Here is a 42,877-nt window from a genome sequence, read left to right as displayed (position 1 = left end):
GGGCGGAGGCGGGGCATGCCCCGCCTCTTACACCACATCTCTGCACGCTACCATTCCCATGAATTCGTAACGCTACGCGGCTCGTATATGCACCCGGTTCCGCACTTCGCGTCTAAAGATGCGCTGTCATCGAGCAGCGTGAGCGCAAGGCCGCCCGTATGGTCGGCTGGGAACACCTCGTTGCGCTAAAAACCACCACGAAGGGGACCGGCACCTTTGTGGTGGTTTTGCTGACTCGTCCGACCTGTCCCAACGGTTTGTCTCAATCTGTAACAGGTAGGGCCCAAATAATCGGTTAGCTGTTACAGATCGAGACAGACCACGGATGCTCAGCCGAAAATCTCAATCTGTAACAGGTAGGAACGATTTTGCCCCTTAGATGTTACAGATTGAGATATTTGACAGCTTGAATCGGCATCGCCTACAGCGCGGCGACGACCTTGTCGCCCATCGTCGTGGTGCCGAGGATCTTATCTGCCGGGGTGTTGACATCGGCGATGTCACGGGTGCGCCAGCCCTCGTCGAGCACGCGCGCCACGGCGCTCTCGATCCACGCGGCTTGCTCGCCCATGTCGAGCGCGTAGGTCAGCAGCATCGCCACCGACAAGATTTGAGCCAGCGGATTGGCCACGCCGAGCCCCGCGATGTCAGGAGCGCTGCCAGCGCTCGGCCCAAACAGCGATACGCCATCATCCAGCGAGGCAGAGGCAAGCATACCGAGCGATCCGGTAATCTGAGCCGCCTCATCGGACAGGATGTCGCCGAACATGTTCTCCGTCACCACGACGTCAAAGTCTGCCGGTCGACTGATGAGCTGCATGGCGGCGTTGTCGACGAGCAGGTCCTCAAGCTCCACGTCGGAGTACTCCTCGTCTTGCACGCGATGCACGATCTCGCGCCACATGCGGCTCGTCTCCAGCACGTTGCGCTTATCAACGCTCGTCACCTTGCCGCGACGTTTGCGCGCCGCCTCAAATGCCTGGCGCGCAATGCGCTCAATCTCGTACTCGCGATACTCCATCACGTCGACCGCACGCTGACCGGCCGCACCCGCAGCGCCCGCGCAGGTCACGGATGCGGGCGCCAAAGTCCCACGGCATGTTGTAGCCCATCGTATCGGGGATGTTCACGACCGTGGCACCGGCCTTTACGGCCGCCTCGATAATGCGCACCAGAAACTCCTGATCGGAGCGGCCGGCATCCTCGGCATAAAACTCAACATCGTCAACGAACTTGCGAGCATGTTTGACGGCATGGATCGCTCACTCAATTGCCCTTTCCTCAGTCATATGGAGCTTGTCGCGCAGGTGACTGGTGCTCACACCCAGCCCTGTATGGATACGGGGCCTCTGGGCCGTTTTGAGCGCCTCTGCAGCCACTTCGATATCCCTGTCGACAGCGCGCGTCAGGCCGCATACCGTGCATCGGTCGCCCGCAATCTTGCCAATCTCCTGTACGGAGCGAAAGTCACCAGGACTCGAGATGGGAAAGCCCGCCTCGATAACGTCCACGTTCATGCGCACCAGCTGGCGGGCGATGAAGAGCTTTTCCTCGGTATTCATGCTGGCGCCCGGCGACTGCTCACCGTCGCACAGGGTGGCGTCAAAGATTGTGATTTTGCGGCTTATATGTTCCTCCTGATTGACCGTTTTATGACAGATGGCTTTCAGGAGAGAGAAGGCCTAGAGATAGAAAAATACCCGTGTCGCTCATCACGCCTGAAAGCGGCAGACGATAGCGCACCCGGGTACAACAAATCGTTATAGCGAGATTACAACCCTAGCGCGCTATCCAATCTAGTAGCGCTAGGCCTAGGAGCTGTTGCGTGTTCTTAAACATGTTGGGCTCCCTTCGGCCTCGGGTAGTACTACATCGCGCTAAAGTACAACACAAGTAAAACCACCACAATGGTGCCTGTCCCCTTCGTGGTGGTTTCGTTGACTCAAAAGCAAGAGACCCGGTCCTGCACGAGGCAGAACCGGGTCTCTTTAGCAATGCTTGCTTTGCTCAGGCAGTAACTGTTAGTTACTCAGCCAGGAAGTCGCGCTGGATAGCGGGATCGACCTTGACGCCAGGGCCCATGGTGGAAGACACGGAGATGGACTTGACGTACTTGCCCTTAGCAGAAGAGGGCTTGACGCGCAGGATCTCAGTGTACAGGGCAGCATAGTTCTCGACGAGCTGCTGCTCGGAGAAGGACTTCTTGCCCAGGGGCACGTGGCAGATGCCGTAGCGGTCGGCGCGATACTCAACGCGGCCGGCCTTGAGCTCGGAGACCATCTTGGCGACGTCCATGGTCACGGTGCCGAGCTTGGGGTTCGGCATGAGGCCACGGGGACCAAGGATCTTACCAATGCGGCCAACCTTGGCCATCATGTTCGGCGTAGCGATAGCGGCGTCGAAGTTGATCTCGCCCTTCTGGATCTGGGCGACGAGCTCGTCGGAACCGATGATGTCGGCGCCGGCAGCCTCGGCCTCGCGGGCCTTCTCGCCCTCGGCGAAGACAGCAACACGAACGGTCTTGCCGGTGCCGTGAGGCAGGGAGATGGAACCACGGATGTTCTGGTCAGCCTTACGAGTATCGATGCCCAGACGGAAGTGGGCCTCGACGGTCTCGTCGAACTTGGCGGTGTCGAGCTCCTTGATGAGCTTGGCAGCCTGAAGGGGGGTGTAGAGCGTGGCGCGGTCGATCTTCTCGGCAGCGGCGTTATAGCTCTTACCATGCTTAGCCATGTGCATTACCTCCTGTGGTTAAACGGGCGTGAGCCCTCCCACATCGTATCGTGTGCCCTATTGCACACATATAACGGGCGCCCCGGTCGGAGCACCCGTCATTACCTAAAGAAATCGCTACTCAGCGATGGTGACGCCCATGGAACGGGCGGTACCGGCGATGATCTTCTTGGCGGCGTCAATGTCGTTGGCATTGAGGTCCGGCATCTTGATCTCGGCGATCTTGGTGAGCTGCTCCTGAGAGAGCTGACCAACCTTGTCGGCCTGGGGCTTAGCGGAACCAGACTTGAGGTTCAGCTCCTTCTTGATGAGGTGAGCCGCCGGCGGGGTCTTGGTGATGAAGGAGAAGGACTTGTCCTCGTAGACAGAGATCTCAACGGGGATGATGTCGCCCTTCTTGTCCTGCGTCTCGGCGTTAAAGGCCTGGCAGAACTGCATGATGTTCACGCCAGCAGCGCCCAGGGCGGGGCCGACGGGAGGAGCGGGGTTAGCTGCACCAGCAGGAATCTGGAGCTTAATGACGTTGGCAACCTTCTTCTCAGCCATGGTCATTCCTTTCGAATCACGAGTGTGAAGTACTTGCTATATCGTAAGCACGCACGTGTTAGAAGCACTCCTGAGATGAGCAGTCACAGAAGAAGCACGCTCGCGCGAACGGACGAAAACTTAAGCGATGACAGCGACCTGGTTAAAGTCGAGCTCGACCGGCGTCTCGCGGCCAAAGATCATCAGCGTGACCTTAAGCTTGCCAGCCTCGGTGTTAACCTCGGAGACCTTGCCATCAAAGTCGGTAAGCGGGCCATCGGTGACGCGGACGGACGTGCCGACCTGAATATCAACCGAGGTGCGCTTGGGCGAATCGCCCTTACCGGGACGACGAGTCATCTTGTTGTACTCGTCGCGGGAAAGCGGAGCGGGCTTGCCGTTGCCGCCCAGGAAACCGGTGACGCCAGGCGTGTTACGAACGCACGTCCAAGCATCGTCATCCATCTCCATGCGGACCAGGACATAACCCGGGAAGATCTTGGAATCCTTGGTCTCGCGCTTGCCACCCTCTTTGATCTCGGTGACGCGCTCCATAGGAATCTCGATATCAAAGATACGGTCCTGCATGCCCATGGTCTCGATGCGATGCTCGAGATCGGACTTAACGCGGTTCTCGTATCCAGAGTAAGTGTGAACGACGTACCAACGCTTAGACATGGTTTAGCCCCTCAATCCAGAGAACAGAGCAAGAGCCTCGCCAAAGCCAGCATCGAGCAGAGCGATGACGACGCCGACGACGATCAGAGAAGCGCAAACGACGACCGAGTAGTTCACGAGCTCCTTCTTATCGGGCCACGTGACACGCTTCATCTCGGACTTCACCGAAGCGAAATACTTCTTGGTGCGGGCGAAGAAACCAGGCTTCTCGTTCTTCTTGGACTTCGCAGCCTTCTCGCTCTTCTTGGCAACGGCCTTCTTGGCCTCAACCTTGGAGTTGGCGGCAGCGCTGTTGGCAGGTGCCGGCTGCTGAGCCTTCTTCTTGTTCTTCTTGTTGGCCATTTGGGTTACCTCCGCGCAATGCGCTTATACATGAGTAAACCGTAAGCCCCCAAGTGGGAGCTTACGGAATAATGACTGGCACGCCAGGAAGGACTCGAACCCTCAACACTCGGTTTTGGAGACCGATGCTCTACCAATTGAACTACTGGCGTATGTGACTAGAGACTAGCGAGTCTCTTTGTGCAGCGTGTGGTGACGGCACCAGGGGCAATACTTCTTAATCTCCATACGATCAGGCATGGTCGACTTGTTCTTGGTGGTCGTATAGTTGCGGCGCTTGCACTCAGTGCACGCAAGAGTAACTAGAGTACGCATGTATCCTGAACCTTTCATTTCCGCCCCGTACGGGCACGAGTTGTTACTTTATCAGCTCCACGTAAGTGCTGTCAATGAAAACCTCGAGTCAATTGGTTCTCGGTGGATCCATTCATATTTGGAACACATCAATGAAGCCATCGAGATCTAATCGACGGTGCATCCAGGACCATTATCGATCCTCTCGACACCAGCAACGGCTCAATATCCATTGCAGAAAAGAACCCGGCACCCAAATAAGTGCCGGGTTCTCTAAGTCAGCTATATCAAAGAGCTAATTTACTCAATGATCGTGGAGACGATGCCCGAACCGACGGTGTGGCCACCCTCGCGGATAGCGAAGCGCAGGCCCTCCTCCATGGCGATCGGGTGGATGAGGTCGCCCTCGATGGTGATGTGGTCACCAGGCATAGCCATCTCGGTGCCCTCGGGGAGCTTGACCGTACCGGTAACGTCGGTGGTACGGAAGTAGAACTGAGGACGATAACCATCGAAGAACGGGGTATGACGGCCGCCCTCCTCCTTGGTCAGAACGTAGATCTCACCGGTGAACTTGGTGTGCGGGGTAACCGAACCGGGCTTGCAGAGAACCTGGCCGCGCTCGATGTCCTCGCGCTTGATGCCGCGGAGCAGCAGGCCGACGTTGTCGCCAGCCTCGCAGAAGTCCATGGACTTACGGAACATCTCGATACCGGTAACGACGGTGTTCTGGGTGTCCTTGATGCCGACGATCTCGACGGGCTCGTTGAGCTTGAGCTCACCGCGCTCGACACGGCCGGTAGCAACGGTACCACGGCCGGAGATGGTCATAACGTCCTCAACGGCCATCAGGAACGGAAGGTCGTTGTTACGAGCAGGCGTCGGGATGTACTCGTCGACGGCCTTCATGAGCTCGCGGATAGCGTCCATCCACTTGGCGTCGCCCTCGAGAGCGCCCAGAGCGGAACCACGGATGACGGGGATGTCGTCGCCGGGGAAATCGTACTCGGAGAGGAGCTCACGGGTCTCCATCTCGACGAGGTCGATAAGCTCGTCATCGTCGACCATGTCGCACTTGTTCAGGAAGACGACGATGTAGGGAACGCCGACCTGACGGGCGAGCAGGATGTGCTCGCGAGTCTGAGCCATGGGGCCGTCGGTAGCAGCGATGACCAGGATAGCGCCGTCCATCTGAGCAGCGCCGGAGATCATGTTCTTGACGTAGTCAGCGTGGCCCGGGCAGTCAACGTGAGCGTAGTGACGGGAAGCGGTCTCGTACTCGACGTGGGAGACGGAGATCGTAATGCCGCGCTCGCGCTCCTCGGGAGCCTTGTCGATGTTCTCGAACGCAGTGAAGTCAGCCTTGCAGCCCTCGGTCTCGGAGAGAACCTTGGTGATGGCAGCGGTCAGCGTGGTCTTGCCGTGGTCGACGTGACCAATGGTGCCGATGTTAACATGCGGCTTAGTGCGCTCAAACTTCTCTTTGGCCATAAAGCCCTCCTCTAAACAGGTCGTCCCCGGACGGGACTTTGCCTTTATACCATAGTGGCCTCTCAACATACTATTGAGAAGCCACCGTGTTACCTATGGTAGCGGTGACTGGATTCGAACCAGTGACGCCACGGGTATGAACCGTGTGCTCTAACCAACTGAGCTACACCGCCGGATGGAGCCTGCAACCAGACTTGAACTGGTGACCTCTTCGTTACCAACGAAGTGCTCTACCGACTGAGCTATACAGGCACTTGACGGGTGGGAGCTATAGGATTCGAACCTATGTAGGCAGAGCCAACGGGTTTACAGCCCGTCCCCATTAACCACTCGGGCAAACTCCCAATCGTTCAAGTATCCGCAGGTTCTTTGGTCTTTTGGACCGCCGCCCCCGCGAACGAAAAAGATAATACGATGCAACCTTGGGGGCTGTCAACGAAAACCTCTAGATACACGGTTCCGGGCGTATCTATATACCTTTGACCTGCGGTTTTGTTGAGTTTGGATATGAAGGACGGTGGTTTTGGATACTGAGGCGACGTTTCCCAAGGTAACACTTTGGCGTAGTGGAGTACACCTTCAGGATCGAACTTCGATAGCGACCCTCTTGCACTATTACATAGGTCGCGATCGGGCTTCCACGGCACGATTGAGCGTGGATAATCTCCCACTTTTGGCTTAGCTCCGAGCCCAAAGTGGCAGATTATCCACGCTCATTCACTAGGCGGGAGATTTTCCACGCTCGTTCGTCCGATAATCCACGCTTGATGAGGACGATGAGCCCCACCCCGGCTTCCGTCTCGATCTGTAACACTAAGAGGATTATTCCTCCTCTATCTGTTACAGATTGAGATGTTTCCCTGGCGGTCTCCCGTTTATCTAAATCTGTAACAACAAGAACGGTTTTCCTTCCCTAGTTGTTACAGATTGAGACACTTCTCAGCTCGCCCCCAGATTGTCTAAATCTGTAACAGCTGGGAGCTGAATGCTCGTCCTCGTGTTACAGATCGAGATTGTCGACTAACCCCAACCAAGCCCTTAAGCCAGTACCTCAGACCCGTTGTACAGTCTACTGCCTTTAAACGAGCGCAGCAGGAGTTCGCGACGTTCATCGAGGTCCTTCAGTTCGCAGGGGAACACGAACAGCATCACGTTTTGATGATACTTGTAATCTGCATAGACATCCGGATCGCCCAAACGTGTGGGTGTGGACACGATACCATCCGACATATGCTCGCTTGAGCCCACATAAATTCCCAGATAGTCACTGTAGTTCTTATCGTGACCGCCCTTTTGATACTTTGCGATAAGGTAGCAGCCAGGCATATCAAAGCCGTTAAACGCAGCGTCGACAGCCCTTTCCTGCTGGCAGACAAACTTGTGCAGGGGCATCACCGTCGACGCACTTTCGAAAATCGACTGCCTTGCGGCGTTGATCTTCTTGCGAGCCTCGGCGACTTCTCTTGAGTCCTGGAACGCTTTCACAGCACCGTCCAGCGCGCCAACTGCCGCGCCAACGCCATCGGCCGCTACTCCGAACCCCTTGCCAATGCCATCGGCAACGACACGCGCACCGTTAGCAGCGCCGCCCGCTGCATCCATTACAGCGCCGCCAACGGCATCGACATCGACGCCGAGCTGCTTTGCGCCCTCAATGACACCAGCTGCCGCGGCCAGAACATCCGCCGCAAGATCCATCGCATTTATTACGGTTTCTAGTTTTACAGTCATCCTAGAATTCCTTTCGATATCTTGCATAACCGAAACAGCTCATGACTCATAAATAGCGTCAGGCGGTTGCGCAGCCTTCCGAGACCATGCGAAATGTATGCAGCACCCAAGTCAGCAGTTTAAATCGGGCTACGTAATTAGTCCCAACGGGTTGTCCATTAATCGGTGAGCGCAATGAGCGTCTCGAGGAACGCCCATGCTCAGACTCGCCACCAACGTACATCATTAGCGCATTAACACCATCGGACAGTGAAATTTGGCTGCAGTAAGAACCAGGTTCACTTTTCGCCAGCTTAGTCTTACCATTCGTCCACCATGCCCATGCGTGCAAGTAGACCCACTCGGTCACGCATTGTTCCACCACCCCATCGCATCCACCGTCATTTCGGGCGGTCTCAGTTCAAGCGCACAGTTATTCGACTGACGCCGCAGCAAGAGAGGAATCCGTTTACCGAATAGAAAGCCATGGCATCTGCGGAATAGTCAGAAAGCGCTAGCATTTTCATATCAGGAAAGGAGAGCACTCATTATGGACAAAAAGAAAAGGACAGCCATCGTCTCTGCCGTCGCGGCCTTAATCGTTGCTATCGGAGCGTACTGGTACGTCAATTACCAGATACCGCACAATGAGGCTGTTGAGGCCTTCAACACCGCCGCCGACGGACTTTCAGGCCGCAACGATGACTTAGACGCCGCAATCAAAGAGCTTCAGGAACTGAACAAATCGAAGGATAAGCCCTATGATTCGTCGACGTCTGATTCCGCGACCAATGCGGTAGCCCAAGCTCAGGCCGCCAAAGAAGATATCCCTGCAATGCCAGGTAATACCGACGAGATAAACGCTATGGCAAAGAAGATCGACAAGATGGGAAAATACGATTCCGTCATCGCCGATCTTTCCACCGCCAAGTCCAACCTTCAAGACAGCATCGACCAGCTCAAGCAGGTGACCAACCCCTCAGAGCAATTCATTCTGCAACGGCTCACGGGCATTGCCAACATCACGGCACTGGAAGCTGTTTCGGAGGGCAACGATCCAAATAATAAGTTAGGCAAACAGGGCGGTTACACCGCATGCATCTACTTTAATTCCGATTTGGTCGGCTCTTCCGACGTGTATCTTAGCGGAGATTACACCCCCGTCGTGGACGGCGGATGTGATGCCGGCGGAGCCGTCGAGGTGTACGCAAACGCCAAAGATGCCAAAAAACGCGATGAGTACTTGAGCAGCTTTGACGGCAATTCAATCTTAGACCCCGGTTCGCACAAGGTTGTTGGCACCTGTGTGGTTCGCACTTCCTGTCATCTTGCCGCATCGCAGCAAAACAACATGACGAGCAACGTTGAACAGGCACTCATCAGGCTCGACAAGTAAGTTTTATATTCGTCATATCAACTAGCGATTAAGGAGTGTAGATATGAGCGATAGATTTCCCGATGTTGATTGGTGGTGCGATCGTTGCAACGCCCATCTCAACAATCAGCCAGGTTTTGACGATCACAAGTACACGTGGGTTTGCACTGAGTGTGGTTACAAGAACAGCATCTCCGCAACCAACATTTATGAATCCGAAGAGGACTATCGCAACTCGCGTTAGGAGATTCTTATGAAATACAAGGTCGTTTATCATTTACCGAGCGGCGCCGACGAAGAGGAGGACGAGCTCTTTTATTCGGAATCTGAGGCTCACGACGCCGCACGCGAAGGACTTTCCAATTATCGAACGGGCGCAGAAGAAGACTATCTGTTAAACCCAGGCGACAATCCCCTCCCCGATGACGATGGCTACAGTTACGACGTCGTAGAGGTAGACGAGTAGGTCTGTTAGCCCCGCCCATTTGGGCGGGGCTTTTTCTCTGGCATCAACCAGATTCCCTTGCGCAGTACAAGTCAAAATGGTTAGCCCCCTCTTTGCATCGTCTCGACCTGTAACAACTGAGCAGATATTTTCCTCCTAACTGTTACAGGTTGAGACAAACCGAAAAAAGGAAAGGCAGGAGACAAAACGCCGCCGTACCGAAAAAAACAACGGTACGGCGGCGTTCTCCTACAGCCAATAAGATCGAACAGTCTCTCTACTGTGCTTTTACGAAGCACAGAACATTACCAATGACCACGCAGTAATCCGTAACGCTCGCGTCGGTCAAATAAGGAACGGCCACCTTCTTGGTGCTGCCTTCGGGCATCGTCCCAAGATAGCCGCCGGTTGCAATCTCGTAGCCAGGCCACTCATAAGAGAAGTTAGGGCAAGTCAGATCGATACCATCAGGGCCCTTAGTTTGAATCAAATCACCAAAGGAAATGCCGTCCGTTGTCTTGGGATCGATAGAGTCATTCGTAACCGTGCAAAGGAGATAGCTATAGTTCTGATTCTCAGACCAACCATCGAACTCACGAGCACGCTGGCTGGAGTCGGCGTCAACGACAAAACCGTCAACAGATAATTCCATCCCGCCTGCCTCAGTTTCAAATGAAATAGTCTGTCCAAGAGGAACGAGCTCAGAAGGTGACTTCGCATATTTGGAAAGTGCCTTGGAATGGTCGTCATCCATTTTCAGCCCCGCTTTATCTTCAAGTTCCTTTACAACCGAAGCGGCCTTTTTGCATCCCTTGACGTAGTTGTCGTTGTAGGTAACAGGGTCGTTCGGATAATTAACGAGGCCAGCGCTTTCCATATCCAAAGCAGACTTATAGTCCTTAACGAGATCTGCAAAAGACTCGTCCTCAAAATCCTTCGACTTGAATTTGCTCACTGCGTCAATTTGAACATCAATGCCCTGCTGCAAGAGAGAAATCTGCTCATCGATAGAACCAGCCCTCTTCGAAGAAACGTCGGACCAGTCAGCAATACCAGCCTCAACGGCATCAACAAAAGAAGCCTGGCGTTGGGCTTCTTCATTATTGACACCGCCACAACCAATTAGCGAAAGCCCGAGAACAGCAACGCAGAGAACTGCACCGAATCGCTTACCCATAGTTTTAATCCTTCCCATAGCAGCAAACACATTGATAAGGATAGGCGTAAATGAAAGTGCCGCCAGACCGATTCGGCAAACGGAACAGTGCGGGAGACGAATGAAAGAACGCCCGGACTTTCTATCCCATGCCAGCAGATCGTCCATCTCAGCATCTGGTTCACACGTCGTTGCACAGTTTTATACCGTGCGCCCAGTACATTCCGGCACGCGGCGCCCACGCCGTATTCTCCGCGAATCACGGCGCGCCGACCACACGCCCTGCCAAGCTCGAGGCCGCGCGCGGATTCAATGCTCGCGCAAAGTGAGTTATCGTTGCCCACATCCACGCCACCGTGTCGTCGGGTTGCGTACGGTATACGGCACCGCTGTTTAGCTCCATAACATAGTGCGTCATGCGCGCCCAGCTCGCGGTACGCCGCCAGTAGGCAACGTGGTTGGCAGCGCTCACGTCGGCATTCCCCGCCTCATGGACTGCCAAAAACGTCGGCGAGCGGGCGCCGTGCCCCTGTGACACGATCGCCTCGCGGTTCTCGTAGGCCGCAGCCGGCGTGGCGAGCGCCAATGCAACCACCAGCACGGCAAGCCACACAGTCGATCTCTAATTCCTCATAGCCCTCCTAAAAACAAAGGCACCGTGGCCGTGAGCTGCAGCGACCCTGGGACAGACAGAATCACCTCCTAGACCGTACCGCCCGAGTCGAGCTCCGCCATCACCGGGGAGAGCGCAGCCATGATAAGAGCCACGACCAATGCACGCCATGCGTGGTCCAGTACCACCTGACCAAAAAATCAGGTCTACGTTGGCGATCATCACACCGAGGATGCCTTGGACGATGGCACGGGCCAATCGCCACTGCCATTCGTTTGAGTTCAGAAACTCTTCCATTACTCCGACCTTTCTACCAGCGACTGAACGTCATGCTGTATGACGGCCATGTCCTGCTCAAGCCTGTAGATGCGTTCAATCAGGGTGTTGTGCTTTTCAACGCGCTTCGACAAGATGTCGGTCTCGATCTCCATCACCGCGCGGTTGCGGGAGTTGGAGCACAGCGCGCCTGCAAGCGTGACGACACCACTAATAAGGACAATAACAATCGATTCCAAACGACTTCCTAACGTCTTCCGTTGGAACCATCATCGAGGGCGGTCACAAACGGATTTATTACTACATTCGTCTTTTTAGTACTACACCCATAGTGTTAGATTGCTCTATTACTACTGATAATTCTAATTTTATGGTATTGTATTAGCTGAGAGGAGCGAATCGTGGAAAACTACAGCGTCAAAGACATTGCAGATCTGCTGAAAACAAATCCGGAAACGGTCCGCCGGTGGATTAGGAGCGGAAAGCTAAAGGCAACGCGAGGGGCTTCGAGAAAAGAAGGAAGCTCGATTAGCACGAATGACCTTCTGAAATTCCTCCAGGAGAATGCAAAATACGCTGGAATTGTCGCCAGCGCAGCTTCTACCCCCATCGGAGCGATGTCGGCTGCGCTTCTGGGCGCGGCGGGCGGAATTGCCGCCCTTAAATCCAGAAATGAGCAGGCGATCGAAAACTCGACGGCAACTCAATATCAAATCTGCGCCTACCTGAACGATGAGATCCAACGACTCTCGGAAAGCATCGAACAAAAGGAGACGATCGCTTCCCAATTAAAGGCGGAGATTGAGCGAGACAAAGCAAAAATCGATGAGATGAGAAGGGCGATACTTCAACTTTCACAGGAAGAGAAAACAAAATGTATTGGAGGATAATAATGTGGGATTATGCACAATTGACCAAGACGGCAGCGGAATACGGCGGCCCCGACAAGTATATCGACACGATCAAAGCCTTCGCCCACGCCGAAGGATGCGCGAGCGGTTTTATAAAGGGCGCTGGTATTGTCACCTTGATATCCGTGCCGGTTTGTGCTGCGATTGCAAAATTTTACGCAGACTATCAAGTCAAAAAAGAAGAAGCAAGCAGAGCAAAACAGGCCCTGTCAAATTATTTGCAAATGGAAGAAAAGATAGAAGAAAGTTGGGAGAAGAATCATGACGAAATATAAAGTCATTTACCATTATCCGGATGGGTCCGACGGCGAAGAAGACGACCTCTTCGACACCGAGGACGAAGCCTTTGAAGTAGCAAGCTACGGCGTTTCCTGCTATAGCTCCGGCGCAGAGATCTTAAACATGTCTAACCCAGGCGATTACCCATTAGACGGCTCAGAGGATGACTGTGAATTCGAGATCATCGAAGTCGACGAATAATGCCTCCGGCCCCGCCCGCAAGGACAGGGCCTTTTCATGCCTATTCTGTCATCAAGTACCCCGGTGCCGCCGCAGCGTCCACCACCGCCGTGGCGCCAGATATTTTGTTCGAGCTCCAGAGGCCTGTTCTGTTCGAGCGTGCGACTGTCCACAGCGTGCTGCGGCCCGGCCGCGCCGAACAACCTGACCAACCACCCCATCACACTCTTGGCGACATCGCACTCGACCACAATCTCGTATTTCGGTTTGCCGACATTACACAAGTCAACCATCTGACCTTGAGCGCATCGATGAAATGCCTCGGGCGCTTGGAAAACCTCGCATACGGTTCTTCCGCCTCTCGTATCTTTCCCGAAACTGTCCACCCCAATGTAGTCAATTCGTCGATCGTCTCTTCGCCATCAACCTCAGCTCCCATGGATATCCTCCATAACCGGGCCCTCGCGGCCTAGTCGCTATTAAGGGCGTCCAAGATTTGGAACGCAGTTCACAACCAGCGCGGGCGTTTCTTTTAAAAGAAACGGGCCCTGTCCCACAAGGAACAGAGCCCGAAACTTTCATGGAGCCAGTGACAGGAATCGAACCTGCAACCCACTGATTACAAATCAGTTGCGCTACCGTTGCGCCACACTGGCACACTTGGCGCTTTCGCGCGAAGCCAGTTAAGAATAAAGGAATTACGGACGGGGCGCAACAGGCCCTTCGACCGACCACATCTCAAAACTATTCGCCAGAACGAATAGTTTTAATTACAATTAGCTTTATAAAACTATTCGTTCTGGCGAAGGGTTTCGCGATGCTTACTACCAAGGAAGCTGCCGAACTGCTCGGCATCACTCCGCGCAGGGTGCAGGAGCTCATAAAAAACGGAGCACTTGAGGCCCGGAAGGCTTCTGGCGTGTGGCTTATCGACAAAGACAGCATCGACACGCGACTCCGCTCCGTGACCAAAACGGGGGGACGTCCCCGCCGCGGCCACGGTAAAAGCGAGATCGCATTCACCCTCATGAATCGCACGCACGAGGTCGCCCAGCTGGTCTACAGCACATCGCGAAAAGACTTTACCCACATCGGTGCCGACGTCGATCGTGCCCACGCCCCTATTGGAGTATTTGGCCCTAATAGCCCCATATCGCTCGACTCCTTCCGCATCTGGTGGCGCGGCCGCGGTATCCCGCTCGCACGCATTGGGCTAGCCTCCCTGCTTGCAGAAGCCGCAGTCGATGTTCCCGATGAACTCGTACAGCGAAATCTTGGCCTCTCCTTATCCGACCAGTATTGGATTAGGCCCCAAGGCTCCGGTCTCGCGTGGGAAGATATCAATTTCTTCAATAATGCTTTTGACGACGTCTCTCTCAGCATTGCGCCCTTCGCCCCAGAGGGAAAAGCGGCTGCCGCAAAGCCCGACAACACCTCGGACGGCAATCTTCAAAAGTACTGGACATGCGAGGGTGACCGTCGAATCCTCCACAAGGCAGGTGCGCATCTAAACCAGGAACCCTATAACGAGATGGTGGCGACTGCGCTCCACCGTCGCATCCTAAACGCCTGCGATTATGTGCCTTACTCGCTCGAGGGAGCGGGTACTTCCGCGCTGAGCATATGCGATGTCTTCTTAACTGATGAAGAGGAGTATGTCCCTGCGTTCTATGTAAACCAGCATGCAAATGCAGACGAGCGACTAACCGATTACGAACGGTATGTAGCAAACTGCGAGGAGCTTGGAGCGACAGATATAAAAGACGCCCTTGACCGAATGATCGCGTGCGACGACATCATCGCCAACTATGACCGTCATTGGCGTAACTTTGGCCTTGTGCGAAACGTCAACACGCTAGCCTGCAGACCTGCCCCCATCTTCGATTCGGGCTCATCGCTCTGGTGCAACGTTTCTCTAGAGGAGCTTAAGGCAGGAGAGCACAGTTTTACCAGCGCGCAGTTTCATTCAAGCCCCGCGAAACAAATGCTGCTTGTTGAGGATATGAGCTGGTTTGACGGCGACAAACTCGAAGGCTTCGTTGACGAGGCAATCGAGATTCTGTCCAGAAACGACGCGCTCACGGCAAGGCTGCCATATCTAAAAGAGGCGCTTACATGGCGTCTCCGTAGAATGGTCGACATCGCTGAATGGAGTTAGCGAGACGGCGCCGCGCCGGCAGCTCCCCTACCTCCCGCGCAGGGCCTTGAGCTTGGCCAGGGCATCGGGGCTCAGGCGACTGCCCAGAGTCATCTTGATCTGCGGAGCTTCCTCTGCCTCATGAACGTCGTTATCGATCTGTTTGATCTCGTCCACCAGCATACGGCTCGAGATGCGCGTAACGCCCTTGCCCATGACGACAGTCTGGATCGTGCCGTCGCTCGATACCACGGAGCACGCGCGACCTTCCCCGCGTGCCTCGATGCAGAGCTTTTGCACCACGGTATCGGCAGAGACACCCGTCGGCGAAAACTCGATGCGCACGCCGCGGGCCGGCAGGTTGGGGCGCTCGTTAGAGATATTGCCCGCGCCGTCGAACACGATCACGGCCTCGTAGCGGCCCTGGGCAAAGGCGGCGACGTCGTTGATGAGGGCGGTGCGCGCCATATCGTGGACGTCGCTGGAATACGGATCGTCGGAATGGTCGTACACGAGCTTTTCGTAGCGCGGCGTGCAGTGAATCACGTTGTAGCCGTCGACCACCAGCAGCTCGGGCTTATTGGAGTGCACCGTCGAGACCGGATCAGCGATAGCCTGCGCAAACGCATTGCCGCCCACGCCATAGGTCGCGGCCGAAACAATTGGCTTGGCCGAGCCCTCGCCAAAGCGCTTGGCCTTGGACTTGACGCGGTTCTTCTTGGACATGCGCTACTCCTCCCCCATGAGCTCGCCGACGTTGCGGCGCAGCCACTCAAAGCACAGCGCCGTGGTCGCTTGGGCAACATTGAGGCTCTCGGTCATGCCGCGCTGGGGAAGCTTGGTCAAAAAGTCGCATTTCTCGAGCACCAGGCGCGAGATGCCGTCGCCCTCGGAGCCCATGACGAGCGCAACGCGGCCCTCAAAGGGAGCATCCCAGCAGCTGCCCTCGGCGTGCTCGGAAGCACCGCCCACCCAAAAGCCGGCGGCCTTGAGGTCGTCAAGCGCTCGGGCGATATTGGGAACCTGCGCGATGGGCAGGTGCATGACGGCACCAGCAGAGGTTTTGTAGCTGCCCACGGTCACAGCGGCGGCGCGCTTGTTTGCAATGATGACGCCCGCCGCGCCCACGACCTCGGCAGAGCGCACGATGGCGCCAAAGTTACCGTCGTCGGTCACATGGTCGAGCACCACGACAAGCGCCGGGCCCTCGCCTGCGCGGTCGAGGATGTCGGCGACATCGGCGTAAGGGAAGTTGCCCACCTCGAGCGCAATGCCCTGGTGAGCGCCATGGCTCGACAGCGCATCGAGCTGCGCGCGCGGCACATACTTAATGCGGACGCCCGTGGCGTTGAGGTCATCAACCAGGCGCGACAGAGCGGCATCGCGCTCCCCGCCCTCGGCGATGAGCGCGCACTTGATGGGAAAACCGGTGCGCAGCGCCTCGGCGGCAGCACGACGACCTTCGATAAACTCGCCCTTGGGAACCTGGACAGCGTCGTGGTTACGATCGCGTTGCGGACGTGCGGCCTGGGCGCGATCGCGCTGGCCCTTGGGAGCGGCAGCGCGGTCGTTGCGGCGAATCGGACGCGAGCCAGAAGCAGTCTGCTTGCCGCCACGAGGCGCACGCTTGCGATTGTCGGCCATAAAACGGCCTCCTTTAAAAAATTTTCAAACAGGACAAAAGAAGCGACCGCTTAAGACGAATAGCTCAAGCGGTCGGTACGAGTTTTCCAAGTGCCCGAGATTGCCGTGAAAGAGGAGCGACGCGTACTTGAGTACGCGAGCGACGGTTTGAACGGCAAGGTCGGGTGCTTGGGAAACCCGCGGGGATTAGAGAGATTTAATACGGGTGCCGGCGGCGGTATCCTCAATGGTGAGGCCCAGGTCCTTGAGCTGGTCGCGGATGGCGTCGGCCAGATCCCAGTTCTTGGCAGCGCGGGCCTCGGCGCGGGCCTCGAGAATCTTGGCAGCGGCCTCGTCCACGTCGTCGCCCGTGTAGGCAACCAGGCCGGCGGCTACGCCCAGCAGGCCCAGCGGCAACTCGACCTTTGGCTCGGGGAGCTCAACGCCAAACGTATCGAGCAGCTCGACCAGCGTATCGGCGGCGGCAAGCGCGGCGGCCTTGTCGGCAGCGTCGCCCGCCTGCTCCAGGTACTGGTTGCACTCGGTCACAAAGCCAAAGACGGCACCCATGGCACCGGCGGTGTTAAAGTCGTCGTCCATGCACTCCTTAAAAGTGGCACGGGTCTCGGCGGCCTTGGCGGCAAACGCCTCGGATGCTGCCTCATCGGCATCGGCCGTCGCATGGTTCGCGGCCCAGCGCAGGTTCTCGACCGTACCGGCGATACGCGTGAGCGAGTTCTCGGCACCCTCCAAGCGCTCCCAAGAAAAGTCGAGCGGCGAGCGATAGCTCGTCTGCAGCATCAGCAGGCGCAGGGCGGCAGCGGAATGCTGCTCGAGGACCTCGGCCAGCGTAAAGAAGTTGCCGAGCGACTTGGACATTTTCTCGCCGTCTACCAGCAGCATGCCCGTGTGCATCCAGGTGTTGGAGAAGCCCTGGTGCCAGGCGCAGGTGGCCTGGGCGCACTCGTTCTCGTGATGCGGGAAGGCAAGGTCGGAGCCGCCGCCGTGGATGTCGATCGGGGTGCCCAGGTAGCGATGCACCATGGCGGCGCACTCGGTGTGCCAACCGGGACGGCCTTCGCCCCAGGGGCTCGGCCAGCTGGGTTCGCCGGGCTTAGCGGCCTTCCACAGGGCAAAGTCGAGCGGGTCGTTCTTGTCCTCGTTCTCCTCGATGCGCGCGCCAACCATAAGGTCGTCGATGTTGCGGCCCGAGACCTGACCATAGTTGGGATCGCTGCGCACGGCAAAGTACACATCGCCGTTATCGGCTGCGTAAGCGTGGCCCTGCTCGATAAGCGTCTTGATCATAGCGATCATGGGGCCGATCTCCTTGGTGGCGCGGGGGCGCACATCGGGATCGAGCACGTTGGCGGCGCGCATGACACCGATGAACTTGTCGGAGAACTCCGTCGCGACCTCGGCGGCCGTACGGCCCTGCTCGTTGGCGCGCTTGATGATCTTGTCGTCGACATCGGTGAGGTTCTGGGCGAACGTGACCTCGTAACCGCTCGCGATGAGCCAGCGGCGAATCACGTCAAAGCTGATGAACGTGCGGGCGTTGCCGATATGGATGTTGTCGTAGACCGTGGGGCCGCACACGTACATGCGAACCTTGCCGGACTCGATGGGCTGGAACTCTTCCTTTTTATGGGTAGCGCTGTTGTAGATACGCATTCGTTACTCCTTAACGGTTTTCTGTAGCAGGCAGACGGCCCAGGCGCCAATTCCCTCGCCTTGGCCTTCCCAACCGAGCTTTTCGGTCGTGGTGGCGGCGACGCCCACGTTTTCCACGTCGACGCCCAGGGCATGGGCAAGGTTGGCGCGCATGGCATCGCGGTGCGGAGTGATCTTGGGTTGCTGACAGGCAATGGTGCAATCGGCATCGACAAACTCAAAGCCCAGCTCGCGCGCATAGTCCATCACGCGAGCGAGCAGCACCATCGAATCGGCACCCTCGTAGGCGGGATCGGTGTCGGGGAATAGCTTGCCGATATCTCCCCCGCGGCAGGCGCCCAGAATGGCGTCGGCCAAGGCGTGCGCGAGCACATCGGCATCCGAGTGGCCCAGCAGGCCGCGCTCGTAGGGGATGTCGACCCCGCCGATGATACATCGACGCCCCTCCACCAAACGGTGGACGTCGTAGCCATGGCCAATGCGCAGGTTACTGAACATGGGGAAGGTCCTCTCCCTCGGCCATGCGGCCAAGCAGAATCGCGGTTACGGGACGCAGGTCCTCGGGCACCGTCACCTTAAGGTTATCGCGCGGGCTCTGGACGCAGCGGACGCGCCCACCCATGCGCTCGACCAGTGACGAATCGTCCGTGCCGATAAAGCCCTCGGCAATCGCCGCGGCATGGGCGCGCTTCATGGCGTCGACACTAAAAATCTGCGGCGTCTGCGCGGCCCAGTACAGCTCGCGCGGCGGCGTCTCGACGATGTTGTCGCCATCGACGATTTTGAGTGTGTCGATGGCAGGCTGGCCGCACACGACACCGTCGAGGGCACGGTCGCTCACGAGCACGTCGATAGCGTGGTCGATGGCCTCGGTCGTAATGAGCGGACGAGCGCCATCGTGAATGGCGACGTATTCAAAGCCCGCCGGCACCGCATGCACGCCGGCACGGGTGGAATCCTGACGGGTATCGCCGGCATCGGCAAAGCTGATGGGCGTGTCATAGTCAAACGGGTCGATGGCCAGGCGGCGCATCTCGGCACGACGCTCGGCAGGGCAAACCACGACGATGTGGCCGACCTTATTGCTACGGTCAAATGCGCGGATGGACCAGCTCATAAGCGGACGGCCCGCTACATTGACGAGCTGCTTACCACCGGGGTTACCAAAGCGCTGGCCGCTGCCACCGGCAACGACCACGGCGCATACGGGCGCCATTATGCGTTCCCCTGTTTGGTGCCCTTCATGCGGTACAGGGAGTCCGCAAGAATGGCAGGGTTGTTGACGCCAAAGTCGCCCAGGCGCTCCGGATCTTCGCTGATGTCGTCCATGAGCTCCTGCAGCGATCCATACTCGTCGACGATCTTCTCGGCCACGCCGTCGCGCACGACGGACACGCGCGAAAGCGTGCGCAGGCCCAGCGGTGTCATGACGGAGTCCTCGTCCAGGTCGTCGTAACCCAGAACCGCCGCCACATGCTGCGGGTCGGACAAGTCCTTGGGCGTCATACGGGCAAGCTCAGCGCGAATCTTCTCGGCGTTTGCCTCGGAAGAATCACTTGCGTAGTCGCGGATCATCAGGTCGTACTCGGTATCCATGCTGGAGCCCGCGAGCTGCTCGAGCTGCATCTGCACGAGCTTGCCCTGGTTGCCCAGCTTGACAATGCAATCCTTAAGCTCAGTCTTTGCCTGCTGCATGATCTCGAAACTCGAGAAAATGCCGGTGATGTCGGCGAGCGTAACGTAGTCGTCGAGTTCAAGGGCTGTCAGGCGCAGCAAGGAGCGGTCGAGCGACTGACGGGTGGTCTGAAGCGTGGCGACGAGCTGGTTGACCGAGCTCATGATGGTGGTGACAGGCTGGATCTCGTAGCTCTTACCGTGGACGTACACGTTGACGACGGCACGACGAGCCGAAACCGAGATCACGATGGCGTCGGTGAGCACCGACATGCGAGCGGCAGTACGGTGACGCATGCCCGTCTCACTCGTGGCGAGTGAGGGATCGGGATTGAGGTGGAAGTTGGCGCGCAGGATCTGGGTGAGGTCGCCATCGATAACGATAGCGCCGTCCATCTTGGAAAGCTCGAACAGGCGGTTCGAGGTAAACGAAATGTTGAGCGGGAAGCCGTCGTTACCAGCAGCGAGCACGTTTTCGGTGTCGCCGACGCAGATAAGGGCGCCCAGGTGACCAGCAATGATCATGTCGAGGGCGGTGCGAATCGGCTGACCGGGGGCAGTCAGGCGAATAGCCTGTTCCATACGCTTTTGCAGCTCGTTCTTATCCAAGGCATCGCTCCCATCGTATACGCTCCATAAACGTCAATAAGTTTCTCACGGTTTGCCCCTGTGACGCCCGCAAAATCCGATGCTTACAGAATGAGCGAACACAGCTGAGAGCCCCAATCCAAATGAGCTGCTTATGTGGTAGCATCGGGATTCGCATAAATGAGGGAGTAGTCGCGTGATCGGGTTCGCCTCCGGTGGCGCGGCAAGTCAACACACTGGCCGATGCGGCCTGGCTTGCCTTAATGAACGAGACTCGTGGCTGTGCGCGCAACGCGTACGCCACGGGTCTTTTTTGTTACTCCCCCAAGAGGTACACGCGGGCCCGCCCGCAGAGAGGGAGCCAGACTATGGGACTCGCAGAGCTCGTGTTGCTCGCCGTTGGCCTTTCGATGGACGCCTTTGCTGTTTCCATTTGCAAGGGCCTTGGCATGAAGAAGATCAACCTTAAAGTCGCCGTGGTGCTCGGCCTGTTCTTTGGCGGCTTTCAGGCCGGCATGCCCGTAATCGGATGGGCGCTCGGCAGTCAATTCATGGGCATCATCGGACCCATCGACCATTGGATCGCCTTTATCCTTTTGGCCTTCATCGGCGGCAAAATGCTGTGGGAAGCCTTTACCGAGGACGAGGATGAAGGCGACGGCAAGGATGCCGAAAAGATTGACCTGGGCGAGTACCTGATCCTCGCCATCGCCACCTCAATCGACGCCCTAGCCGTAGGCATCTCATTTGCGGCGCTCTCGGTTGACATCGTTCCCGCTGTATCGCTTATCGGCGTCACAACGTTTATCTTCTCCGTCGCCGGCGTAGCGATCGGCCACACCTTTGGCGCGCGCTACGAAAAACCTGCCACCATCGTGGGCGGCATCGTGCTCATCCTCATCGGACTTAAGATCTTGCTTGAGCATCTGGGGATTTTGGCGCTGTAACGCCAAACACAATCGCTCAAAACTCAACGCCAGTACAAGGCCTCATGCAAAGTTTTGCATGAGACCTTTTCGTGCAGACTTTTGCATGTCATACTGATATGCAAAAGTCTGCATGTTGGAGATCGCCATGGATACCCTTCCCATCACCACACCACGCCAAGCTGGCATCTATGTGCGTCAGGCACGCGAGTCGCAGGAAATCACCCGTGCGGCCCTCGCTAAAAAAGCCGGCGTTTCGGAGCGCCTGCTCGCATCGCTCGAGCTAGGAGACGCCACGGGTATTCGGCTCGACAAGTTACTGACCGTCTTTAACGCACTCGGCATAGGTCTCTTTGCGCAAAGCGATAACGACTCCATCGCATCGCCCTCCGAACATCCGACGACGATAGCGGACTTCCCTATCGCGAACTCGAATGCCCTGCCAAAGCCAAGCGTAGGCAGACGACCCGCCCGACAAGGAACGCCATCTTCCTATGGTGCCCTGCTGGCCCAAATCGCAGCCGAGCAAGGCCTTTCCGACACTTCAGACCTCTCCTTTGGCTGTAAGGTTGTGAAATAAATGGCAGAGATGGAGCTTGCGACCCTCATTTGTGGCGAAATCGCAGGCACTCTCCGGCAAGACGAGCATGGACTCTGCAGCTTTGTATACGCCCCAACCTATCGCGGAGCACCACTATCGCTTACAATGCCGCTTTCCAATCGCACGTATGGCCATAACATCGTCCGCCCGTTCCTATTTGGCCTTTTGCCCGACAGCCAAGAGCAGCGTCGCGCTATTGCCGCCGAGCATGACGTTGCATCCAACAACCCCGTCGCCCTCTTGTGCCATATCGGTCTTGACTGCGCGGGGGCCGTTCAGTTTTGTCGAACCGATCAATTAGGCGCCGCCCGCGGCAGGGTCTCGGCATACCGCCCGCTTACCAATTCTCAAATCGCTCACAAGCTCAAAGCAATTCGCGATGACGAAAGAGAGACATGGATGGGCTCCAACGAAAGCTGGTCCCTGGGCGGCAACCAAGGCAAATTTGCACTAGCTTGGCATGATGGCCAATGGTGCGAATGTCTAGGGTCATCCCCCACTACCCATATCTTCAAAAATGGTGTCGTTGGGTTCAAACATCAGGCCTTAAACGAATTCGTCTGTATGAAAACGGCTCGGCGTGTTGGCATTCCAACTGCCAACGTCTCCTATTGCACATTTGAAGACGAAGCCGCGCTCGTCGTTGAACGGTACGACAGAATGGTCAATAGCAGCGGGAATATCGAAAGGCTGCATCAGGAGGACTTTTGCCAGGCGCTCGGTGTATTGCCAAGCCAGAAATACACCGCCGACGGAGGACCAACCACACGAGACATCCAAGAACGACTGATTAACACAGTCCCCCACCACATGAATCTTGTGCTTTTTACCTATATGTTGTTCTATAACGCCATTATCGGAGCGCCTGACGCACACGCTAAAAACTACTCGCTCATCCTAGGCAAAGGTACAAACGCAGCGCTCGCACCCATGTACGATGTCGCATCGGGCTTGGCGTACGAGCGTATGCGCCGCCGGGCGCGCCTTGCCATGAGCGTTGGCGGCGAAAATCGAGTGGGGCGCATCGGTCCAGGCGCTATCCGCCGATACCACGGTATGGGCGACCCCGCGCTGGAGGCGGCGCTCACCGATGCCGGGCTATCCGAGAAGTTTTGCTTTGCGACCATGATGGACCTCGCCTACGAGGTGCCCATTTGCATGGAAGAGATCATGGACGAATACGCCGACCTGCCCGGCATGGCGGACCTGCGCGAGCACATGCTCGGCCCCGTCCGCGAAAACTGCCAGCGCACCCTCGACCTCATCAAGGCGGATATGGGCTAGGCGCCAATCAATCCACATTTCTTAAAAGAAGAGGGGGGCGCCCGTCGCAAAAGTTCGGATGCCCCCTCTCGTAATGTCATTTGCAATCCGCCAGCACGTGGCTCGAACTGCTGCTAGCGCGACCCTTACGCGGCAAGGCGCTTGAGGACGTCGATGAGCAGCTCGTAGAAGCGCTCGGCAGAAGCGAGCTCCATGCTCTCGTCCGGGGTGTGGACATCGGAGAGCGTCGGGCCCACGGCGATGGCGTCCAGGCCGTGCAGGGCCTCAGCAAACAGGCCGCACTCAAGGCCGGCGTGAATGGACTCGATGCGCAGCTCGGAGCCAAAGAGCTCGCGATAGCTCTCGACGAAGATGTCGCGGACCGGCGAATGCTCGGCATAGCTCCAGCCGGGATACTCGAACTCGAACTTGGCGTCGAAGCCCAAGACATCGGCCAGCGTCTGCAGGCGGTCCTTGAACTCGTTCTGCAGCGAGGTGATCGAGGAGCGCGGGGACAGCATGATCTTGACCTGGTCGTCGGAAGTGGCGACCACGCCGATGTTGGAGGAAACCTCGACGGAGCCGTCGGTGGCGACGTTGCGGCGAATCACGCCGTTAGGGGCAAGACGCAGGGCGCGGATGAGGGCAAGCGCGGACTTCTGATCCATGGCCTCGACCTCGGCGTCGTCGGCAATCTCGACGGTGCAGGTAAAGCCGGGGTCGAAGACCTCGAGCTCGGCAGTGACGTCGGCGATGATGTCCTTTGCGATCTGGGCCGCGGCCTCGGCGGCAGCGTGGTCGGCGTAAACCAGCTCGGCCTTGCACTCACGGTTGATGGCGTTGTCCTTAGTGCCGCCGTTAAAGCTAACGATGGCGGGCTCGCCGGCGACCATCAGGCGGTCGATGATGCGGGCCATGATGAGGTTGCCGTTGCCGCGCTCCAGGTTGATATCGTTGCCGGAATGACCACCCAGTAGGCCGGAGATGTCGAGCGTGAGGGTGCTGCCGGTCTTGTGCTCGCGCACGATGGGGCAGGTGTAGGTAACAACGACGCCGCCAGCGCAGCTGACGGTGGCAACGCCCTCTTCCTCGGAGTCAAGGTTAATCATGGTGCGGGCGCTAATCTGGGACTTGTCGAGCGTCTCGGCGCCGACCAGGCCAGTCTCCTCGTCGGTGGTGAATACGCACTCGAGGGCGGGGTGAGCAATCGAATCGTCGTTGAGCACAGTAAGCATCAGAGCGACAGCAATACCGTTGTCGGCGCCCAGGGTGGTGCCGTTAGCGGTGAGGACGCCGTCCTTGACGACCAGGTCGATACCGTCGGTCGTAAAGTCGTGCTCAACAGAGCCCAACTTGTCGCACACCATATCGATGTGGCCCTGCAGCATCACAGTCGGGGCATTCTCGGCGCCGGCAGAAGCGGGCTTGCGAATGATGACGTTGTAGACCTCGTCCTGGTACACATCGAGGCCGCGCTCCTTGGCAAACGCAACCAGGAAATCGCTGATGCCCTTCTCGTTGCCAGACCCACGGGGGATCGCGCTGACCTCCTCAAAGAAATGGAACAGCTGGGCGGGCTCGTAGCCGGTGATCTTGTAATCCATGGTGCCTCCTTGGCGCAACTGGTTAGACAGTAAGACATGCGCCTTGTATATTCCCAGACTTTGCGTGCATAAACCAGTCGAAAACGCCGAGCGCCCTCGCATCATCGGCTAACGGTGGGGAGACGCCACTTTATTAAGATAAAGCAGGTTAGACGGGCCGCGCCGAAGGGACGTTGGACCCTTCAACCAACCTCAACGCTTGATCAACGTTTATGCATACGCCATTGACATGTTTAATGAGATCTACTTTGAACGAAGGGGGCTTTCCAACAGAAAAAGGGCGCTCCTTTGGAACGCCCTCGTGGACACAAGGTTTTGTTACGCCCTACAGCGCGCCGGAACCGGCTTGCATCATGCCGCCGGGGCCCGAGGTCACGCCGCCGCTCACGGGCGCGGCGCTGCCAGTGTGCGGTGCCGCCGGGGTGGTATCGCCACCGAGCGTACCTGCCGGACGCGGTGCCGGAATCTCGCCCGTGCCGTGGCTAAAGACAAACTTGCCATCGGCCACGTCGCACAGGACGGTATCGCCCTCGCCCCACTCGCCGGCCAGAAGTTCCTCGGACAGCGGGTCCTCGATGAGCTTTTGAATAGCACGGCGCAGCGGACGCGCACCGTTGGTGAGGTCGGTGCCCTCGGCCACGATCTTGTCATAGGCCGCATCGGTGAGCTTGATGTTCATGCCGTTGGCAATCAGACGCTGGCGCAGGTCGTCCACCAGCAGGTGCGCGATCTTGGTGAGATTCTCGCCCGAGAGCTTCTGGAACACCACAATGTCGTCGATACGGTTGAGCAGCTCGGGGCGGAACAGGCGCTTGAGCTCGCCCATCGCGCGACCACGGATCTCACTCGACGTGAGACCCTGCTCGCCGGTGGTGCCAAAGCCCACGCTCGCATCCTGCGCAATCTCGCGGGCGCCCACATTGGACGTCATGATGATCACGGTGTTGCGGAAGTCGACCGTCTTGCCCTGGCTATCGGTCAGGCGGCCCTCCTCCAGCACCTGCAGCAAGATGTTGAAGATATCGGGGTGCGCCTTCTCGATCTCGTCGAACAGCACGACCGAGTACGGGTGGCGACGAACGGCCTTGGTGAGCTGGCCGCCCTCGTCGTGACCGACGTAGCCCGGAGGGCTACCGATGAGCTTGGAGACCTCGAACTCGCTACCGAACTCGGACATGTCGAAGCTGATGAGCGCGTCTTTGCTGCCAAAGAGATACTCGGCGAGCGTCTTGGCGAGCTCGGTCTTGCCCGTGCCGGTGGGACCCAGGAAGATAAAGCTGCCGCCGGGACGACGCGGGTCCTTGAGCGGCGAGCGGCTGCGGCGCACGGCCTTGGCGACGGCCTCGACGGCCTCGTCCTGGCCGATAATGCGGGTCTTGAGCACGCTTTCGGTCTGCAGCAGGCGACGGCTCTCGCTCTCGGTGAGCGAGGAAACCGGCACGCCAGAGGTCACGGACACGATGTCGGCAATCTGACTCACGTCGATGGTGAGCGGGCTGGCGTCGAGCTCGGCGGTCCAGGCAGCCTTGGCCTCGGCGAGTTCAATCTCGGCAGCCTTCTGCTGCTCGGTGATCTCGGCGGCCTTGTTCATGTCGTCGCTCTCGGTGGCCTCCTGCGCGGCGGCCTTGAGCTCCTCTATGCGATGCTCGGCCTCGCGCACCGGCTCGGGCGCGCGGTTGGCGGCGATGCGGGCGCGGGCACCGGCCTCGTCAATGAGGTCGATGGCCTTATCGGGCAGGAAGCGATCCTGAATGTAGCGGTTGGAAAGGTTCGCGGCGGCCTCGATAGCACCCTGCGTATAGCGCACATGGTGGTGCTCCTCGTAGCGCGGCTTGAGCGCGGTCAGGATCTTGACCGTGTCCTCGACGCTCGGCTCCTCGACATCGATGGTCTGGAAGCGACGCTCGAAGGCCGGGTCCTTGGTGAGGTACTTGCGGAATTCCTCGGCCGTGGTGGCGCCGATAATCTGGAAGGCACCGCGCGCGAGCACGGGCTTGAGCATGGAGCTCGCGTCGATGGAGCCCTCGGCAGAACCGGCACCGATGATGGTGTGCATCTCATCGATAAACAAGATGACGTCGTCGGCCTCGGTTGCCTCCTGGATCACGTTCTTGAGGCGCTCCTCGAACTCACCGCGATACTTGGCGCCCGCAACGAGACCCGGCAGGTCGAGCGTCCAGATATTCTGGTTCATGAGGTTCTCGGGCACGTTGCCGGCAGCAATCTGTTGCGCCAGTCCCTCGACGATGGCCGTTTTGCCCACGCCGGGATCGCCCAGGATAAGCGGATTGTTCTTGGTGCGGCGCGAAAGGATCTCCATCATGCGCTGGACTTCCTTTTCGCGGCCAATCACGGGATCGAGCTCGCCGTCGCGCGCCTTTTGCGTGAGGTTGGTGGCGAACTGCTTGAGCGTGTCGGTGCCGCTCCCCTTTTGCTGAGAGGCATCCGAGCCGCTAAAGAACGGCAGGCCCGCACCGGGACGACCAGCGCCAGCGCCAGCGAGCGGACGCTTCTTGTCCTGATCCTTGGCAGTGAGCTTTTCGATGGCCTTTTTAATGGAAGCAGACGACACACCCAGGCGCATGAGGATGTCCATGGCCATGCCGTTGCCCTCTTCGACGATGCCGATCAGCAAGTGCTCGGTCGACACGTAGGTCTGGTTGTTTTCACGCGCCACGCGGAATGAACGCTCCATCACGCTAATGACGAGCGGCGTAAAGGCGAGCTTGGCCGCCTCGGTCTCCTCACTGGGCTCGGGAACCGTGGTCTGGACCTCTTTGAGAGTATCCATGATGTCATCGTAGGAGATGTCGAGCGAACGCAGTGCCTCGGCGGCAATGCCCTCGTCCTCCTTAGCGAGCGCGAGCAGCAGGTGCTCGGTACCCACCTTATTTGAGTGAAGATCGAGCGCTTCTTGCTTGGCCATGGACATGACCTTGCGCGCGCGATCGGTAAAACGGTCTAACATGCTAGTTCCTCTTAGACGAGCTAGTTTTTTCAAACGCAAAGCGCCGCCCGCGGCAGCGCTTTGGTCTCTTTACCCATATGGAGTATATGTTAACCGTTGGGACCTTTCCCGCCCGTAGCCGCGCGACAACGTCTACAAAAAAGGAATCGCCAGGTGCGTCTGCATCGGCCCAACGAGCGTGGATTTTCGGACACCCATTCCACGAGCGTGGATAATCTCCCGTTTTGAGCCCGTAAACAGGCCAAAAACGGGAGATTATCCACGTTCATGTTTTGCGGATCAGTTTCATTTGCACCAATTAGCTGGTGTGGCGCCAGCGAGAGTCGGTGAGGGTTCTCGCCACGCCCAGGCCAACGGGCAGAAACGCCACAATGAGCACTGCACGCACAAACCAGCCGAGCATATTGACCGTGTCGAAGGTGCACATGTAATACATCGAGCGATACAGATACAAGCCCGGCACCATAATGACAATCGATGGCACCGTGAGGGCGATACGTGGGTAGGTGAGCTTGATTTCGGCTAAGCTCGCGAGCAGGCCCGATACCAGCGCACCGATAAACGCTGCCGCCTCGGGAGGCATACCTACGCTCAGGCCCAGAAAGGGAAACAGCGTCGGCGCATCGACGAGCGTAAGGCGCAAGGTATTGGACACGGCGCCGATCAGCCCAGCTGCCGCGGCCATCTTTACCGGGCTGTTGAACATCACCGAGAAGCCGAATACGCCAACGAAGCTCATCACCACGCGCAGGAGCGTAAGGGCAAGCGGCGAAAGGCCGAGCGGAGCAAAATCATCCGGTGCCAGCCCCACACACTCGGCAACCATCCAGCCCACAAGGGTCGCCATCACAATAATCGACACGGCATACGAAAGACGCTCAATGCCGCTTCGCATATCGAGCTTAGCGATGTCGAGGCCTGCCGTAATGAGGGGAAAGCCGGGAATCACAAAGAGCATGGCGCCGATATAGCCTTCTTGGTGCGACATTGCCCCCGGTACGACCTGGCCAAGGCCGAGCAATGCCAGCAGATACGAAACGCAAGCGAGCGCAACGCCAATCGTCAGCGCGCTAAACTGGCCAAGACCCTGCTTGAGAATATGAGAGCGAGCAAAGTTGCCAACACCAGCGCCTACGAATGCGCAGGCCATCTCGATAGGGCCGCCGCCGAGCAAAAAGACGAAGGCGCCGCAAGCACAAGCTGCCGCAAGGCCCTGTTGCCAGGGAGAGTAATCGGGTTTTGAACTCTCAACGGTCTTGAGCATCTCGTGGTATTCGTGCACGGTAAACCGGCGCCCATACGTCTCGATTTCCTTTAGGAAGCTCTCCATCATCCAAATGCGATGGGTATTGACTCCCGTTGTGGGCAGGCTGACAACCTCGTTAAAGCAGTGGCCATCTTCGATGCAGGTGCACTCAAACGACAGAAGACTTAAGTCAACGTGGACGGTGACACCGAGTACGGCGGCAACGCGATTCATGGTATCGCGTACACGCCAGGCACCCGTTCCGCTCGCGAGCATAAGCATACCGGTGCGGCAGATGATGGATGACTTATCGGTGAGCGGCGCATCGACGGCAAGCTCATCGCCTGCCGTCACGATCTGGTGCCAGTCTGTTTTCATATGGAGTGCGCCGGCACGAACACCGTGGTGCATGGGGGCTCTCGAAAGCAGCGAGTCAAGGCGCGAAGACTGTGGGGGCTCCGTTGATTCGTCCTCAACCTCATCAGTCTCTTCATCGACCAGATCAAATGAGTCAAGCGATGCCGGCTCGCGACGATCGATTAGCTCCTCATCCTCATCGTCAAAGTAATTGAACTGATCGAGCATGTCCTCTTCGATTGCACGCTCGCTCGCGTCGTCCATATAGACGCTCCCTTCCTACCGACTAACCCCCATCCTAGGCAGCAACGGCTAAAGGAAACATAAAAGAGACGGCTGCCATGCGAGCCATGTGCTCAATAGCCGTTGGGTGGTCGTTTAAGAACGTCCCCAATGACTATTGATGGCCAAGGCAACGCCGATGTATTGGCAACGTCAGCGAGCGGGCCGCATTTGAGACAAGGTGACGTGAAACGAAAGGGCGCTGACCTTCTGGTCGCGCCCTTGAAGTTGAACGTCAGATTGTCCAAATGCGGCCCGCGCAGCGTCGAGCCGTTACGCGGTTCGTAGAACCGCGTAACTAGTTAGTACATCTTTGCGCCGGCGGGGATGGAGGCGTCGAGCTGGATCAGGTTGAGACGCTCCTCACCATCCTCCTCGTGGATAGCGCTGATGAGCATGCCGCAGCTGGGAATGCCCATCATCTTGCGCGGCGGCAGATTGGTGATGGCGAGCAAGGTCTTGCCGACCAGGTCCTCGGGCTCATAATAACCGTGAATGCCGGAGAGGATGGTACGGTCGGTGCCGGTGCCGTCGTCGAGCGTAAAGTTCAGCAGCTTCTTGGACTTCTTGACGGCCTCGCATGCCTTGACCTTCACGGCGCGGAAGTCGCTCTTGGAGAAGGTATCAAAGTCGACGAACTCCTCAAACAGCGGCTCGACGGCAATCTTGGAATAATCAACCGTGGGCTTGAGCGGCTTGACGAAGGGGCTCGCGGTGTTGCCGGCCTCGGCAGCTTTGGCAGCAGCGGCACCGGACTGGAAACCCTTCTCGGGCTTCATGTGCGGGAACAGCAGCACGTCGCGGATGGAAGCCTGGTTGGTGAGCAGCATGACCACGCGGTCGATACCGATGCCGATGCCACCCGCGGGAGGCATACCGTACTCGAGGGCGCGCACGTAATCCTCGTCGTACTCCATGGCCTCATCGTCGCCACCGGCCTTCTCGGCCATCTGGGCAGCGAAGCGCTCGGCCTGGTCGACCGGGTCGTTGAGCTCGGAGAACGCGTTGGCGTACTCGTGACCGGCGATGACCAGCTCAAAGCGATGGGTCAGGCGCGGATCATCCTCAAAGCGCTTGGCAAGCGGGCTAACCTCGATGGGGTAATCGCACACGAAGGTGGGGTTGACGATGGTGTCCTCGCCCAGCTCGTCATAGATCTCGGCGATGATCTTGCCGGCGGTCCACTCGGGCTTAATCTCCAGGCCCTTCTCGCGTGCAGCGGCAGCAAGCTCCTCAACCGGCGTGTCGATGGTGACCTGCTTACCAATCACGTCAGAGACGATATCGGTCATGGAACGGCTTGCCCACTCACCAGAAAGGTCGATGGTCTGGCCCTGGTACTCAATAACCTCGGGGTTGCCGATAGCCTTGTTAGCGGCCTTAATGACACCCTGGGCGAGCGCCTTCATGCCCTCGAGATCGGAGAAGGCGCGGTAGGCCTCCATCGTGGTGAACTCGGGGTTATGGGTAAGGTCCATACCCTCGTTGCGGAAGATGCGGCCGATCTCGAAAACGCGCTCAAAGCCGCCGACGATGCAGCGCTTGAGGTGCAGCTCGGTGGCGATACGCAGGTAGCACTCCTGATCGAGCGCGTTGAAGTGCGTGATGAACGGCTTGGCAGTAGCTCCGCCCTGGATGGTCTGCAGGATAGGAGTCTCGACCTCCATGTAGCCATCGGACTCCATAAAGCGGCGGAACGTGGAGAGGATCTGCGAGCGCTTGCGGAAGGTCTCGCGAACGTCGTCGTTGGCGATCAGGTCGACATAACGCTGACGATAGCGGGTCTCCTTGTCGGAGAGACCGTGGAACTTCTCGGGCAGCGGGCGAACGGCCTTGGACAGCAGCGTCGCGCTCTTGGGGGCAACGGAAAGCTGACCACGCTTGGTACGCACGACCACGCCGGTCACGCCCAGGATATCGCCCAGGTCGAGGGCCTTGAGCGTATTCCAGGCGGCCTCGTCCATATCGTTGATGCGGCAGAACAGCTGGATCTCGCCGGTCGCGTCGCGCACGACGATGAACATGATCTTGCCCTGACCGCGCTTGGCGACCACACGGCCGCCGATCTTCACGACGTCCTCGGTGTCCTCGCCATCGGTGAGCTCGGCGTACTTAGTCTCGATGTCGACGACGTAGTCCTCAATCTCGGAGTGCTCGGGATAGGGGTTCTGGCCCGCCTCGAACAGGGCGGCGCGCTTGGCCAGGCGGGTGGCGCGCTCGTCGTTGAGCGTCGATGCCTGATCGGCGGCGTTCTGGTTCTCTGCCATAAGTTAGCTCCTCAAATTAAATCGCTCCCCAGGATTCGGTCCCAGGGAGCGAAAACATACCTTTACGCGGGACCGTGGTCTAGCGTGCGATCTTTGCGATGGTGTAGACGCGGGTCTTGCCCGAAGGCGTAACAACCTCGACGGAGTCGCCCTCGCCGTGACCGATGATGGCATGGCCGACCGGAGACTCGTTGGAGATCTTGTGCTCGAGCGAGTTGGTCTCGGTGGTACCGACGAGCGTGACTTCCATGACCTCACCGTTGGGATCGATCAGAGAAACGGTGGAACCGATGGAGACGGTCAGATCGCCCGTGGTGGCAGCAACCTGAGCGTTGGCGAGGATGGCCTGAATCTCGGCAATGCGAGCAGCATTCTGGGCCTGCTTGTCCTTGGCGGCGTCGTACTCGGAGTTCTCCGAAAGGTCGCCGAACGCGCGGGCTTCCTTGATGTCCTCGACGATCTCCTTGGCGTAATCGCCCTCACGCCAAGCGAGCTCCTCGACGAGCTTCTGGCGGCCCTCAGCGGTCAGTACGATCTGGCTTGCGTCCATACGGATATCTCCCCAACTATGATGTAACGATCAACTGTCAACAAAACGAAAAAGACCGGCTAGCCTGCGGGCAAGCCGGTCAGGTGCTCACCCCAAAGGGATGGGACTACTCTGCGTCCGCGTCGCTGTCCTCTGCCTTCTTTTGCTTGGCAGCAGCGAGCTTGGCCTCGAGCTCTGCGATCTCCTTGTCCTCCTTGGACTCCTCGACCACAACGTCCTCGGCCTGCTTGGTTTCGCCCTTATCGTCGCCCTCCATACCCTCGCGGATATTCTTGACGGTAGAGCCGAGGGACTTGCCGAGCTTCGGCAGGTTCTTAGGCCCGAAGATAATCAGGACAACAACGAGAATAATGATGAGCTCAGGAGCCCTCAGTCCAAACATGTAGACCTCCACAATACAGCGAGACAAGCTCGAATGAGTATACCGCGGGTGCCGCGGTATCACAACAATAGCTAAAAAAAGGGACCGCAAGAAGCGGTCCCTCCTCATGCTCTGGTCGGGTTGACTGGATTTGAACCAGCGACCCCTGCGTCCCGAACGCAGTGCTCTACCAAACTGAGCCACAACCCGTTAGTTCGACTATAGTAACAAAGATTTTCGCCGCGTGCTAGAGAAATTTTTATTTCTTTGGCGCTTCAATGCGAACCGTGTTGGGAATGAGCTCCGTCGCGCAGGACCACCAGCCGTTTTGCAGGGCAGCGTCGGCAAGCCTTTCGGCCGTGACGGCGGTGTCGCAAATGGCAAACGAGCAGGCGCCCGATCCGCACACATCTACAGCAACGGCGCCGTCCCGTTTACGCAGCCAATCGAGCACCGTTTGAATCTGCGGCTCCATCTGTGCGGAAATGACACCCAGGTTGTTATGGATGAGCGCATATGCCGTCTCGGCATCGCCAGCACGCAAGGCAGAAGCTATCGCGCCGGGCTTGTCTGCAGGCACTGGGGCCTCGTCAAAACGTCGATAGGCTTCAATTGTTGAAACGCTTGCCTCGCGCGGCTTGACCAGCACGACGGGTGTCGCAGGTAGTACGGGGTACTCGGTGGCCAGCACGTCTCCCCCACCCACGTAAAACGCAGGGCTGGCATGCAAAAAGAAGGGAACGTCAGCGCCAATGCCCCGTGCAATGTCGTCGAGCGCGGGGTCGGTGCGATCAATTCCCCAGAGCTCCGCCAAGGCAACAATGACCGCGGCCGCATCCGTCGAGGGGCCGCCCAAGCCGGCGCACAATGGAATGCGCTTCTCAATCGTCACGCAGATGTTTGCCTCGCGACCATAATGCTCGGCCATAGCAGCGGCTGCACGATACGCCGTATTCTTTTGCATGGGAAAGTCGGATGCCGGAATCGTCTGGACGGTCAGCGCCTGCGCCGGCGTGACCGTCACGGTATCGGAAAGGTCGACGGCTGCCATCAGGGAATCGACCCTGTGGTAGCCGCGGGCGTCACGCTCGGTATGAACCCCCAGATAGAGGTTGATCTTTGCCGGCGCGGAAAGGGTCAGGGACCAATCGGTCACCGCTAGTGCTCCTCGAGCTGATTGCCGAGCGGAGTAAAGATGTGCTCACCGCTCTCGGGGTCGAACAGCTCGACCTGACCGGTAAGGACGTCGATGTACTGGTAGGACTGACGCGACTTGCGGCCGCGGCGTTCGTCAACCTCGACGATAAAGACTGCCGGATGGACGCTCTTGATGGTGCCCATGCGCTCGACGACGCGGGTGCGGCCCATGTTGGCCTTCACCTTAACGCGATCGCCCACCATATCGGTCAGCTTCTCGTGGATGTCGTCGACGTGATTGACTTCCATCTCTTCCATGAACAGGGCCTCCAGAAGGTGCAATTCAAAAAGGGGATAATACCCCTAAGATAGACAAAACTCTAATACTATAGCACCCTGTTGCCGCCATACGCAAGTAGCTAAATAAACCCCGTCCCAAATACGTACCAGACGACAACCTCGCATGACCAGTTGTTACGCGGTTTGGTAAAACCGCGTAACCTAAAGGTTGTCCGTGTCCAAGACGATGGTGAATGGGCCGTCGTTGACCAAGTCGACTTTCATATCGGCGCCAAAGATGCCGTGCGCCACGTGTTCGACATCTTGGCGAACGAGCGTCAGGAAGTACTCGTAGAGCTCGTTGGCGACATCGGGGGCGCCGGCATCCGTAAACGATGGGCGGCGGCCGTGACGGCAATCGGCGAACAGCGTGAACTGCGACACTACGAGAACCTCGCCGTCGACATCGGCAAGTGCCAGGTTGGTCTTGCCGTTCTCGTCCTCGTTAATGCGCAAGCCCCGGAGCTTGCCCCACAGTTTATCGGCCTCGGCGCGCGTGTCGCCGTGGCCCACGCCCAGCAGCACCAGATAGCCGCGCCCAATTTTACCCACGCACTCGCCGTCGACCGTCACGCCGGCGTTGAGTACGCGCTGCACCACCGCACGCACGGCTTACTCCTCGCCCGTCAGTTTGGCGGACAGATGCTCGAGCGCATGGAATCGATGGCTGATGGCGTTCTTCTCGTCCGCCGTCAACTCGGCCATGGTCTTGCCCGGCGTGTCGACCGGCAGGAACAGTGGGTCGTAGCCAAAGCCATGATCGCCGCGGCCCTCGTGTGCGATAGCGCCCTCGCAGGCGCCCTCGCCATAAGTGACCAGGCCGTCCGTGTCGATAAGCGCGACGACGCTCATAAAACGCGCGGTGCGGTCCTCGTCGGCCACGCCCTCCAGATTCACGAGGAGCTTGGCGTTGTTGGCGGCATCGTCGCCGTGCACGCCCGCATAGCGTGCGCTGTACACGCCCGGCTCACCGTCCAGGGCATCAACGACCAGGCCCGAATCGTCGGCGATGGCCATAAGCCCCGTCTCCTCTACCGCGGCCTGCGCCTTGATGATGGCGTTCTCCAAAAACGTCGTGCCGTTTTCCTCGGGGTCCTCAAAATCACCCAGCTGACCCAACGCCACAAAGCGAACCTCGGGCATGACCTTGCCCAAAATGGCCTCGATCTCGGTGAGCTTATGGGCATTGCCCGTTGCCACGACGATGGTCGCCGCCGGGTCGAGGGTGTCGATATCGATCTTCTCTAGTGCCATGACTGGCTTCCTTGTCTCTATAGCAATGCCGCCCAAGGGAAACTGGCCTCGAGCCCTCTCCCCTCCCTGGCGACAGAAACCTTATACTTCGACGTTTTCCCAGATAAAACCTACCAAAATTAACATCCCTTTTTGGCAGGTTAGGCGAGGGCTTGGCGCTGAAGCTCGATGAGCTCGGCAACGCCCTTGTCGCCCAGGTCGAGTAGGGCGTTGAGACGCTTACGGTCGAAGGGCGCCTGCTCGCCGGTACCCTGAAGTTCGATCATCTCGCCGGTGTCGGTGGCGACGAGGTTCATGTCGACTTCGGCGTGGCTGTCCTCGGAATAATCGAGGTCAAGCAGCGTATTGCCGTCGACAACGCCCATAGAGATGGCAGCCACCTGGCCGGTAAGCGGGATGCGCTCGATCTTGCCTGCCTCGACCCACATGGCGAGGGCGTCGTGCAGCGCCACCCAGGCGCCGGTAATGCTCGCCGTACGCGTACCGCCATCGGCCTGGATCACGTCGCAGTCGACGGTGACGGTGTACTCGCCGAGCGCCTTCATGTTGACGACGGTACGCAGGCTGCGACCAATGAGGCGCTCGATCTCCATGGAGCGGCCTTTGCGGTTGGCGTGCTCGCGCTTGCAGCGCTTGCCGGTCGATGCCGGCAGCATGGCGTACTCCGCCGTTACCCAACCGGCCTTGGCGCCCTTGCGCCAGCCCGGCACGCCCTCCTCGATGGTGGCAGCGCACAGCACGCGCGTATCGCCAAACTCGGCCAGGCACGAACCGTGGGCGTGCTTCATAACGCCGCGAGTAAGCTTGATGGGGCGCAGCTCATCGACGGCGCGGCCGTTGGCGCGGTTAACCTGCATGTACTCCATAGGAATATCCTTTCGGCAAAAGATGTGGCGAAGGCTTTGGCGGCTGCCTTACATCTATTTCAGCTCATCGATATCGATATGTTCGATGCTCTTGAGCGGCTGACCAAAGATAAAGCTGCCCGCCACCGCAAACTCGGCAATGTTATCGGCCGTCGTGGCAAAACGATGCTGCGGCTCGGCGGCGTCGCCCGCCAGCTGCTCGCGGCGCGTGAGGATATCGGTCAGCTCGCGCGTGGTCTCCTCGGCGGAACTTACGACGCGCACCCCAGGCCCCAGCGCATGCCGGATAGGTCCCACCAACAGCGGAAAATGCGTACAGCCGAGCACCACGGTATCGATACCGTGGTCGCGCAGCGGCTCAACCGTGGCACCCACCAGCGCACGCACGGCAGGCGTATCGAAGATGTCCTCGTTCTCGAGCCACTGTTCCTGCAGATGTGCACCCGAGGCGAGCTCGTGTTCGACAACCTCGACAAAGCTCGAGGCAGGACAACCGTATACATCGACGCCGGCATCTAGATCCTGAATGGCGCGCGTGTAGGCGCCCGAGCGAATGGTGAGGTTGGTGGCGAGCACGCCCACGCGACGCGAACGGGTGCTGTTGATTGCCGCACGGGCACCCGGCGCGATCACGCCGATCACGGGAACGTCGAGCACCTGCTGGGCCAGACGCAAGGCCGCAGCTGTCGCCGTGTTGCAGGCGATGACCATAATCTTGACGTCGTGCTTCGACAGCCAACGGCCCGCCTGCAACGCAAACGAGCGCACCTCATCCTCGGTGCGCGTGCCGTAGGGGCAGCGTTTGGTGTCGCCGAAGTAGTAGACGGACTCGTGCGGCAGCACCGTCGCGATGGCGCGCGCAACCGTCAGACCGCCCAAACCAGAATCGAACACGCCAATCGGGCGCGTGTCGCCTGTCGGATTCTCGATATCGGACATTACCTCACCAGTCTCTCTCGAAAAGACATGTCCAAGTGCGGCGACGCCGCGCTACGAACGCGCCGCGACCAGCAGCTCTGCCGTCGCCGCCCAACCGTCGACAATTTTGCCGCGCGTAACGAAAGCGTTCTCGCAAGCAGCCAGGAACTCGGGCGCGCCGGCGCTCGTCAGGCCATTCTCGACCAGGCAGAACGTGCCCACGTGATCGGCCATGTAGAAGTCGGACTCGGAATCGCCGAGCGCGAGCGTCTCCTCGCGCTCAATCCCCAGGTGCTCGCAGAAGCGCGCGATGGCAACGCCCTTGTTGAGGCCGGCGGGATTGATGTTAAACGCGCGACCGTCCTCGACGCGATCGAGCTCGAGCGTCGTCGGCTTGGACAGATGCGTCAGGTGACCGTTACAGGCCCACACCAGGCCGCAGCCGGCCTCGTCCAGGATGGCCTGGACCTCATTGTCGGGCACATCGCCGCGCATGCCGACGGTGACCTCGCGGTACTTGTAGCCGGTCGACATGTCGTTGTGATACTCGATCTTGTGCGGCCAGCGGGCAAGAATCTTCTCGCACACGCCGGTCTGCTCGATCACCTGGTGCGGAGTAAGGCCGCAGGCGGGGTCGTAAGGCATGTCGCCAGTCAGATACTCCCAATCGTTGGCTTTGAGGTCGTACATGACCAGGCCGCCCATCTCACCGATGTAGGAGTTGAGGCCGAGCACGCGCGCATCCTCGTGGATCATGGTACGGTTGCGGCCCGAGGTGGGAACCACCTGAATACCAGCGCGGGCAAGTGCCACGACGGCCTCGACGAGTTTGGTCGAGGGGTTACCGTCGTTGTCGCGCAGCACGCACGAGCCGGGCGCGAGCATCGTGGCATCCAGGTCGGTAAAGACGTACTTGACCTTGGCCAAGCGCTCGCGCATCTCGCCCGAAAGCTCGGCAACGGTCGGCAGGGTGTTGTGGGACATGGTTACTCCGTTTACGTAGAAGGGTTTGGACTTGGACGGCATGTTTTGATTGAGGGAACACGCTTATGGCGACAGCGCACTCAGGGCGCCGCCGCCATCATGGTTCATTAGTCAAACTGGGTAACATCGATCAGGCGATTGGCCAGCGAAAGGTCGCTCTCGATGGGCACGAACTCGTCGCCCACGTGCATGAGCTCCTCGTCACCCTTTGCCAGCAGCAAGACAATGGTGGGAGCATCGGGGTTGACGTACTCCTCGCGCGCCGCCTTGAACGCCGCATGCACAGCGGCTTCGCGGTCGAGGATGATCTTGTTCGGCGTATCGTCGGGAACATGCTCGGCAAGCTCGCGACAGACCTTCATCGGGTCCTCGTGAGCCGGGTCCTCGTTGGCAAAGATCATCAGGTCGGAATATGGTGCGGCCTCGCGCGGAAGCTGCTCGCGGCGCTCCTGCGCCTTGCCGCCGGCAGCGCCAAACACTGCAATGACTGGACTAGCGGGAAACGCGCGCTTGACCGACGAGAAAAGCGAACGGAACGAAAGCTGGTTGTGCGCATAGTCAACGACGCAGATCACGCGGCCGTCCTTCGACTCCACGACCTCCATACGGCCCGGCACACGCAGTTTGGAGAGGCCCTTCTTGATAGCCTCGATACCGATGCCGATCTCGCGCGCAGCGGCGATAGCGACCAGCGCGTTTTCCACGTTAAAGTCGCCCGCGATGCCCAGCAGGACCTTCTCCCCCGCCTCGGACTCGTCGGCACACAGGCCATGCAGGTTAAACTCGATGTTAAAGCCGACCATGCGCACATCGCTCGCCCACAGGCTTGCCTCGGGATGCTCGACGCCAACGGTCACCAAGCGCTCGGCCGTCGACGCTGCCTCCAACACACGGTCAACCTCTTCGGTGCCCAGATTCACCACGGCGGTCTTTGCCTGGTCAAAGATCCTGAGTTTGCTCTCAAAATAATCCTCAAACGTGGGGTGTTCGATCGGTGAGATGTGGTCACGGCCGATGTTGAGGAAGCACGCCACGTCAAACGGCAGATTCTCGACGCGTTGGTACTTGAGCGCCTGGCTCGAGACCTCCATGACCATGGATTGGCGACCTGACGTGCGGCAGTTGGCGATATGGCGCCAGACCTCGGGGGCCTCGGGCGTAGTATTGGTGCTCTCGTAGCACTCGATGCCATCGTCGGTACTCACCGAGCCGATCATGCCGCAGGACTCGCCCGCCGCTTTGATGATGGACTGGAGCATAAAAGCGGTCGTGGTCTTTCCCTTGGTACCGGTGATACCCACGATCTTGACGTCGTGGTCGGGACGGTCGTAGACCTCCGGCGGCAACAGGGCCATGGCCGTGCGAACGCCATCAACAACCAGCATCGCAGCACCGCTCTCCTGCGCCAGCGGCTCCAGAGACTCGACCAGCGACTCCTCGCACACAAATGCGACGGCGCCCGCATCGAGCGCCATGCTCAAAAACGCGGGCTTAAAGGCAGTGCCTTTGCAAAAGAACACGTCACCCGCCGAGACCGTACGCGAATCAAACGAGCAGCCGGTCACGGCACGCTCGTCAACCTGCTCTGACGCGCGCAGCTCGCCGCACACATCGAGAAGCTTGGCAAGCGTATCGACCGTGGTCACGGTCGCGGAATCCGAATGGTGCATCTTTCACCTTTCTCAGCCATTTGGCAGGGACGGTTTTTATAGTAACTGAAACGCACCACGCAAAAACGGCTCCCGGAGGAGCCGTTACGCGCAGGCGTTCGTAAGCCGAGGCTAGGCAGCCTGAACAGCGGGCTGGTCCTCGTCGATAAAGAAGCGCTTGTACCACACCAGGAACACGAGCGGCGTATAGATCTTGCGCTGGAAATCGCCCTTGCCCGCAAAGTGCAGATCGAGCAGGTGCATGAGCTCGTCGGTATCGAAGAACTCGCTTGCCCACGGCGCGGTGAAGTACTCCTTGACATAGTCGTACCACTTTTGCTCGCGCAGCCAGTAGACAATCGGCACCGGGAAGCCCACCTTGGGACGGGTGGCCCACTCATCGGGCAGCGACTTGTTGGCAGCGTGGCGGAGTACCTGTTTGTTGCCGTTCTCGTTGATGCGGTAGCGATCGGGAATGTGCTCGGCGAACTCCATGACTTTGCGGTCCAGGAAGGGCACGCGCAGCTCCAGCGAGTGCGCCATGCACATCTTGTCGGCCTTGAGCAGAATGTCGCCCGGGAGCCACATGTTCATATCCAGGTACTGCTTCTTGACCAACTCGGGCTGACCCTTCACGCGCGCATAGATGGGGGCGGCAAGCTCGAAGGCGCCATCGCCGGTGTTGTACTCGGGCTTGAGCACGCCGTCGACCTCGCGCTCCGGCCATACCAGAGCCTGTCCCAGGAACGACTTCTCGGGGATCTCGGCACCCTTGACCAGGAAGTTATGTCCCTTGAAGTACGGCATATGCAACGCCAGGTTACCGAGCGCGCGACGGATGGGCAGCGGCACCATCTTTTTGTACTTGCGCACCGGAACCGTGTCCTCGTAGTAGGCGTAGCCGCCAAAGAGCTCGTCGGCGCCTTCGCCCGAAAGCACGACGGTGACGTCCTTGCGCGCCATCTCGGCCAAGAACCACAACGGCACAGACGACAGGTTGGACTGTGGCTCGTCCATGTGATACTGAATGTCCTCGAGTGCGCCAAAGAACTCGTCGGCGGTGATCATCTTGCGAACATTCTCGACGCCAAGCTTGTCGGAAAGTTCCTTGGCGTAGTTAGTCTCGTTGAAATTCTTGTAATCGAAGCCCACCGAGAAGGTCTTGTCGGGCATGAGGCAAGCGGCGATGTAGCTGGAGTCGACGCCGCCGGAGAGGAACGACGCGACCTTGACGTCGGCGATGCGATGGGCCTCGACGCTCTCGTGCACGACCTCGTCCAGCTCGTCGACGTACTCCTCGAACGGCTTCTCGACGGCAGAGTAATCGCAATCCCAGTAGCGCTCGATGTTCATCTTGCCGGTCGGGATATCGACGGTAAAGTAGTGCGCCGGCGGCAGCTTGTAGACACCCTCGAAGAAGGTCTCCTCGGTTGCCGAATACTGCAGCGTCATGTACGGACGCAGGGCCTTTTTGTTGACCGCCTTGTGGAAGTGCGGGTAGTCCAGGAAGCTCTTGATCTCGGAACCGAAGAGCACGCCCGGAGCGCCGTCGCCCGCATCGGCCATGGGATAGTAGTAGAGCGGCTTGATGCCAAAGATATCGCGGGCGCCAAAAAGCTTATTCTTCTTCTTGTCCCAGATGACGAAGGCGTACATACCGCGCAAGCGATCGAGTACTGCCTCGCCCCACTCCTCATAGCCGTGCAGGAGGCTCTCGGTGTCGGCGCCGCAGTGGAACTTGTAGCCCTTGGCCTCGAGCTCGGAACGGAGCTCTTGGAAGTTGTAGATCTCGCCGTTGAAGACAATGACGACGCTACCGTCCTCATTGGCCATGGGCTGAGCGCCGGCCTCGGTCAGGTCGAGGATCGACAAGCGGCGGAAGCCGAGGGCAACGCGGCCGTCGATAAACTGGCCGCCCATGTCGGGACCACGATGGACGATGCGGTCCATCATCTTGGTGAGCACCTCGGATTGGTTATCCGTCCCACCGACAAAACCGACAAAACCGCACATATACTATCCCCTCTGCTGTTGCTGGGTATCAAATCGAATCAGTAGCTTTTGAGTATACCCGAGGGCGTAAAGAGGGGCGGAATGTTCAGGCAATCTCAACTGAATCAGCTCCGCGCCGACACGCGCCGGTTACCTTTAATGGATATGAGATGAATGAGGCGATTGTTTTGCTATACTCTCTCCGCACGGGCGATTGGCGCAACGGTTAGCGCAGGTGCTTTACACGCACAAGGCTGGGGGTTCGAATCCCTCATCGCCCACCATTGAATTGGAAACGGTCCTCGCAAGGGGACCGTTTTTGTTTGGGCCCAGCGCATGGGATTCGAACCCGACAGGGTGCGAAGCTGAGGAAACGCGAAGCGTTTTCCAGCGCAGCACGCGAGGGCCGCAGGCCCGAAGCGAAAGCGGGCGGCGTCAGCCGCACGCGACATCCCTCATCGCCCACCACTGATTTGATAGGCTCCCAGCTATGGGGGCCTTTCTTTTTTGGGCCCATCGCGGGGGGATTCGAACCCGCAAGGGTGCGGAGCTGAGGAAACGCGAAGCGTTTTCCAGCGCAGCACGCGAGAAGCGGAGCGACGAAGCGAG

The 42,877-nt window shown here is 58.6% G+C and carries 42 protein-coding genes, 7 tRNA genes and 1 pseudogene; 11 read left to right on the top strand and 39 right to left on the bottom strand.

Features of this window, described 5'->3' with window-relative positions; all coding sequences use genetic code 11:
- Positions 1 to 421: 421 nt before the first annotated feature.
- The 13 genes and pseudogenes from DW796_RS08400 to DW796_RS08340 all read right to left on the bottom strand — a co-directional run bounded on the left by DW796_RS08400 (position 422) and on the right by DW796_RS08340 (position 7,794).
- Positions 422 to 1,087: an isocitrate/isopropylmalate family dehydrogenase gene (locus DW796_RS08400; protein WP_226790685.1), complete on the bottom strand. Its 666-nt coding sequence runs from the start codon at positions 1,085 to 1,087 to the stop codon at positions 422 to 424.
- Positions 996 to 1,562 (bottom strand): annotated as a pseudogene (locus DW796_RS08395) (hypothetical protein). Before DW796_RS08395 ends, DW796_RS08400 begins: the two are co-directional and overlap by 92 nt.
- Before the next feature lie 463 nt (positions 1,563 to 2,025).
- The gene (gene rplA, locus DW796_RS08390) at positions 2,026 to 2,733 is read right to left on the bottom strand and encodes a 50S ribosomal protein L1 (RefSeq protein WP_089572518.1); all 708 of its coding nucleotides are present in this window, start codon (positions 2,731 to 2,733) and stop codon (positions 2,026 to 2,028) included.
- 117 nt (positions 2,734 to 2,850) lie between these two features.
- Complete coding sequence (gene rplK, locus DW796_RS08385) at positions 2,851 to 3,279, bottom strand: 50S ribosomal protein L11 (RefSeq protein ID WP_022093893.1); 429 nt, start codon at positions 3,277 to 3,279, stop codon at positions 2,851 to 2,853.
- Between the two features lie 120 nt (positions 3,280 to 3,399).
- Positions 3,400 to 3,936 carry a transcription termination/antitermination protein NusG gene (gene nusG, locus DW796_RS08380; protein ID WP_006234984.1) on the bottom strand — a complete coding sequence of 179 codons (537 nt, stop codon included), beginning with the start codon at positions 3,934 to 3,936 and terminating at the stop codon, positions 3,400 to 3,402.
- A gap of 3 nt (positions 3,937 to 3,939) precedes the next feature.
- Positions 3,940 to 4,278, bottom strand: a complete 339-nt coding sequence (secE, locus tag DW796_RS08375; RefSeq protein WP_117769328.1) for a preprotein translocase subunit SecE — start codon at positions 4,276 to 4,278, stop codon at positions 3,940 to 3,942.
- 76 nt (positions 4,279 to 4,354) lie between these two features.
- Positions 4,355 to 4,430 (bottom strand) — tRNA-Trp (locus DW796_RS08370).
- Positions 4,431 to 4,443: 13 nt separating this feature from the next.
- Positions 4,444 to 4,593, bottom strand: a complete 150-nt coding sequence (rpmG, locus tag DW796_RS08365) for a 50S ribosomal protein L33 (RefSeq protein ID WP_022093895.1) — start codon at positions 4,591 to 4,593, stop codon at positions 4,444 to 4,446.
- Between the two features lie 279 nt (positions 4,594 to 4,872).
- Entirely contained in the window at positions 4,873 to 6,063 is a 1,191-nt protein-coding gene (gene tuf, locus DW796_RS08360; RefSeq protein ID WP_118094821.1) for an elongation factor Tu, read from the bottom strand.
- A gap of 96 nt (positions 6,064 to 6,159) precedes the next feature.
- Positions 6,160 to 6,236: transfer RNA gene (locus DW796_RS08355), tRNA-Met, on the bottom strand.
- A 3-nt stretch (positions 6,237 to 6,239) separates the two neighbouring features.
- A tRNA-Thr gene (locus tag DW796_RS08350) sits at positions 6,240 to 6,315 on the bottom strand.
- Positions 6,316 to 6,325: 10 nt separating this feature from the next.
- Positions 6,326 to 6,407: transfer RNA gene (locus DW796_RS08345), tRNA-Tyr, on the bottom strand.
- Between the two features lie 694 nt (positions 6,408 to 7,101).
- Positions 7,102 to 7,794: a hypothetical protein gene (locus tag DW796_RS08340; protein ID WP_118094820.1), complete on the bottom strand. Its 693-nt coding sequence runs from the start codon at positions 7,792 to 7,794 to the stop codon at positions 7,102 to 7,104.
- A gap of 529 nt (positions 7,795 to 8,323) precedes the next feature.
- Between DW796_RS08340 and DW796_RS08335 the strand changes: the two genes are divergently transcribed.
- From DW796_RS08335 to DW796_RS08325, 3 genes are read left to right on the top strand one after another with little or no spacing between them, the layout of a single operon-like run.
- A complete protein-coding gene (locus tag DW796_RS08335; RefSeq protein WP_118094819.1) occupies positions 8,324 to 9,169 on the top strand; it encodes a hypothetical protein in 846 nt (281 codons plus the stop codon).
- 43 nt (positions 9,170 to 9,212) lie between these two features.
- Complete coding sequence (locus tag DW796_RS08330) at positions 9,213 to 9,392, top strand: Sec23/Sec24 zinc finger-containing protein (RefSeq protein ID WP_118094818.1); 180 nt, start codon at positions 9,213 to 9,215, stop codon at positions 9,390 to 9,392.
- 9 nt (positions 9,393 to 9,401) lie between these two features.
- Positions 9,402 to 9,614 carry a hypothetical protein gene (locus tag DW796_RS08325; protein WP_118094817.1) on the top strand — a complete coding sequence of 71 codons (213 nt, stop codon included), beginning with the start codon at positions 9,402 to 9,404 and terminating at the stop codon, positions 9,612 to 9,614.
- 256 nt (positions 9,615 to 9,870) lie between these two features.
- Here DW796_RS08325 and DW796_RS10560 read toward each other — a convergent pair whose 3' ends face one another.
- The 3 genes from DW796_RS10560 to DW796_RS08305 all read right to left on the bottom strand — a co-directional run bounded on the left by DW796_RS10560 (position 9,871) and on the right by DW796_RS08305 (position 11,877).
- Positions 9,871 to 10,917, bottom strand: a complete 1,047-nt coding sequence (locus DW796_RS10560; protein WP_233539710.1) for a hypothetical protein — start codon at positions 10,915 to 10,917, stop codon at positions 9,871 to 9,873.
- A 91-nt stretch (positions 10,918 to 11,008) separates the two neighbouring features.
- Entirely contained in the window at positions 11,009 to 11,362 is a 354-nt protein-coding gene (locus DW796_RS10550; RefSeq protein ID WP_199579842.1) for a hypothetical protein, read from the bottom strand.
- A gap of 296 nt (positions 11,363 to 11,658) precedes the next feature.
- Positions 11,659 to 11,877: a hypothetical protein gene (locus DW796_RS08305; RefSeq protein ID WP_118094814.1), complete on the bottom strand. Its 219-nt coding sequence runs from the start codon at positions 11,875 to 11,877 to the stop codon at positions 11,659 to 11,661.
- 162 nt (positions 11,878 to 12,039) lie between these two features.
- Between DW796_RS08305 and DW796_RS08300 the strand changes: the two genes are divergently transcribed.
- Genes DW796_RS08300 through DW796_RS08290 form a run of 3 tightly spaced genes read left to right on the top strand, consistent with a single transcriptional unit; the run spans position 12,040 to position 13,029 of the window.
- Positions 12,040 to 12,528, top strand: coding sequence for a helix-turn-helix domain-containing protein (locus tag DW796_RS08300; protein WP_118094813.1), 489 nt, complete (start codon positions 12,040 to 12,042; stop codon positions 12,526 to 12,528).
- Positions 12,529 to 12,530: 2 nt separating this feature from the next.
- Positions 12,531 to 12,824 carry a hypothetical protein gene (locus tag DW796_RS08295; RefSeq protein WP_118094812.1) on the top strand — a complete coding sequence of 98 codons (294 nt, stop codon included), beginning with the start codon at positions 12,531 to 12,533 and terminating at the stop codon, positions 12,822 to 12,824.
- Complete coding sequence (locus DW796_RS08290) at positions 12,811 to 13,029, top strand: hypothetical protein (RefSeq protein ID WP_118094811.1); 219 nt, start codon at positions 12,811 to 12,813, stop codon at positions 13,027 to 13,029. Before DW796_RS08295 ends, DW796_RS08290 begins: the two co-directional genes overlap by 14 nt.
- Positions 13,030 to 13,589: 560 nt before the next feature.
- Here the strand turns inward: DW796_RS08290 and DW796_RS08280 are convergent.
- Positions 13,590 to 13,664 (bottom strand) — tRNA-Thr (locus DW796_RS08280).
- 161 nt (positions 13,665 to 13,825) lie between these two features.
- Here DW796_RS08280 and DW796_RS08275 point away from each other — a divergent pair.
- Positions 13,826 to 15,166: a DNA-binding protein gene (locus tag DW796_RS08275; protein ID WP_118094809.1), complete on the top strand. Its 1,341-nt coding sequence runs from the start codon at positions 13,826 to 13,828 to the stop codon at positions 15,164 to 15,166.
- Between the two features lie 27 nt (positions 15,167 to 15,193).
- Here DW796_RS08275 and DW796_RS08270 read toward each other — a convergent pair whose 3' ends face one another.
- The 6 genes from DW796_RS08270 to disA form a co-directional block, all read right to left on the bottom strand.
- Positions 15,194 to 15,871 (bottom strand): NYN domain-containing protein, encoded by a 678-nt coding sequence (locus DW796_RS08270; protein ID WP_118094808.1) that lies wholly within the window; start codon positions 15,869 to 15,871, stop codon positions 15,194 to 15,196.
- Positions 15,872 to 15,874: 3 nt separating this feature from the next.
- The gene (rlmB, locus tag DW796_RS08265; protein ID WP_118094807.1) at positions 15,875 to 16,789 is read right to left on the bottom strand and encodes a 23S rRNA (guanosine(2251)-2'-O)-methyltransferase RlmB; all 915 of its coding nucleotides are present in this window, start codon (positions 16,787 to 16,789) and stop codon (positions 15,875 to 15,877) included.
- Between the two features lie 186 nt (positions 16,790 to 16,975).
- A complete protein-coding gene (cysS, locus tag DW796_RS08260) occupies positions 16,976 to 18,442 on the bottom strand; it encodes a cysteine--tRNA ligase (protein ID WP_117736538.1) in 1,467 nt (488 codons plus the stop codon).
- A gap of 3 nt (positions 18,443 to 18,445) precedes the next feature.
- Complete coding sequence (ispF, locus tag DW796_RS08255; protein WP_006234975.1) at positions 18,446 to 18,940, bottom strand: 2-C-methyl-D-erythritol 2,4-cyclodiphosphate synthase; 495 nt, start codon at positions 18,938 to 18,940, stop codon at positions 18,446 to 18,448.
- Complete coding sequence (ispD, locus tag DW796_RS08250; RefSeq protein ID WP_118094806.1) at positions 18,930 to 19,658, bottom strand: 2-C-methyl-D-erythritol 4-phosphate cytidylyltransferase; 729 nt, start codon at positions 19,656 to 19,658, stop codon at positions 18,930 to 18,932. The genes ispF and ispD overlap by 11 nt, the downstream gene beginning before the upstream one ends.
- The gene (gene disA / locus DW796_RS08245; protein WP_006234973.1) at positions 19,658 to 20,698 is read right to left on the bottom strand and encodes a DNA integrity scanning diadenylate cyclase DisA; all 1,041 of its coding nucleotides are present in this window, start codon (positions 20,696 to 20,698) and stop codon (positions 19,658 to 19,660) included. Before disA ends, ispD begins: the two co-directional genes overlap by 1 nt.
- A 374-nt stretch (positions 20,699 to 21,072) precedes the next feature.
- Here disA and DW796_RS08240 point away from each other — a divergent pair, with 374 nt between their 5' ends.
- From DW796_RS08240 to DW796_RS08230, 3 genes are all read left to right on the top strand, one after another.
- A complete protein-coding gene (locus DW796_RS08240; protein WP_118094805.1) occupies positions 21,073 to 21,651 on the top strand; it encodes a manganese efflux pump MntP family protein in 579 nt (192 codons plus the stop codon).
- Between the two features lie 127 nt (positions 21,652 to 21,778).
- Complete coding sequence (locus DW796_RS08235; RefSeq protein WP_158567717.1) at positions 21,779 to 22,210, top strand: helix-turn-helix domain-containing protein; 432 nt, start codon at positions 21,779 to 21,781, stop codon at positions 22,208 to 22,210.
- Complete coding sequence (locus DW796_RS08230; protein ID WP_117639517.1) at positions 22,211 to 23,515, top strand: type II toxin-antitoxin system HipA family toxin; 1,305 nt, start codon at positions 22,211 to 22,213, stop codon at positions 23,513 to 23,515.
- Positions 23,516 to 23,640: 125 nt separating this feature from the next.
- On the opposite strand, the gene DW796_RS08225 is transcribed toward DW796_RS08230, so the two are convergent.
- From DW796_RS08225 to asnB, 16 genes are all read right to left on the bottom strand, one after another.
- Complete coding sequence (locus DW796_RS08225; protein WP_118094803.1) at positions 23,641 to 25,098, bottom strand: aminoacyl-histidine dipeptidase; 1,458 nt, start codon at positions 25,096 to 25,098, stop codon at positions 23,641 to 23,643.
- Between the two features lie 325 nt (positions 25,099 to 25,423).
- The gene (locus DW796_RS08220; protein ID WP_117775887.1) at positions 25,424 to 28,066 is read right to left on the bottom strand and encodes an ATP-dependent Clp protease ATP-binding subunit; all 2,643 of its coding nucleotides are present in this window, start codon (positions 28,064 to 28,066) and stop codon (positions 25,424 to 25,426) included.
- Between the two features lie 298 nt (positions 28,067 to 28,364).
- On the bottom strand, positions 28,365 to 29,933 hold the full coding sequence (locus tag DW796_RS08215) for a threonine/serine exporter ThrE family protein (RefSeq protein ID WP_199579841.1): 1,569 nt from the start codon (positions 29,931 to 29,933) through the stop codon (positions 28,365 to 28,367).
- A 320-nt stretch (positions 29,934 to 30,253) separates the two neighbouring features.
- Positions 30,254 to 32,218 carry a lysine--tRNA ligase gene (lysS, locus tag DW796_RS08210; RefSeq protein ID WP_118094802.1) on the bottom strand — a complete coding sequence of 655 codons (1,965 nt, stop codon included), beginning with the start codon at positions 32,216 to 32,218 and terminating at the stop codon, positions 30,254 to 30,256.
- Between the two features lie 79 nt (positions 32,219 to 32,297).
- Positions 32,298 to 32,768, bottom strand: a complete 471-nt coding sequence (greA, locus tag DW796_RS08205) for a transcription elongation factor GreA (protein ID WP_006234960.1) — start codon at positions 32,766 to 32,768, stop codon at positions 32,298 to 32,300.
- 106 nt (positions 32,769 to 32,874) lie between these two features.
- Positions 32,875 to 33,150, bottom strand: coding sequence for a twin-arginine translocase TatA/TatE family subunit (gene tatA / locus DW796_RS08200; protein ID WP_152073393.1), 276 nt, complete (start codon positions 33,148 to 33,150; stop codon positions 32,875 to 32,877).
- 112 nt (positions 33,151 to 33,262) lie between these two features.
- Positions 33,263 to 33,339 (bottom strand) — tRNA-Pro (locus DW796_RS08195).
- Between the two features lie 49 nt (positions 33,340 to 33,388).
- The gene (gene ispE, locus DW796_RS08190) at positions 33,389 to 34,285 is read right to left on the bottom strand and encodes a 4-(cytidine 5'-diphospho)-2-C-methyl-D-erythritol kinase (RefSeq protein WP_117756896.1); all 897 of its coding nucleotides are present in this window, start codon (positions 34,283 to 34,285) and stop codon (positions 33,389 to 33,391) included.
- Between the two features lie 2 nt (positions 34,286 to 34,287).
- Entirely contained in the window at positions 34,288 to 34,584 is a 297-nt protein-coding gene (locus DW796_RS08185) for a Veg family protein (protein ID WP_006234957.1), read from the bottom strand.
- 183 nt (positions 34,585 to 34,767) lie between these two features.
- Positions 34,768 to 35,214: a D-aminoacyl-tRNA deacylase gene (gene dtd / locus DW796_RS08180; RefSeq protein WP_089572532.1), complete on the bottom strand. Its 447-nt coding sequence runs from the start codon at positions 35,212 to 35,214 to the stop codon at positions 34,768 to 34,770.
- Between the two features lie 3 nt (positions 35,215 to 35,217).
- Complete coding sequence (gene rdgB / locus DW796_RS08175; RefSeq protein ID WP_089572533.1) at positions 35,218 to 35,859, bottom strand: RdgB/HAM1 family non-canonical purine NTP pyrophosphatase; 642 nt, start codon at positions 35,857 to 35,859, stop codon at positions 35,218 to 35,220.
- 140 nt (positions 35,860 to 35,999) lie between these two features.
- Positions 36,000 to 36,725, bottom strand: a complete 726-nt coding sequence (rph, locus tag DW796_RS08170) for a ribonuclease PH (RefSeq protein WP_117641055.1) — start codon at positions 36,723 to 36,725, stop codon at positions 36,000 to 36,002.
- 54 nt (positions 36,726 to 36,779) lie between these two features.
- Positions 36,780 to 37,664, bottom strand: coding sequence for a glutamate racemase (gene murI, locus DW796_RS08165; RefSeq protein WP_117641054.1), 885 nt, complete (start codon positions 37,662 to 37,664; stop codon positions 36,780 to 36,782).
- A 51-nt stretch (positions 37,665 to 37,715) separates the two neighbouring features.
- Entirely contained in the window at positions 37,716 to 38,627 is a 912-nt protein-coding gene (locus tag DW796_RS08160; protein WP_117635958.1) for an HAD family hydrolase, read from the bottom strand.
- 107 nt (positions 38,628 to 38,734) lie between these two features.
- On the bottom strand, positions 38,735 to 40,297 hold the full coding sequence (locus DW796_RS08155; RefSeq protein WP_118094801.1) for a Mur ligase family protein: 1,563 nt from the start codon (positions 40,295 to 40,297) through the stop codon (positions 38,735 to 38,737).
- Positions 40,298 to 40,408: 111 nt separating this feature from the next.
- On the bottom strand, positions 40,409 to 42,289 hold the full coding sequence (gene asnB / locus DW796_RS08150) for an asparagine synthase (glutamine-hydrolyzing) (protein ID WP_117563808.1): 1,881 nt from the start codon (positions 42,287 to 42,289) through the stop codon (positions 40,409 to 40,411).
- Positions 42,290 to 42,476: 187 nt separating this feature from the next.
- Here asnB and DW796_RS08145 point away from each other — a divergent pair.
- Positions 42,477 to 42,552: transfer RNA gene (locus tag DW796_RS08145), tRNA-Val, on the top strand.
- The last annotated feature ends 325 nt before the right edge of the window (positions 42,553 to 42,877 follow it).

Source organism: Collinsella sp. AM31-2AC (assembly GCF_003469285.1).
GTDB classification, from domain to species: domain Bacteria; phylum Actinomycetota; class Coriobacteriia; order Coriobacteriales; family Coriobacteriaceae; genus Collinsella; species Collinsella aerofaciens_AT.
Note: the sequence above shows the minus strand (reverse complement) of the source record. Positions and strands in the feature narration are given on the sequence as shown.

Coding starts and splice junctions, on each gene's coding strand:
- rplA (WP_089572518.1), bottom strand. CDS start 2,733: ATGGCTAAGCATGGTAAGAGCTATAACGCCGCTGCCGAGAAGATCGAC.
- rplK (WP_022093893.1), bottom strand. CDS start 3,279: ATGGCTGAGAAGAAGGTTGCCAACGTCATTAAGCTCCAGATTCCTGCT.
- nusG (WP_006234984.1), bottom strand. CDS start 3,936: ATGTCTAAGCGTTGGTACGTCGTTCACACTTACTCTGGATACGAGAAC.
- secE (WP_117769328.1), bottom strand. CDS start 4,278: ATGGCCAACAAGAAGAACAAGAAGAAGGCTCAGCAGCCGGCACCTGCC.
- rpmG (WP_022093895.1), bottom strand. CDS start 4,593: ATGCGTACTCTAGTTACTCTTGCGTGCACTGAGTGCAAGCGCCGCAAC.
- tuf (WP_118094821.1), bottom strand. CDS start 6,063: ATGGCCAAAGAGAAGTTTGAGCGCACTAAGCCGCATGTTAACATCGGC.
- DW796_RS08340 (WP_118094820.1), bottom strand. CDS start 7,794: ATGACTGTAAAACTAGAAACCGTAATAAATGCGATGGATCTTGCGGCG.
- DW796_RS08335 (WP_118094819.1), top strand. CDS start 8,324: ATGGACAAAAAGAAAAGGACAGCCATCGTCTCTGCCGTCGCGGCCTTA.
- DW796_RS08330 (WP_118094818.1), top strand. CDS start 9,213: ATGAGCGATAGATTTCCCGATGTTGATTGGTGGTGCGATCGTTGCAAC.
- DW796_RS08325 (WP_118094817.1), top strand. CDS start 9,402: ATGAAATACAAGGTCGTTTATCATTTACCGAGCGGCGCCGACGAAGAG.
- DW796_RS10560 (WP_233539710.1), bottom strand. CDS start 10,917: ATGGACGATCTGCTGGCATGGGATAGAAAGTCCGGGCGTTCTTTCATT.
- DW796_RS08295 (WP_118094812.1), top strand. CDS start 12,531: ATGTGGGATTATGCACAATTGACCAAGACGGCAGCGGAATACGGCGGC.
- DW796_RS08290 (WP_118094811.1), top strand. CDS start 12,811: ATGACGAAATATAAAGTCATTTACCATTATCCGGATGGGTCCGACGGC.
- DW796_RS08275 (WP_118094809.1), top strand. CDS start 13,826: ATGCTTACTACCAAGGAAGCTGCCGAACTGCTCGGCATCACTCCGCGC.
- DW796_RS08270 (WP_118094808.1), bottom strand. CDS start 15,871: ATGTCCAAGAAGAACCGCGTCAAGTCCAAGGCCAAGCGCTTTGGCGAG.
- rlmB (WP_118094807.1), bottom strand. CDS start 16,789: ATGGCCGACAATCGCAAGCGTGCGCCTCGTGGCGGCAAGCAGACTGCT.
- cysS (WP_117736538.1), bottom strand. CDS start 18,442: ATGCGTATCTACAACAGCGCTACCCATAAAAAGGAAGAGTTCCAGCCC.
- ispF (WP_006234975.1), bottom strand. CDS start 18,940: ATGTTCAGTAACCTGCGCATTGGCCATGGCTACGACGTCCACCGTTTG.
- ispD (WP_118094806.1), bottom strand. CDS start 19,658: ATGGCGCCCGTATGCGCCGTGGTCGTTGCCGGTGGCAGCGGCCAGCGC.
- disA (WP_006234973.1), bottom strand. CDS start 20,698: ATGGAACAGGCTATTCGCCTGACTGCCCCCGGTCAGCCGATTCGCACC.
- DW796_RS08240 (WP_118094805.1), top strand. CDS start 21,073: ATGGGACTCGCAGAGCTCGTGTTGCTCGCCGTTGGCCTTTCGATGGAC.
- DW796_RS08235 (WP_158567717.1), top strand. CDS start 21,779: ATGGATACCCTTCCCATCACCACACCACGCCAAGCTGGCATCTATGTG.
- DW796_RS08230 (WP_117639517.1), top strand. CDS start 22,211: ATGGCAGAGATGGAGCTTGCGACCCTCATTTGTGGCGAAATCGCAGGC.
- DW796_RS08225 (WP_118094803.1), bottom strand. CDS start 25,098: ATGGATTACAAGATCACCGGCTACGAGCCCGCCCAGCTGTTCCATTTC.
- DW796_RS08220 (WP_117775887.1), bottom strand. CDS start 28,066: ATGTTAGACCGTTTTACCGATCGCGCGCGCAAGGTCATGTCCATGGCC.
- DW796_RS08215 (WP_199579841.1), bottom strand. CDS start 29,933: ATGGACGACGCGAGCGAGCGTGCAATCGAAGAGGACATGCTCGATCAG.
- lysS (WP_118094802.1), bottom strand. CDS start 32,218: ATGGCAGAGAACCAGAACGCCGCCGATCAGGCATCGACGCTCAACGAC.
- greA (WP_006234960.1), bottom strand. CDS start 32,768: ATGGACGCAAGCCAGATCGTACTGACCGCTGAGGGCCGCCAGAAGCTC.
- tatA (WP_152073393.1), bottom strand. CDS start 33,150: ATGTTTGGACTGAGGGCTCCTGAGCTCATCATTATTCTCGTTGTTGTC.
- DW796_RS08185 (WP_006234957.1), bottom strand. CDS start 34,584: ATGGAAGAGATGGAAGTCAATCACGTCGACGACATCCACGAGAAGCTG.
- rdgB (WP_089572533.1), bottom strand. CDS start 35,859: ATGGCACTAGAGAAGATCGATATCGACACCCTCGACCCGGCGGCGACC.
- rph (WP_117641055.1), bottom strand. CDS start 36,725: ATGGAGTACATGCAGGTTAACCGCGCCAACGGCCGCGCCGTCGATGAG.
- murI (WP_117641054.1), bottom strand. CDS start 37,664: ATGTCCGATATCGAGAATCCGACAGGCGACACGCGCCCGATTGGCGTG.
- DW796_RS08160 (WP_117635958.1), bottom strand. CDS start 38,627: ATGTCCCACAACACCCTGCCGACCGTTGCCGAGCTTTCGGGCGAGATG.
- DW796_RS08155 (WP_118094801.1), bottom strand. CDS start 40,297: ATGCACCATTCGGATTCCGCGACCGTGACCACGGTCGATACGCTTGCC.
- asnB (WP_117563808.1), bottom strand. CDS start 42,289: ATGTGCGGTTTTGTCGGTTTTGTCGGTGGGACGGATAACCAATCCGAG.